Raw genomic sequence first — 46,205 nt, 5'->3', positions numbered from 1 at the left:
CACCCACCCAGCCCAGCAGGCGTGAGAGGGCCGTCTTCTCCGTCGTGTCCGCGCTCGGGACACACTGCGACAGCCGCCGTCCCAGCACCGCCGACTCCGGCCCCCGCACCGCGGTGTGCACGGTGCGCGAGCCACCGAAGCGCTGCACCTGGGCCTCGTGGATGTCCACCAGCGCCACCGCCGCCGCGCGCACCGACGCGTCATTGCCCTTGCGCAGCAGCCCCACCAGCGAGGGCACCGCGGCCTCCTGGCCGGTGCGCCCCAGCGCGCGCGCCGCCTCCAGGGTGTAGAAGGGGTCGGGCAGCAGGCCCAGCAGCGCGGGCACCACCACGGGGTCTCCACACCGGCCCAGCACGTCGATGGCGGGGAAGATGCGGAAGAAGTTCCCGCTGCCCAGCGCCGCCAGCAGCGCGTCCACCGCCGCGCCGCCGCCCACGCGGCCCAGCGCCTCGATGGCCGCCACCGCCACGTTGTCGTCCGGGTGCACGGTGAGCCGGGACAAGAGCGGCACCGAGCGCCGGCTGCGGCGCCGGCCCAGCACCTGGGCGACGTCACAGACGATGGCGGGGTTGGCGTCTTCCCCCAGCGCCTCCAGCGTGCCCTCGACATCACCGGTGGAGGCCACCAACGCCTCCACGGCGGCCGCCAGTCGCGCCTCACTGTCGCGGCGGTGGACCAGCACGTCGCGCAGCGGCGCCACCGCGGGCGTCCCCAGCTTCGCCAGGGCGCCCACCACGGCGCGCCGCACCGCCCAGCTCTGGGCATCCAGCCCGCCCACCAGCAGCGCCAGGCTGGCGGCGCCGCGCCGGGCGAGCTGCTCCACCTCATCCACCTGGGAGCGGTCCTCCGCCGACAGCGTCAGCGGGTGCACCGATGTCGAGGATGCGGCCGTCATGCCCGCTGCTCCCGCGGCGAGGCCGCCACGGCCTCAGGACTGTCCTTCACGCCACCCAGCGCGCCTCGCAGCCGCGCGAGGCTCTCCGACTGCGAGCCTTGCAGCCGCGTGAGGTGGGCCAGCCGGCCCGCCACCTCCTGCACCTCCGTGGCGGTGATGGCCGTCGCGCGCGCCTGCTGCGCGGTGGCGGTGGTGATGTCCCGCGCCCGGAGGCGAATCTCCTCCACGCTCTTGGCCAGGCCCTCCATCACCGCCGTCGCCTCCGCACTGGCGCGTGCCACCACGGCCACGCCCGTGGCCTGGCGGCTGGCGGAGGCCGTGAGCGCACCGAGCGCCTCCGTCTGCTCGTCCAGCGCGCGCGACGTCTGCCTCGCCACGCGCCGCACCTCGTCCGCCTCCCGCACCAGCCCGCTGAGCGCCTTCGACTGCTCCTCCGCGGCCCGCGTCACCGACGCGGCCAGCTTCGCCACCTGGCGGCTGGCCGTTTCACTCTGCTTGAGGGCGCGGGCCTGCTCTGTCATGCCGCGCGCGGACTGGGCCACCTGCTTGCGCGTTTCTTCCATCGCCCGCGTCACCTCCTGGGCGGCCGTGGCCTGCTCGGCCAGCCCCACCAGGGTGCGCTGGGTGGCCGCCGCCGCCTCCTGCGCCAACGTGCCCACCCCCGCCACGTCACGGCTCTGGGTGGTCACCACCCCGCTCACACCCTGGACGAGCTGACGCATCTGGGAGGTGCCCTTGGCCAGGTCCGCCGCCGCCACCGCCTGCTCCTGCACGGCGCGCGACACCTTCTGTACCGCCTCCGCGAGCTGACCGTTGGAGCGCACCACGTCGCGGAGCGCGCGCGCCTGCTCTGAGGTGGCCTGCGTCGTCTGCCGCGACATGCGCCGCATCTCCGCGCCGCCCTGCGCCAGCGCCTGGGCGGCCTGCGCCTGCTCCGCCGCGGATATGGCGATGGCCCGTCCCTGTTCGCTCACCTTCGCGGTGCCCTGGACCAGCGCCTGCGTGGCCTGCACCTGCTCGCTGGAGGCGCGCGACACCTCGCGCACGTTGCTCCCCAGGTCCTCCACCCCCTTGAGGATGGTGGACAGCGCGCGCTCGGCATCCCCTGCCAGCGCCGCGCCCTCGTCCGCCGCACGCACGCCTTCGCCCGAAGCGGTGGCCGCCTCGCGCGCCGTCGTCTGCAGACCCCGGACGATTTTCGCCACGTCCGCGCTGGCCGCCGCCGCGCGGTCCGCCAGCGCGCGAATCTCCTCCGCCACCACCGCGAAGCCCCGGCCGTGCTCACCGGCGCGCGCCGCCTCGATACTGGCGTTGAGGGACAGGAGATTCGTGCGGTCCGCGATGAGGTTGATGGTCTGCACGATGTCGCCAATCTCCTCGGCGCGCCGCCCCATCTCCTTCATCACCCCGGCCGACCCGACAATGGACTCACGGATACGGCCAAAGCCAGCGATGGAGCGCGCCACCGTGGCGCCACCCTCCCGCGCGGTGCTCCCCACGCGCTCTGCGGTGGTGCGCGCCTCCTCCATCATCTGCGCCACCCGCCGCGTGGACGCCTCCAGTTGCGCGGAGGCCGTGGCGCTGCCAGCCGCCAGGGAATTGATTTGCTCGGAGGCCTTCGCCACCGTCTGCGCGGAGCGGGCGAGCTGCTCGATGGTGGCCGCGTTGGCCTCCACGGTCGCCGCGTTCTTCTCCGCCGTGGCGGCCACCTCCTCCACGCTGGCGGCCACCTCCTCCACGGAGGACGCGGTGCTGGCGGAGTGGGTCTCCAGCGTCCGGGCGTTCTCCGCCACGCCCTTCACGCTGCGAGCCAGCTCCTCCACCGTGGCCGCCGTGTCCTCCACGCTGGAGGCCATGGCCGTGGCGTCCCGGGACGCCTCGGCCAGGGAGCGGACCATTCCCGTCACCGCCTGCGTCACCTGCGCCACGCGCTCGCCCACGCCCTGCGAATCCGTGGACAGCCGGACAATGCCCTTGGCCATCTCCTCGGCGGTGGCGGCCACCTGCTCGGTGGCGGCGGCGCTGGACTGGTTGCGCGCCACCAGGTCCGCCACGGTGGCGTTCATCTCCGTCATGGAGGCCAGCAGCTCCTCGCTGGAGGCGGCCAGCTCCTCCGCGTTGGCGCTCACGCCCTTCACCGAGCGCGACACCTCCTCCAGCGCCCCCGCCGTGGTGTCCGCCGAGGCCGCCAGGTGCGCGGCGTCCTTGCGCACGCCAGCCACCGAGGCGTTCACCTCCTGGAGGGTGCCCGCGGTGGCCTCGGCCTCCTGCACCTGGGCCCGCGCGGAGTCGCTCACCGTGCGCTGCGAGCGCACCAGCTCATGGACGGACTGGCCCGTCTCCTCCACGTGCGCGGCCACCGATTCGATGGCGGCGCGCACCTGCTCGGAGGCCGCGGCCTGCTCGTTGCCGCCGGCCGCCAGCCGCGTCGCGAGCCCCTCCACCTCCTGCACCAACCCCACGCTCTCCTGGACACTGCGCGCCGCGTCTTCGGCCAGGGTACGGGCCTCTTCCAGCGCCCCCCCTGCGTTACCGCTGTCCGTCGCCATCCAACGTCTCCTCCCCGATGACCCGAGGGAAATCGATGAGCATCACCAGGCGCGGGCCCACCTGGGCCACGGCCTTCACGAAACCGCGCGCTCCCTCCACGACCAGCGGAGGGGGCGGCTTGAGCTGCTGGGGGTCCAGCTTCAGCACCTCGCGGGCGCTATCCACCACGAGCCCCACGACCCGGCTGCCGAGCTGCGCCACCACCACCCGGGAGTCGAGCGTGCGCTCCACCGGCGGCAGGCCGAAGCGCAGGCGGGCATCCACCACCGGGATGACGCGCCCGCGCACCTGCACCAACCCGGCGACGTGCGGCGCAGCGCCCGGTACGGGCGTGGCCCCCGTGAAGGACTCCATCTGGAGCACATCCGCCGCGGGCAGCACATACTCGGCTCCGTCTACCTTGAACACGACATGCAGCACGCTCATGCGAGGCGCCCCTCTTCCCGGACGGAAGCCCTGCGTTGGTGCGGCGCGCCGCCACCTCGCGCCAGCCCGAGCGCGGCCAGGTCCAACACCAGCGTGGGCCGCCCATCCCCCAGGTCCGTGGCGCCCGCCACGCCGGGCACGCGCACCAAGGGGTCCTCCAGCGGACGCAGGACGATTTCCTGCTGCCCCACCAACCGCTCCACGCCGAACGCGACCAGCTCACCGCGCTGGCGCACGAGGAGCGCCTTGGCCACCGAGCCTCCACGGCCATCCGCTTCCCCGCGCCCCAGCAGCCGGGCCAGCCCCATCAGCGGCACCGAGTTCCCCCGGCGCTCCAGCAGGGCCACGCCCCCCGCGCCCGCGGGCCACACCAGCCGCGCGGCGTCCACCTCGACGAGTTCCTCCACGGAGCCCACCGCCACGGCGTAGCGGAGCCCGGCGCACTCGAAGACGAGCGCGTCCAGCAGCGTAATCGTGAGCGGCACGCGGAGCCGGAAGGTGGTGCCGGCGCCGGGCCGCGTCTCCATCCCCAGCTCGCCGCCCAGCTGGTCCACGATGATGCGTTGGACGATGTCCATGCCCATGCCCCGCCCGCTGGTCATGTTGGCGGCATCCCGGGTGGAGAAGCCGGGCCGGCAGAGCACCTCCAGCAGCGCGTCCGGCGTCGGAGGCACGGGAACGCCCGCGCGCGCGGCCACCGCCCGCGCATCCACGCCGCGCCCGTCATCCGCCACGGTGAGGTCCAGCAGCCCACCCGCCCGGCCATGGCTGGCCACGCGCACCACGCCCTCCTCCGGCTTGCCCGCGGCGCGGCGCGCTTCCGGCGGCTCCAGCGCATGGTCCACCGCGTTGCGCACCAGGTGCACCAGCGCGGGCAGCAGCCGGTCCGCCACGGCCTTGTCCAGCTCCGCGTCCCCCACGTCCAGCTCCAGCCGCACCGACTTGCCCGTGCTGCGGCGCAGGCCGCGCACCAGCAGCGGCAGCCGCTCCAGCACATCCCCCACCCGCACCATGCGCAGGCGGAGGATGGCCGTGCGCATGTCGCGAAGCTGGCGTGCGTTCTCCTGGAGGATGGCCTGCAGCTCGCGCGTGGGCGCGCCGGCCGCCGTCAGCGCCGCCACCGCGCGGGTCAGCCGCGAACGGTTGACCACGAGCGCCGCCAGCCGCTCCAGCGCCTCGTCCAGGCGCGACACGTCCACCCGCAGGGAGCCGCCGCCACGCCGCGCCTCCTCGGGCTCCTCCTCCGCCAGCGCCGACTCGGGCAAGGGCGCCAGGGCGGGTGCCCGGGGGGCTACGACGGCCAGCGGGCGCACCGACGCGGGCGGGCCCCCCGCGGCCTCCAGCAGCGCGGCGTCAGAGGCCTCGGTCAGCAGCAGCAGCGCGAAGGTGAGCGCCCCACCGCCCGCGGTGGGCCCCGACAGGGGCAGCACCTTCACCGTCTCGCCCAGCGAGGCCACGCGCTCGCGCACGCTGTTGATGGTGATGCCGTTGGCGGCGCGGTCCGCGCCAGGGATGAAGTCCAGCCGCACCGCGCGGCGGCCTTCGGTGGCGCCCGTGGAGAGCTGCTCCCGCTCCGCCGCGGAGAGCCGGGAGGCCACGGCCTCCTCCAGCGCCAGCGCGGCGGGCGCGGCCTTCGCGGCGCTCCCACCCGGAGCGCCTTCGGCATCCAGCGCCTCCAGCCGAGACATCAGGCCCGGGGGCACCGGCGCGGCCTGCTTGCCCGCGGCGAGCTGGCGGACGCGCTGCTCGATTTCGCGCAGCCCCTCCATCAGCGGCTCCACGCTGGCCTCGGGCAGGCGGCCCCCCGCCCGGTCGGCGTGGCGCAGGCACGTCTCCATCCAATGGGCGATGTCGACGATGGGCTCTACATCCACCATGGCCGACAGGCCCTTGATGGTGTGCACGGCGCGGAAGAGCTCGCGCACGGCGCGCGGGTGCGGCAGCCCCCGCCGGATGCTGGCCTCCATGGCCAGCAACTGACGGTGCCCCATCCCCAGCAACTCTTCCGCCTCCGCCAGATAGGCGGGAAGGAAGTCCGCGAGGTCCACGGACGCGCTCAAGCGCGCCTCCCCTCCAGCAGCCCACGCACCTCCGACAGGATGGCGTCCGGCGTGAAGGGCTTCGTCATGAAACGGCTGGCACCCGCCGCCAACGCCCGCGTCCGCGAGGCTTCGTCCCCACGCGTGGTGACGATGATGATGGGCAGCTCGCGCAGCCGGTCCTGCCCTCGCACGAACTCCACCACCTCGATGCCGCCGATGTCCGGCATGTTCAGGTCCAGCACCAGCAAGTCATACGGCTGGAGCGACAGCCGCTCGATGGCCTCCAAGCCACTGGAAGCATGCGAGAAGGTGAGGCCCGGATAGGGCCGCAGGCACGCGACCACCATGTCGCGCATCACTTTGCTGTCATCAACGACGAGCACATCGGCCATGGCGTCCCCTGGAAACGGCCACCGAACCTAGAGCGATTCCGCGAAGTTGAAAGACATTGCCGGACATGGGGCTGTTGCAGCGCACACTGGCAGACAGTCCACAACAGCGACGTGCCCCGCCTGGGACCGCCGGTATCAGTCCCGACGCGCCTGCGGTGCGGACGCCGCCGGCCTGGGCGTCCTCACCTCGAGTGGTGGGACACCTGGAAGTCCGGGGCACGGGCGCGCACGACGGGCGGGGGCCCCTCTTCCACTCCGTCTCCTGCCTGGCCTGTCACCTGGGCAACGGCCGCGGCCGGCCGCCCGCGGAGGCCATCCTCTGGCATGGCGCAGAAGCGGCGTCCTCACGCAAAGCGTTCCTCCGGTTGTCGCCGGAGGAGCGGGATGCGCTCGTCACCTTCCGGGACTCACTCGAGTCAGCCGAGGGACACCGTCAGTCCCTCACCGCGGGCGGGCCCTCGCGCGGCAGACGGACGCGAAACGTGGCGCCCTCTCCGGGGGTGCTGTCCACGGACACGCCGCCCCCATGCGCCTCCACGATGCGGCGCAGCCGGTACAGGCCCAGGCCCAACCCGCCGTAGTGCCGCACCGGCACGGCGCGCTCGAAGCGGCGGAAGAGGCTCTCCAGCCGCCCGGGCGCGATGCCGATGCCGTGGTCCTTCACCATCAGCGTCGCCACGTCCCGCTCGGACTCCAGCGCCACCTCCACCGGCTTGCCCGGTCCGAACTTCATCGCGTTGGACAACAGGTGCGTCATCACCTGGGACAGGCGCGCCGCGTCCCACCGTCCCGGCGTGGGCTCCAGCGGGCTGAGCACCAGCAGACAGCCCGCGCGCGCCGCCGCATCCTCCGAACGGGACACCGCCTCGCGCACGACCAGCGCCAGGTCCACGTCCTCCAGGTGCAGCCGGGGCGCGCCGCCCTGGAGCTGCGACACGTCCAGCAACGACTCCACCAGGTCCGACAGGCGCTGCACCTGCCGGTCCGCCGAATCCAGCGCGCGCTCCAGCCGCTCCGTCCCGCTGCTCAGGCCCGCGCGCAGCACGCCCTGGGCGCCCTGCACGCGCAGCCGCAACGCCGCCAGCGGGGTGCGCAGCTCGTGGGCCGCCACGCTGAGGAAGTCGTCGCGCGCGCGCACCGCCTCCTGCGTCTCGCGGTAGAGGCGCAACTGCTCCGTCACGTCGCCAATGATGCCGGCCATCCGCACCGGGCGCCCCTGCGCGTCCCGCAGCGCCCGGCCACGGCTCACGCACGAGCGCCAGGTGCCGGTGACGTGCCGCAACCGCAGGGACACGTCATAGGGCGTGCCCCGCTCCAGGTGCGCGGACAGCGCGGCCATGACGTCCGGCCGGTCCTCCGGGTGAATCAGCTCCAGGAAGGCGGAGAACGTCCCGCCGAAGTCCCCCGGCACCAGGCCCAGCATGTCCAGCAGCGGCGGACTCCAATAGAAGGCCTGGCCGCGCAAGTCCCAGTCCCAGATGCCGTCGTAGGAGCCGCTCACCACCAGGCGGTAGCGCGCCTCGCTCTCCCGGGCGGTGCGCTCGGCCTGCTCCAGCAGCCCCACCCGCCGCTCCAGCTGGCGCACCATCCGGTACAGGTGGTCCTCGGTGCTCAGGTCCCCGGGTGGCGACGTGTGGGAAGGCCCGCCGGCGCGCAGCTCACGCAGCAGCGCGCCCACCAGCTCGTCGCCCTCCTGCGTCCTGCGCACGAAGCCGTTGGCCCCCACGTTGTGGGCCATGCGCAAGTCCAGCTCATCGGGCGCGATGGTGTGCGTGAGGATGACGGGCACCCGGGCCAGCCTGGGGTCCTGCCGGAAGCCCAGGCACAGCTTGAAGCCGTCCATGCCTGGCATCAGCGCGTCCGCCAGCACCACGTCCGGACCGCGGCGCCGCGCCAGGTCCAGCGCCGTGGCGCCATCCGCCGCCAGCACCACCTCGAAACGGAAGGGCGCCAGGTACAGCTGCGCCAGCTTGCGGGAGACCGGGTCGTCATCCGCCACCAGCACGCGGGGACGCCGTGCCTCCGGCCCCCCGGACGCCTCCACCGGGAAGGCCTGCCGCGCCCCTTCCACCAGCGCCCCCAGCGACAGGGGCCGGCTCAGGTAGCGCTCCACCGACAGGCCGAGCGGGCGCAGCGCCTCCCGCTCTGCGGGGAATGCGCTGATTTGTAGCAGGGCGCCCGCCAGCGACAGTGCGCTCCGCAGCGACTCCAGGTGCGTCCCATCCGATATCAACAGGCCAGCCGCCGCCACCACCACCTGCACCGACTGCGTCTTCAGCAGCGTCAGCGCGCCCGGAACGTCCGCGGAAGCCCAGACCCGCCAGCCCTGACTTTCCAGAGCAAGCACCTGGAGCTCCCGGGAGGCACCAGGGTCTTCGATGAGCAGGAGGGAGGGCGTCATCACGACGAGTCGAAGGCGAGCGTGCGGCCAGGGCGTCCGGACACCCCAGATGAAGGAAAGAGTCGCAGTCTGGGCACCGGACGCAGCGAGTCAAGCAGTCCGGCGGCAAGTGTTCTCCGGTGCAAATGACCGCCAGTCGGTCGCCGGCCCTCGGCTTCTCCCTCCAGAAACGCATTTGCGTGGCGGATGCATCCACGGCGGCAGCGGTATCCCGTCAACAGTCGCATCCGGGCAGGCAGGGGCCACCTGTGGCCAGCCCGCCCTCCCCGAGGTCTTTCCCAGTGACATGCCGCGCGGCTTCCGGAGCTCCAGCTTCCCGCACCATCCCCGCCGTCGGGTGACGCCAGACACGCCAGCCACCAGGCACCGGAGGCGTGACCTTCAACTCACGGTTCACCCAGGCACGGCGGCAACGAAGATTCTTCTGCATCCAGATTGCATTGGAAGCAGATACAACACCGGGTGCATGCGCGTGGAGTCGGGGGAGACCCGCTGGGATGCATGACGCGGAGCGTGAGGACTCAACGCTCCAGGTCTCAGCAGGGTGAAAGTGGCCGTCAAATCGGTTATCGAAAGGGCATCATGGGAGCAAAGAGAAGTGCCGTGCAGCCGAAGCTCACTGAGTTCCAGGACCGGATTCGTTCCGCGGGCTTGCGCAGCACCGCGCCCCGTGTGGCGGTGTTGCGGGAGCTGGAGGACGCTACGTCCCCGATGAGCCACGCCGACCTGGTGGACGCGCTGGGTGACGAGGGCTACGACCGGGTGACCATCTACCGCAACCTGACGGACCTCACCGAGGCCGGCCTCGTGGTGCGGGCGGACCTGGGCGACCACGTCTGGCGCTTCGAGCTGAAGCGCGCGGGCGTGGGACACGGCGGCAGCCACCCGCACTTCACCTGCACCGACTGCGGCACCGTGGCCTGCCTCCCGGAGGAGTCGGTCCGCATCGCGTCCTCGAAGGGCGTGCCCCGCGCGGTGTCCCAGCGCTCGGTGGAAGTGCAGCTTCGCGGTCTCTGCGACGGCTGCAACTGAGTGACGCTCGACGCGGTGAAGCGGCTCAGTCAGCCGCCCAACTGAGCGTGAGCGCCTGCCCGGCTGCCCTGCGGCCGGGGGTGCCCCTGGGGCACCCGGCCTGGATTGGCGAGAGCAGGAAGCGGCCCCACCCTTGCTCCCAGCAGTCGGTCCAACCGAACTGAACCCAGGGAGAGGGATGATGAAGAAGCTCATCACCGCAGTCGCATTGTGCGTGGGAAGCGCCGCGTTCGCGCAGCAGCAGCCGTCGCAAACGCAGGTACCCCGCCCCGGTACGGAGAAGAGCACCGGCGTGGACGCCACCGAAGTGGGGCCCGCCATCGGCAAGGCCGCCAAGGACGTGACGGGCGTCCAGACGGAGGAGGAAGGCACCTTCAAGATGGACAAGGCCATGAGCCTGCAAGGCACCCTCAAGGATGCCACCGCGGACGGCGTGAGCCTGTCCCGCCCGGGCCTGCCCGACGCGGACCTGGACGTGCGCGACAAGACAGTGCTGATGCTGGACGGCAAGAAGGTCGCCAAGACGGATGAGATTCCGGAAGGCGCCGCGGTGCGCGCGAAGTTCCAGCTGGAGGGCGATGAGGTCGTCGCGCTGGAGCTGCGCGCCACCAGCCCCAAGGGTGCCAAGAAGAAGCAGCCGGGCACCGGCGGCGCGGGCACGCAGCCGCATGAGTCCGTCGACAAGGAGCTCGACGGCACGCCGACGCGGTAGTCCTGGCGACACGCGCATCGTGCCTCGGAACGGGCCCGCTTCCACACCGGAGGCGGGCCCGTTCGTTTTTCGTCACCGCGAGGCGCTCTTCTTCTCCAGACAGGGAAGCGTTTTGCCCACGCAGACCCTGTTTCCCGGGCGGCCAGGCGTCCAAGGCCCGGTATGCGAATTGCTGTGCGTACCGCAGGAGGAGGAAGCGGTGAATCGACGACTGTGGGGCGGGTGTCTCGGGGCAGTGGTGATGACGGCATGGGCATGCGGTGGCTCGAACGAGCCCACCTCCCCCACGACGGGCAACGATATCGACAACATTCCACCGGTGACGCGGCCAGAGCCCGACGCCGGCACGCAGCCAGATGCGGGGACGGAACCGGACGCCGGGACGGAGCCGGACGCGGGCTCGGAGCCGGATGGGGGCTCGGAGCCCGACGGGGGCTCGGAGCCACAGCCGGACGCGGGCAGCGGTCCTGTTGAAGGACCTTGGCCGACGGACGCGGTGACGAACTACTCGTCTCGCTACAACATCTCCCGGGTGCAGGCGGTGGGCGTGGATGCCGCGCACAACATCTGGCTGCTGGATGGCGACCGGATTGGCGTGCTGCGCGCGGACTCGCGGCAGGTCGTCTGGACGCGCTCGCCCATTGGCCAGGCCCAGGGCGGCTTCGGTTCGGACCGGGCGGCCACCGGCTCCACTGTCATCTGCGGTGGCAGCGCGGGCCGCGCCTACGTGGGCTACGCCACGACCGACCTGCGCGCGGACCCGGACTTCCCGGGCCTGCAACCCAACTACATCGTCAGCCCCAACGAGTGCTACCAGCCTGACCCGGCGCAGCCGTGCTTCCCGTACAGCCACCGCCGGCTCCAGTACTACAGGCAGGGTGACGTGGACGTGGTGCGCCTGGACGGCAGCGGGCAGATTGTCCTCGAGGAGCACCTGCACCAGTCGGTGCGCAACACGACGGACGCGAACGGCAATCCCCGCGTGCAGACAGGCCCGCGTCGGCTGGATGACGTGCACAACCTGGGCATCCGCAACAGCAACGACCACCACTTCGACGAGGACCGCAGCATCCTGAGCTGCGTGACGGTGATGCACGGCCGTGACGAGGGCGACGTCTACGTGGGCTCCAACCACGGCGTCACTCGCATCCGCGGCCTGGAATACAGCTCCCACCGGCACCCGGTGTGGCTCAACGAGAAGGGCAGCCAGATGGCGGGCTACACCTACGGGCTCGGCATCGCGCAGGACGGGGACGTCCTCATCGCCAACGAGTGGATGTTCGGCATCGTCACGCCGACGCCCCGCCACGGCGACTGGGACAACATGGACAAGCGCGTCAACCTGATGAAGGTGGAGTCCTCCTACCTGCCCCAGCTCAACAGCATCAGCGAGTTCGACAGCTGGCGCGGCTTCCAGCAGACGACCGACGGCCGCTACTACCTGGGCAGCAAGGACCACGGCCTGTGGGAGATGACGATTACGGGGGCCTCCAATCAGGCCCAGACGGGCACCCGGCTGACCGGCGCCAACGCGGAGCAGAACGCCGCGCTCCAGAACATCAACGCGCTGGCGGCCACGGGTGACGGCTCGCTCTACATCGGCACGGACCGCTCGGGCCTGTGGCGCCTCACGCCGCAGAAGACGCTGGAGAAGGTGGCGGACGTGAGCGGCTCCCGGGTGCGGCAGCTCATCTACGACCCGCGGGTGACGCCGGCGGCGCTGTACGTCCTCACCGACAAGGGCCTGACGGTCCTCCGCGGCAACTGAAGTGCGAGGAAGCCCCTGGGGTGCCACGCACGGGCGCCCCGGGGGTTCGCGTCTTGAAGCTACCGCGCGCCCGCGGCGGCCTTGGTGGGCACCGGGGGCCGCGTGGGCAGGCGGAGGATGAACGTGGAGCCTTTTCCCTGCGCGGAGCGCACGGTGATGCTGCCGCCCATGGCCTCCACGATTTGACGGGTGATGTAGAGGCCCAGGCCCAGGCCGCCGTAGTGCCGCTCCGACACCGCGCGCTCGAACTTGCCGAACAGGCGCGCCATGCCGTCCTCGGAGATGCCGATGCCCTGGTCCTTCACGGCGAGCACCGCCGTGGGGCCCTCGCTGGCCAGCGACACCTCCACCGGCTGGCCTCCGCCGTACTTCACGGCGTTGGAGAGCAGGTTCACCAGCACCTGCTCCAGGCGCAGCGAATCCCATTCGCCCAGCAGCGGTCCGTCCACGTGCAGCGACAACGTGCTGCCGGCGCGGGTGAACTCCTCGGAGAAGGCCTCCGCCATCTGCCGCACCATCTGCGCCAGGTCCAGCTCCCGAGGCTCCAGCGACAGCCGGCCCGCGGCCAGCCGCGACACATCCAGCAGCGTGTTGACCAGCCCCACCAGCCGCGACAACTGGCGGTCCAGCACGCGGGCCCTTGGCGCCAGCTCCGCGGGCGGCTCCTGGTTCGAGCCGCCCACCTGGCGCAGCAGCAACTGGAGGTGCAGGCGCAGGCTGGTGAGGGGCGTGCGCAGCTCGTGGGCCGCCACGCTGAGGAACTCATCCCGGGCGCGCACGGCCTCCTGCGTCTCGCGCAGCGCCTGCTCGCGCACCGAGCGCTCCCGGGCCGCGCCCGCGTCGCGCTGGGCCTCCACGCGGCGGCGCTCCGTCATGTCCTCCACGTAGATGCACGCGGCGACGATGGCGCCATCACGGCGCACGGGGTGGTAGCTGGCGCGGTAGACGCGGGTGCGCTCGCCGTGGGCGCCCGACTCGCGGTGGATGATTTCCACGCCCTCCAGCGCCACGCCCGTCTCCAGCACGCGGCGGACGCGGCGCACGACGTCGGCCGCGGAGGGTTCGGCGCGCAGCACCTCCACCATGGGCTGGCCCAGGTGGGCCTCGCGCGACACGCCATGCATGGCGGCCATGGCGTCGCTCACCTCGACGAAGCGCAGCTCGCGGTCGATGATGGCCATGCCCAGCGGCACCGTGGACATGAGCTCGGCCAGCTCCACCGGCCGCGAACCGCCGCCGGAAGGGGGCGTGGCGATTCCTCCACCTTCTGTAGCCATCCCAACGGTCACCGTCACTGCACGCCCCCCGGACGTCTGTCCAATGACGGAAGGATGCCTGATGACGCTTCGGAATCTTCCTGAAATCGCGCGGGTTTTCCACGCACCTTGAGCGCCGGCCGCTGGCTGGGCAGGCGTGCGAGGGACACCTGCTTCAACCCACCTCGCCAGGCTCGCTACAATCGAGCCCTCACGCCGTCCCCGGCACCGAAAGGAACCGAACCGCATGCGCCTGAGACGTCTCGCCCGTCGTGACGCCCCCCTGGCAGCCCCGGCCAACAGCTTCCGGCGGAACCTGCAGGAGGACGGGCGCAATGCGCTGGTCGCGCGCAGCGGAGCCGACCCCTTCCGCACGGAGCGGCGCCTGCGCTGGCGGGACCACTTCTCCCTTTCGGAGAACGTGCTGATGGTCCAGCACATGCACGCCGAGCATGACGGCCTGCGCATCGCGCAGCTGTCGGACGTGCACGTGGGGCAGGCCACCTCTGCGCTGCGCATCCGCCGCGCGGTGGAGGCGGTCAACGAGGAGAAGCCGGACCTGGTGTTCCTCACCGGCGACTACGTCACGCACAGCCCCAAGCCGTTGCCGCGCGTGCGCGAGCTGCTGGCTGGCATCAAGGGCCCCGTCTACGTGGTGATGGGCAACCATGACCACTGGGTGAACGCGCCGTACCTGCGCGAGTCCTTCGAGCGGATGGGCTACACGGTGCTGCAGAATGAGCACCGCCAGGTGCACGTGAAGGGCGCGCCGGTGACGGTGCTGGGCATCGACGACGGGCTCACCGGCCGGGACGACGTGGAGGCCACCTTCCGGGGTGCGCCGGTGTCCGGCACGCGGCTGGTGCTGGCCCACACGCCGCCCACGGCGGAGAAGCTGCCGGCGCACGCGGGGCTGGTGCAGTTCTCCGGGCACACGCACGGCGGCCAGTTCGTGGTGCGCGGCCTGACGGAGGCCCTCTTCCGCCGCGCGGGCCAGCCGTACATCCGCGGCCACTACCACGTGAATGGCAACCAGCTGTACGTGAACCGGGGCCTGGGCTTCGGCTTCGGCGGCCCCTACCTGCGCCGGGGCAGCGAGCCGGAGGTGGCCTTCTTCACGCTGCGACAGGCCGCCGTCAGCGCCGGGTAGCGCACGCCAGCCTGGCTTGCGAGCCCGCCGCGCATCTCCTAAGCAGGGGGCATGCACCCGAGGCTCTGGTGGCCTGCATCCCTGCTCCTCGTGTGCCTTGCTTGTGAAAGCGTTCCTCGCAAGGCCCACGAGACGGAGCACTACGGCTTCATCAGCGACGACTCGGACTATGTCTGGGCCAGAGGTCCATGGTCTGCCGTCGAGCCATCCCGGGACGTGGATGACGTCATCGACCGCCTGTGCCCCGCCATCATGAAGCTTCCGGGCGCGACCGACAGGGATTACGGACAGGAATACTGCGGCCTCATCTACTCCCGAGGCGACGGCATCTACCGCGTCAGCCATCCCTCTCCCCTCGGCCGATGGCAACTGCGCAGGGAAGCGACGAAGAAGTCCTGCTTCCCCGTTCGCAAGGTCATCGACCCCGAGGCCCGGTCCCTCTCCATCCTCGCCGACTACCACAGTCATCCCTGGCACCCTTCGCCGCTATCCGAGCCGGACCGGCGCGCAGCCAATCAACTCTGGCTCATCAAGATTCAGTTCGATTCGGCGTGCCACATCCAGAAGCTGATCCCCCACCTGGATGATGTAGACAGGCCCGGCGAGGTCTACTCGCGTCGAGGGAAGCAATGGGTCCGCATCGGGCTCATCAAGCCCGCAGACAAACCGTTCGGCTTCATCACCCCCGTCGGACGCGAGGACTGACAGGAGACATCATGCCAAAGTGGTTGCCCCTGATGTGCCTGTGCACGCTCGCGGCATGCGCCCTCTTCAAGAAGCCGCCTCGTCCTGTCCACGCGCCCGCGGAGGAAGCCTCGAGGTTCGAGCTCCCCGTTGGAATGCCGGAAGAGGGACGCGTCATCATCCGGCGCCCCCTGGCCCAGGCTGTCCAGCTCGCCATGGAGGACTACCTGCCATGGGACCTGAAGCTCCCGCCGGGCGACCGGCCCGGAGGGGAGTGCCTCTATCGGCGAGAGTCCTACGACGTGACAGCGGCTCCGTACGAAGGCGGAATCATCCTCGTGAGCATCTCGCTGGACCCCGACGCATGCGAGAGAAAGGGTGCCCCCTACGACATGGGGGCGCGGTATGCGATCGACTCGAAGACCTGGCGAATCCTTGCGGTCCAGCGCTGAGGATTCCCAACGCAGATGCGCGGAGGCCCCGGCCGTCAGCGCCCCCACGCCCTGAGCCTCAAGGCCGCAGCGGAACGCCCAGCCTCCCGCTCCCCAGCCCTTCCGCCTTCTTGCGCCGCAGGCTGAAGGGCCCGGACCCGAAGTAGACGATGAACAGCGCGCCTCCCGCCATGGAGAGGTTCTTCATGAAGTGGATGAGCTGGTCCTGCGCCTGCACCGGGTCCGTCACCAGCCAGAACCTGTGGACCATGAAGGCGGCGGACAGCAGGAAGATGGCGATGGCCGCCGCGCCCAGGCGAGCGAACACGCCCAGCAGCACGGACAAGCCGCCCACCACCAGCGCCACGCCGGACCCCAGCACCGCCATGCGCGGCTCCGGCACCCCGGACGCCTGGGCCACGCCCGTCAGCGCCTCCAACTGGAAGAAGTGGTTCAGGCCGCTGGTGATGAAGATGGCCGAAAAGAGCAGCCGGCCAATCGGCGCTAGCACGCCCATGAATCCTCCCTGTCGTCCCTCCTCCCAGCCCCTCAACGCTGGCAGGACGTCGTCATTCTCAAATTGAGCATCGATTCCTGCGTGACACCGGCCGCTCGCCTAGCCGCTCGCCCTGCGCCGCCAGCCCCTTGAGGCCACGGCACGCTGCGACAACACGCCACACGCGGGCCTCCAGGCCAGCACGTATGGTGCCCGGGCCGTGAAGAACGCCCTCACCGTCACCCTCCTGTTGTCCAGCGCCCTGCTGCTCGTCCCCACCTCGAGCGCCTGGGCCTGCGCCACCTGCGCCTGTGGCGACCCCACGCTCATGTCCATGGGCACCGAGCAGCCGTTCTCCGGCCGCCTGCGCGTGTCCTCCACCGTCCGGGGCTGGGGCCACACGGTCGGCGAGGAAGGGGTGGACGCCCTGCGCCTGCGCGAGGCGCGCATGGACCTGGCGGTGGCCTACGCGCCGCTCCCCTGGCTGTTCCTCTCCGCCACCCTGCCCCTGCAGGCCCGCGAGGTGCGGCACGTCAGCCTCGCCCGGGACCGCGGCTGGGGCATTGGCGACGTGGAGGTCGCCGCGAAGGTGTTCCTCTTCCAGGACAAGGCCTTCTCCGCGGACCACCTGTTCAGCGTGTTGGGCGGCGTGAAGCTCCCCACCGCGCCCGTGCTGCGCGGCCCGGACGGCACCCAGTTGGCCCTGGACAGTCAGCTCGGCAGCGGCTCCGTGGATCCACTGGCCGGTCTCGCCTATCAACACTTCCGCGGCAGTTGGTCCTTCCTGGCCAGCGCCACCGGCTTCTTCCCCACGCGCGGCATCCAAGGCTTCCGCGCGGGCGTCTCCCTCCGCACCACGCTCGCCGCGCAATACCAGCCATCGGCCCGCTGGGCCCTGCGCCTGGGCTTCGACAGCCGCCTGGAAGCGCCGGCCGACTCGAAAGGCGAACACCAGGGCCACACGGACAGCGAGCGCCATGAGCACACGGGCGGATTCATCGGCTACGCATCTCCCGACGTGATTTTCAGCCCGGGCATGGACGTCGTCGTCGCGGCGGGCGTGCGCGTGCCCTTCATCAACCAACTGCGTGGCCGCGTCGTCCCCACGCCCATCGCGATGTTGTCCGTCGCCTACGACCTCTGAACCATGCGCTCCTTCCTCAAGCCCGTCACCGTGGGCGCCGCCGCGCTCCTGTCTCTCTCCGGCTGCGGCGGCACCAACGTCCAGGACGGCATGACGCTCGACCTCGCGCTCATCACCGCCCGGGCGCGGCCCATCTCGGGCGCGGCCGGCGAGCGCGAGCTCATGAACGACCAGGGCACCCGCGCCGTCCTCACCAGCGGCTTCGTCACGCTGGGCAGCGTGGAGCTGCTCCCCTGCGCGGAGGTCGGCTGGAAACGCTTCCTGCGTCAGCTGTCCCCCGTGGGCACGGCGTGGGCCCACCACACGGTGACCCACCCCACACGGCTGGACACCGCCCACGTCGTGAACCTGGGCAGCGCGGATGGGACGGTCATTCCGCTGGGCGCGGTGCACCCGCCGCCGGGCCGCTACTGCCACGCGCGCCTCAACTTCGAGCCCGCGGGCAACGACGCGCAAGGACTGGCCGCCGCCGCCCAGGGCGACGCGCCGGTGGACATGGTGGGCCGCAGCCTGCACCTGCGCGGCACCCTGAGCACCGGACAGGACAGCGAGCCCCAGCCCTTCGAGGTGAGCTTCCAGACGCGCGCCTCGGTGGACGTGCTACTGGAGTGGGTGACGCTGTCGGAAGCCACGCCTCACACGCAGCTCGTCTTTGCGCTCTCGTGGGATACGTGGCTGGATGGCGTCAGCGCCGAGCAGCCGCCCGCCAACGTGGACCTGGTGGGCAACGTGGCCCGCTCGGTGGTGCCTCCATCCTCCGTCGCACCATGACGCCTCCGCCCCAAGCCGCCCCGCCGCTCCCAGAGCCCGACTCCCGGGCCCGCATCAACCTGGAGTGGCTGCTGCGCTTGCGATGGGGCCTGCTATTGGGCCAGACGCTCGTCATCGGTGTGGCGGCCTTCGGGTTGGAGCTGGCGCTGCCGATACCGGAGCTCTCCGCGCTGCTGGGCCTGGAGGCGCTGACCAACGTGTCGGTGCGGGCGTGGCTGGCGCGCGGCCTACGGGTGACGGAGGGCACCCTGGGCAAGCTGATGCTGTGGGACACGCTGGTGCTCACCGGCTTGCTGGCCCTCAGCGGCGGCACGCACAACCCCTTCACCACGCTCTACCTGGTGAACGTGGCGCTGGGCACCGTGCTGCTGCCCTCGCGGTGGATGTGGGGCCTGCTCGGCTTCACGCTGACCGCCTTCGGCTCGCTGTTCGTGTTGCAGGACGTGGAGCTGCCAGCGGGCCTGTTGCGGCCGGACCACGCGGAGCTGATGCGGCTGCACATCAACGGCATGTGGGTGGCCTTCGCCGTGGCCGCGGGCTTCATCGTCTACTTCGTCCAGCGCGTCACGCGGGCGCTCGGGGCGCGGGAGCAGGAGCTGGCGCAGGCGCGCGCGCTGCACGCGCGGCGGGAGAAGGTGGCCTCGCTGGCGACGCTCGCCGCGGGCGCCGCGCACGAGCTGTCCACGCCGCTGTCCACCATCGCCGTGGTGACCAAGGAGGTGGAGCGCGCGCTGGCCATCGCGGGCACCTCCGAGTCCGTTCGCGAAGATTTGCGCCTCATCCGCCAGCAGGTGGACCGCTGCCGCGACGTCCTGGTGCAGATGTCCGCGGACGCCGGGCAGACGACGGGTGAGCCCTTCCACCCCGTGCCCCTGGGCCGGCTGGTGGAGGACATGCTGGCGGAGCTTCCCGGCGCGGAGCGCGTGACGGTCGACCTGCCCACCGAGGCCCGCGACTGGCGCGTCCACGGCCCGCCCCGGGCGCTGGCCCGGGTGCTGCGCGGGCTGGTGAAGAACGCGCTCCAGGCGTCGCAGGTGTCACGTCCCGTGGAGCTGCGCGTGCAAGCGCGCGGCGAAGGTGCCCTGCTGGAGGTGCGCGACGCGGGCACGGGGATGGCGGCGGACGTGTTGTCCCGGGCGGGCGAGCCCTTCTTCACCACCAAGCCACCGGGCGAAGGAATGGGCCTGGGGCTCTTCCTGGCGCGCACGCTGGTGGAGCAACTGGGCGGCTCCCTGGAGCTGCGCTCGACGCCGGGCCGGGGCACCACGGCGAGCCTCTCGCTGCCGGTGACGGAGGGCGCGCCATGAGCATCGCGAGCGCGGGCACGGAGCAGCGCCCCAGCCTGCTGCTGGTGGATGACGATTCCACCCTGCGCGAGCGGCTGGCCCGCGCCTTCCGCGAGCGCGGCTGGGACGTCACCACCGCGGGGGACTACGACGAGGCCCTTGCCGCCGCGCGCCGCGAGTCGCCTGAGTACGCGGTGGTGGACCTGCGCATGCCGGGCCGCAGCGGCCTGGAGGTGGTGAGGGACTTGCTCGCGGTGGATGCCTCCACGCGCGTCGTCGTCCTCACGGGTTACGGAAGCATCGCCACCACGGTGGATGCCATCCGGCTGGGCGCGGTGAACTACCTCCCGAAGCCCGCGGACGCGGACGACCTGCTCGCGGCCTTCGCGCGTGCGTCCGGCGAACCCTCCGTCGCGACATCGGAAAGCTTCGAGGCCCCGTCCCTGGCGCGCGCCGAGTGGGAACACATCAACCGCGTGCTGGCGGACTGCGGCGGCAACATCTCCGAGGCGGCGCGCAAGCTGGGCATCCACCGGCGCTCGCTCCAGCGCAAGCTGCAGAAGTACCCGCCTTCCCGCTGAAACGCTCACGCCTCCCGGGAATTACCGGACTCGCAGCGAGCGAGGCCCCGTGCCAGTCACTGGGGACCTTTGCTATGGGTGGCGGAATGTCGACCGCACTCCAGACCCGTCCTCCCAGCCACCTGGCCCCCGGCCGCTTCGGCCAGGCGCGCTACATGATTCGCCGCAAGTTCTTCAAGCTGTTCGGCGACGCGTTCCACATCTACGACGAGGCGGGCAACCTCGCCTTCTACTCGAAGCTGAAGGCCTTCAAGTTGAAGGAAGACATCCGCATCTACACCGACGAGGAGATGCGTGAGGAGCTGCTCACCATCAAGGCGCGCGGCATCCTCGACTTCGGCATGACGTACGACGTGACGGATGCCACCACGGGCGAGCGCGTGGGCGCGCTGCGCCGCAAGGGCCTGCGCTCCATCCTTCGCGACCAGTGGCTGGTGCTGGACGCGAATGACCAGGAGGTGGGGAAGATTGAAGAGGACAGCATGATGTTGGCGCTGGTGCGCCGCTTCCTGACCGCGCTGATTCCCCAGTCCTTCACCGGGACAATCGGCCTCAACCAGGTGCTCGCCTTCCACCAGCGCTTCAACCCGTTCATCCAGAAGATTGATTTGGACTTCTCCATGGACACCGACCGCCAGCTGGACCGGCGGTTCGGCATCGCGGCGGCGGTGCTCATGTGCGCCATCGAGGGCCGGCAGCAGTAGTCCTCCCAGACTGGTGACGGCGGCCTTCAGGGAGCCGCCGTCATGTCACGCAGAGAGGGCCTCAACGGGAGCGCGCGCTTCGACCCGCCAGCAAGCGGCGGTGAACCGCACCTCGTCGCCGTGCACATAGGGCTCGAAGGCGGCGCGGATGGTTTCGATGACGTGAGTCCGGGTCCTCTCGTCGGCTTCGTGAAGCACGCGGCCGACAGGCCCGAGCCGGGTCACATACTGGAGCAACCCCTGCTCGGGCAGGGTGCAGGTGACATCAATGGGGTGGATGCCGATGTCCATCCAGCCGCTCTGCTCCAGGATGCGATGGACCCGCTCCCCATCCGCGAAGGCGAACTGGCCCGGCGCGTTCGGCTGGCGGGCGGGCAGGTTTGGAAGGAGGGGCGCCGCGGCCCGCTCAGCGGTCGTCATGAACGGGTTCTCCGAGGGACTTCGCCAGGCGATGAAGCTCAGCCCGGCATTCTCCCTTGCGGAACGTCTCAGGTTCACGAAGGCCCGGACGGCATCGTCGAAGAACATCACGCCGAAGCGTGAAATCACCATGTCGAAGCGCCCTCGCTCGAAAGCGTGATGCTCCGCGTTGGCCTCGATGAAGCTGGCGGCCACATGCTCCGCTTCGGCCCGGGCCCGCGCCGCCGCGAGCATGGGCGCGGAGATGTCGATGCCGACGCAGTGTCCCTGGGCGCCGAGCCGCCGCGCGACGGCGAGCGTCGTGCCGCCCGTCCCACAGCCCACGTCGAGCACCTGACGCGCGCCGCGGGCTTGGACAGCGTCGACGAGCAGGTCCTCGAACGGCTTGAACATCCCTTCGAGCAGGTCCCGGCTATCGACCCAGGCCTGTCCCGCGGGGCCATTCCAAAGCGCTGCCTGCCCCTCCGGGGGCTGGTGACCAGATGCCATCGCGCGTCTCCCTTCACATGCCTTCAAGAAATGAAGGCCGTACAGTGCCAGTTCAAGTCGACTTGAGGTCAACAGGGTGAGAGACCTGGACATCACCGAGGTGGCCCGGCGCACGGGCGTTCCTGCCTCGACGCTACGTTTCTATGAGGCCAAGGGCCTGCTCTCCTCGACGGGCAGGCGAGGCCTGCGCCGCCTGTTCAACCCGGACGTGTTGGAGCGGCTCGCACTCATCGCCCTGGGACGCGAAGCCGGCTTCTCACTGGATGAGCTGGCTCGGATGTTCGCGCCGGACGGACAACCGCGCATTGACCGGGAGCTGCTGACCGCGAAGGCCGAGGAGCTCGACAGCACCATCCGGCGGCTGAGCGCCATGCGTGATGGCTTGCGGCACGCGGCGAACTGTCCCGCGCCGAGCCACATGGCATGCCCCAGGTTTCGCCAGCTCCTGGCGACTGCCACGGCCTCCAGACAAAAGCGGGCGCACGCGTCGCACGGGAGCGAAGGCGGACGCACGCGCCGCCGGAAGCAAGCCCCATCACGTCCGGCGCACGATTAGGTGGCGCCGTCCGTGGGCGCGCGGGCAGGGAGACTCGCGAGCGGCTGCGGCACGCAACACAGGGAGCAGGCGTCATGCGGCTGGCTCGCATGGACGCGCGCCCAAGGATGCGTCGGCGACTGAGCAAGCCCCGCTAATCGCCACTATGATGCAAATACAATAAACACTCCAATACTCCGCGCCCTCGAGGAAGAACGGGGATTCTTCCCGCTGCTTTCCTCCTGCATGCGGGACATGCCCCTGCTATCCAACGCAGACCCCGCGGGCGTTACCAGGGCAGCAGGCCAGGGCCAGGAGCGCATGCATGTTCCACGAGCCACCGCGAGGATGGCCTTCTCCCCTCGCTCGCGATGACACAACTCGCTCAGACCCCACTCCCCGACTTCGCCGCCCCTTCCGCTGCTTCGTCGCGTGAGACGGTGGGCGCCAAGGGCCGCCGCATCGTCGGCATCGACGCCCTCCGAGGGCTGGTCATGGCGCTGATGATTGTCGACCACGTGCGGGAGTACTTCTACCTGCACGCACAGGTGAGCGACCCGGTGGTGATATCCACCACGCCGCCCAGCCTCTTCTTCACGCGGTTCGCCGCACACCTCTGCGCGCCCGTGTTCGTCATCCTGACGGGCGTGGCGGCCTGGCTCTATGGCCAGCGGCACGGAGGGCGCCAAGCCGCCTCCAGCTTCCTGTTCAAGCGCGGCCTCTTCCTGCTCGTGCTGGAGCTGACCGTCATCAACTTCGCCTGGACCTTCACGCTCCTGCCCCGGACCTATTACTTCCAGGTCATCGGCGCGATTGGCCTGTCGATGATGGTGCTGTCCGCCCTGCTCTACCTGCCACGCCCCGCGCTGCTCACCTTCGCGCTGCTCGTGATTTTCGGCCACAACCTGCTCGACCCGATTCACTTCGAAGCGGGCCAGCCGGGACAGGCCCTGTGGGCGCTGCTGCATGACCGGGGCTTCATCGCCCTTCCGTGGGGCGCGCAGCTCAAGACGTCCTACCCCGTCCTGCCGTGGATGGGCGTCATCGCGCTGGGCTTCGCGGTGGGACCGTGGTTCTCGTCCCAGGTCGCCCCAGCGGTGAGGCGCCGCCGCCTGCTTCTGGCGTCCGCGTCATCGGTGGGCCTCTTCGTGCTGCTCCGCCTCATCAACGTCTACGGCGAGCCCGTGCCGTGGTCGCCCGGCGCTACGCCGATGGAAACGGTCATGTCCTTCGTCAATCTGACGAAGTACCCGCCGTCGCTCGACTTCCTGCTGCTGACGCTCGGCGTGGGCGCGGGCCTGCTGGCGCTGCTGGACAAAGCGCCTGCGTCACTGACATCCACCCTGGCGGTGTTCGGCGCCGCGCCGCTGTTCTTCTACGTCGTCCACCTGTACCTGCTGCACGCGATGAACAAGCTCGCGCTGCTCACCTTCGGTCCCAACCAGGGCGCGCTGTTCAGCCTGCCGAATGTCAGCGCACTCTGGCTCATGGCGCTGCTGACGACGGTGCCCATGTGGTTCGCCTGCCGCGCCTTCGCCGCGCTGAAGGCCCGCTCCTCCAGCCCCTGGATGAGCTACCTCTGACAATCGGCCCCGGGCTCAGGTCCGCGCCATGACGGGGAAGAGGTTCGCCTCGCGGGGGGACGGCAGTCCCCGCCAGCGCGGGTGAAGACTCGCGGCACGTAGTCGCAGAACGCGGCCTGGAGCGCCGAGGTACCGGGCCCGATTTCGGTGACGGTGAGAACGCGCTTCGAAGCCATCCATCCACCCTACGCGATTCCCACCAGCGGCCAACGGACGCGAGCCCACACCGGAAATCCCCAGCGCGCTGCGTACTCTCAGCCTTCACCCGGAAGCCGACCAGTCGCCTGTTGTCACAATGCCCATCAGCAACTGAAGGGTTGCGCGCATGAGCTATCTACCCCCGTCCGCGCATCCCCCCCGCCATTCTGCCTTGCGCCCCAGCAGAATGGCGAAAGCCGAATCTGAGCCTCGCTGAAGCGATGCGGCTCATGAGGAAGAGAGGGAGCGGGCTCCCTTCCTTCCCTGGACTTCAACGTCTACGGGCTGAACATGCCGGTGAGCACGCTGGCGCGGCCTCGAGGCAGCGAGCGCTTGAACGGGCTCGTCGCGAGACTTGAGCCGGGCTGGTACCAGCTCTGGATTTCCGCGAAGTACGTCCCGCCCGCCCGCAGCACGTCCGGGGGCAGGTACACGCTCTGGAGATCCGTGTGCAGCATCGCCACGCGCGTCGCGGTGGTGGAGCCGTTGCTCGTGCCGAGCCGGTAGATGTTCACCACGTAGTTCGTGGCCGTGCCGATCAGCGGCTTCGACCAGCGCAGCGAGGCGTCGGTCCCCACGCCCGTGAGGTTCTGGAACGCGCCGCGCGTGTTCACCAGGGGCGCCTGCACCGGCCCGACGAGGGGCTCCACGGGCGCGGCGGTGAACGCGCTCGCCTCTTGCTCCACGCGGATGTCCACGCTCATGGTGTAGGGCGTCGCGGTTCCCAGCGCGTAGCTGTGGGTGAAGCCCGCGACGGCGGTCGCCACCTTCTGCCACGCCGCCGGGAGCGGGTTGTTGTAGGTCATGCTCCCCGTGACGATGTCGGTCCGCTGCGCGTCAGGATTGAGCTTCACGAGCAGTGGCGGCCCGCTGATGGACGCGAACGCCGAGCTCAGCGCGGCCGGCCGAGCGGACATCCAGATCTCGTTGTACGTGCTGACCGCGCCCGGGTTCACCTGGGTGCGCATGGCTTCGAAGGCCGAGCGTCTCCAGTCCACCTCGAAGGTGCCTGTCGCGACGGGCTGGGTGAAGGTTCCGTTGACGGTGGTGGGCTGGCCCTCCACCTGCGTCATGCTCGCGTTGAGCACCTTGTGCATCGCGCGGTAGGGCACTCCATTCGCGCTCGTCTGCAACCGCATCTGCGCGAGCGAGAACACATCCCCGAGGCTGCTGTCGAGCAGCACCGGGTTGAGCATGTGGGCGTAATCGAAGCTCAGCCCGGAGAGCGACGTGGCGCCCGCCAGGGGGCGCCCCGTGGCGGCGCCGCCCATGTAGCCGAACGCACCCGCGTTCAACGAATACATGTCCAGGAAGTCCCCCGGCTGCCAGGGGGACAACCCGGTGGCGGACACCGTCACGGGAGTGGGCAGCGAGGCGAAGGTGCCATCGCGGCCCCACTCCGTGGAGCCCAGATCGAACGCGCGGCCGGTGCTCACCAGGTAGCGCGAGCCCAGCTTCAGGTAGATGCGGCCGGAAGGGACGTTCGGCACGGAGATGGTGCCGTCCGCAGAGCCCGTGCCCGGATAGGCCGTGAACGCCCCCGTCGATGAGTCCCGCAGGTATGCCACCACCGACGTGGCGGACTGGTCGTAAGGCTTCGTCTCGTTGCCCGACGTGGCGACGAAGGTGACCGGGCTGGTACCGGTGACATGGGTGACCAGGTCTTGGGTGACCTGGGAGGTCGCGTCCGTCGATACGGAGGAGTCCACCGCCTCGGCCTCGTCGAGCCCCGCGCAGCCGACCCCTGTCATGCCGGCCAAAAGCCCGAGGGAAATCAATGACATCTTCATTGTGAAGGCAACCCTTTCGGCGACGCACGAATAGCGCCGCGCAGGGAGATTCATACCGGGTCGGTCTGACTTTTCCGGGAGCGCTTCGACTCCAACTTTCCCTCGGGGATATGAAAACAAACGCGCTTGTCGGCAGATGAGCCCGGCAACGGCCTCCGTGTCACAGGAAGCGTTTGAAGAGGTCCAGCTTCCCCGTGTAGGGCGGGTAGCGCAGCTTCATGTCGAGCAGGAAGGGCCGCTTCACCACACCCTTTCGGTGGCTGAAGGCGTCGAAGCTGGCCTGACCGTGGTAGCCGCCGCTGCCGGACTCCCCCACGCCGCCGAAGGACAGGCCCTTCGCGGCGAAGTGGACGCACACGTCGTTGGCCACCGCGCCGCCGCTCGACGTCTCCGTGAGGACGCGCTCGTTCACCGCCGCGTCCTTGGAGAAGGTGTAGAGCGCCAGCGGCTTCGGCCTCGCGCGGACGAAGCGGATGGCCTCGTCGATGCTCGGACAGTCCACCAGCGGCAGCAGGGGCCCGAAAATCTCCTCCTGCATCAGCGGGCTGGACAGCGGCGCGTCGGTGATGACGGTGGGCGCGAAGAAGCGGCTGTCCGCGTCCCGCTCACCGCCAACGGCCACGGTCCCGTCCTGCGCCAGCTTCGAGACGCGCTCGAAGTGCCGCGAACTGATGATGCGGCCATAGTCGCGGCTCTCACGCGCGTTCGCGCCGTAGAAGCTGGTGACGGCCTTCTGGACCAGCTCCGTGAAGCGGCCCTTGAGCTCGGGCGGAATGAGCACGTAGTCCGGGGCGATGCAGGTCTGCCCGGCGTTGAGGTACTTGCCCCAGGCGATGCGGCGCGCGGTGACTTCCAGGTCCGCGCTCTTGTCGATGATGCAGGGGCTCTTGCCGCCCAGCTCCAGCACGGTGGGCGTCAGGTGCTTCGCCGCGGCTTCCGCCACCACCCGGCCCACCTGGGGACCGCCGGTGAAGAAGATGAGGTCCCAGCGCTCGTCGAGCAGGGCCCGGCTCACCTCCGCGCCGCCTTCCACGACGGCGACGACGTCCTCGGGGAAGGCTTCTTTCAGCATCCGCGCGAGCACGGCGGACGTCGCCGGGGACAGCTCGCTGGGCTTCAGCACGGCGGTACAGCCCGCGGCGAGCGCCCCGATGAGCGGAGCAATCGCCAGCTGATAGGGGTAGTTCCACGGGGAGATGATGAGCGTCACGCCCAGCGGGTCCGAGTACTGCCAGACGCGCGCGGGTTGGATGGCGAGCGGCGCCGCCCCCTTGCGCGGCGCCATCCACGCCTTCACGTTCTTCAGCGCGTCCTTCAGCTCCCCGTAGATGCTGCCCACCTCCGTGAGGTAGGCCTCCTCGGGGCTCTTGGAGAGGTCCGACTGCAGGGCGGCGAGAATCTCCGCCTCATACTTGCGTGCCGCCCGTTCGAGCACCTGCAACTGCTCCCGTCGCCACGCCAGCGGCAGCGTGGCACGGGTCTCGAAACGGGCTCGCTGCTTCTCGACGAGCGCCTTCGCATCGAACGAAGGTGGAACGGCGGCGAGACGACTGGAGCCCTGCGTCATCGGACCTCTCCTTGTGTGAGCTGCTACTTCAAGAGTTCGCCTCTTTCGGCCTTCTCGACGAGCGACGCCGGCGGCTCGAAGTGCGCACCGTAGCGCTGTGCGAGCTCACGCGCGCGGGCAATGAAGCCCCGCGGCCCGTTGCCCGTCCGGCCCTCGTAGCCGTTGATGAACTGCACCACCCCGCCCGTCCACGCCGGGAAGCCAATGCCGAGGATGGAGCCGATGTTCGCGTCCGCAGCGGAGCGCAGCACGCCTTCGTCGAAGCAGCGCACCGTGTCGATGGCCTCGGCGAACAGCATCCGCTCCTTCATGTCCTCGAAGGGGATGGTGTGGCCGGGCTTGGTGAAGTGCTGCGCCAGTCCCGCCCACAGGCCCGTGCGCTTGCCGTCCACGTAGTCGTAGAACCCGCCGCCCGTGGAGCGGCCCTTGCGCTGGTGCTGGTCAATCATCGCGTCCATCACGGCGTAGCTGCGGTGCTCCGTCCAGGGCTTGCCCTCCGCCAGGAGGGCCGCCTTCGTCTCCTGACGAATCTTGCGCGGCAGCGTCAGCGTGAGTTCGTCCACCAGCTGGAGCGGGGCGGCGGGGTAGCCCGCCTGGAGGCCGGCCTGCTCGATGGAGGCGGGCGAGATGCCCTCGCCCACCATGGCGATGGCCTCGTTGAGGAAGGTGCCGATGACGCGGCTGGTGAAGAAGCCCCGGCTGTCGTTGACGACGATGGGCGTCTTCCCAATCTGCACCGCGATGTCGATGGCCTTCGCGAGCGTGGCGTCGCTCGTCTTCTTGCCCGCGATGAGCTCCAGCAGCGGCATCTTGTCCACGGGCGAGAAGAAGTGCATGCCCACGAAGTCTTCCGTCCGCTTCACGCCCTCGGCGAGCACGGAGATGGGCAGCGTGGACGTGTTGGACCCGAGCACCGCGTCCGGGGCGACCACGTCCTGCACTTCCTGGAAGACCTGGTGCTTGAGCTTCACGTCCTCGAACACGGCCTCGATGACGAGGTCACACCCCTTGAGGTCGGCGGCGTCCGCGGTGGGGTGGATTCGCGCCAGCAGCGCGTCCCCCTTCTCCTTCGTGGACTTGCCCTTCTGGATGGCCTTCTCCACCAGCTTCACGGAGTACTGCTTGCCCTTCTCCGCCGACGCGAGGCTCACGTCCTTGAGCACCACGTCGATGCCGGCCTTGGCGCAGACGTAGGCAATGCCCGCGCCCATCATCCCCGCGCCCAGCACGCCCACCTTCTTCGCGGTGTGCTGCGGGTAACCCTTGGGACGGCCGCCACCGGAGTTGATGTGCTGCATGTCGAAGAAGAACGCCTGAATCATGTTCTTCGCGACCTGCCCGGTGACGAGCTCGGTGAAGTAGCGCGACTCCACGGTGAACGCGGTGTCCACGTCCACCTGCGTGCTCTCCACCGCCGTGGCCATGATGGCGCGGGGCGCCGGCATGTTCGCGCCCTTGAGCTGCTTGCGCAGGTTCGCGGGGAACGCGGGCAGGTTCGCCGCCAGCCCCGGAGACGACGGCGTGCCGCCCGGAATCTTGTAGCCCTTCTGGTCCCACGGCTGCTGCGCGGTGGGATGGGCCTTCACCCACGCCTTGGCCGCGGGCAGCAGCGCCTCCACGGAGTCCACCACCTCATGGACCAGGCCGACCTCCTTCGCCTCCTGCGGGCGGTAGCGCTGGCCCTGGAGCAGCACCTTCATCAGCGCGTCCACGATGCCCAGCATCCGCACCGTGCGCACCACGCCGCCGCCACCGGGCAAGAGGCCCAGCGTGACTTCCGGCAGGCCCACCTGGGCGCCCTTCACGTCCGCGATGATGCGGTGGTGGCAGGCGAGCGCGATCTCCAGCCCGCCGCCCAGCGCCGCGCCGTTGATGGCCGCGACCACGGGCTTGCCCAGCGTCTCCAGCGTGCGCAGCTGCGCCTTGATTTCCTGCCCCAGCTCGAAGGCCTGCTTCGCGTCCTCCTTGCGCACCTTCAGCAGGTCCTTCAAATCACCACCGGCGAAGAAGGTCTTCTTCGCGGAGGTGAGGATGACACCGGTGACGGTGTCCTTCTCCTTGACCAACCGGTCCACAATCGCGCGCATGGACTTCAGGTACGCGGCGTTCATGGTGTTCGCGGACTGGTTCGGGTCATCCAACGTCAAGACGACGATGCCGTCGGCGTCCTTGTCCCAGCGGATGGTGTTCTGCTCGCTCATGGGGTTCGCTCGAATCCTGTCGAAGTGTTGGAAGAGAAGCTCAGACGCGCTCGATGAGGGTGGCCACGCCCATGCCACCACCGACGCACAAGGTGATGACCGCGCGGCGCGCCTTGCGTCGCTCCAGCTCGTCCACCATCGTCCCCAGAATCATCGCGCCCGTGGCGCCCAGCGGGTGCCCCATGGCGATGGCGCCGCCGTTCACGTTCAGCTTCTCGTCCGGAATGCCGAGGTCCTTCTGGTACTTGAGCACCACCGAGGCGAAGGCCTCGTTGAGTTCGAACAGGTCGATGTCCTTCACCGACAGGCCCGCAATCTCCAGCAGCTTCCGGGTGGCCGGAATCGGGCCGGTGAGCATGATGGTGGGGTCCGAGCCGGACGTGGCCACCGCGGCGATGCGCGCGCGCGGCGTGAGGCCCAGCGACTTGCCCACCTGCTCGGAGCCGATGAGCACCAGCGCCGCGCCGTCCACGATGCCCGACGAGTTGCCCGGCGTGTGGACGTGCTCGATGCGCTCCACGAAGTGGTACTTCTGCAGGGCCACCGCGTCGAAGCCGCCCGCTTCGCCCATGACGGAGAAGGACGGGTTGAGCTTGCCGAGCGACGCCACGGTAGAGTCCGGGCGCATGAGCTCGTCATGGTCCAGCACGGTGAGGCCGTTCTGGTCCACCACCGGGACGACGGAGTTCTTGAAGTACCCGCCGGCCCACGCCTGGGCCGCCAGTTGCTGCGAACGGGCCGCGTAGCGGTCCACGTCCTCGCGCGTGAAGCCCTCGATGGTGGCGATGAGGTCCGCGGAGATGCCCTGCGGGACGAAGTAGGTGTCGAAGTTCGTGGCCGGGTCCATGGCCCAGGCGCCGCCGTCCGAGCCCATGGGCACGCGCGACATGCTCTCCACGCCGCCCGCGATGACCAGGTGCTCCCAGCCCGAGCGCACCTGCTGGGCGGCCATGTTCACCGCCGTGAGGCCGGACGCGCAGAAGCGGTTGAGCTGCACGCCGCCCACCGTCTCGGGCAGCCCCGCCGCCAGCACCAGGGTACGGGCGATGTCGGCGCCCTGCTCACCCACCGGCGACACGACGCCGAGCACGACGTCGTCGATGCGCTGGGGGTCGAGGTTCGGGTGACGCTTCTTGAGCGCGTCCACCAGCCCGGTGAGCAGCGTGATGGGCTTGGTGCCGTGCAGCGCGCCTTTCCTGCCCTTGCCGCGAGGGGTCCGGACGGCGTCGAAGATGAATGCTTCCTGGCTCACGAAGAGCCTCCTTGGGACGGGGATGTGGGTCTACAGGGAACGGGCGACGAGCTCTTTCATGATCTCGTTCGCGCCGGCAAGGATTCGCAGCACGCGCGTGTCCGCGAACAGGTGGGCGAAGAGGTACGCCTTCATGTACCCGTACCCCCCGAGCCACTGCAAGCAACGGTCGGCGGCGATGCACGCAGGGTCCGTCATCCAATACGTCGCCATCCTGTACGCAGGGTGCGGCCCCAGCCAGCGCGGCGAGAGGTTGACCGGCGGGGACAGCGGCAGGATGTGCGGATGCGACGCCAGGACGCTGGCGTTGTTCACGCAGCAATCGATGCCGCCCAAGCGCACCGCGGCCTCGTCCACGGCGCGCCGCACGTCCGCTTCCTCCCACACGTCCCCCACCGCCGCGAGCGCCTGGCCCCCGCGTCCTGGATGACCTGCGCCGCTGTGTGCACTGTCCCGGGGGGTGAGCGTGTCTGTCTTTTCCAGCAGCACGACGTTGGCGCCCAGGCACACTCCAGAATCTGCTCGCGGCGTTCGTCCGGCTCCAACGGCTTCCAGCGAGGTGCGCCGACCGAGCTCATGGCGACGCCTCCCGCAGTGGCAGGAACGAGGGCAAATCCTGCGCCACGGTCCGGGTGACGCGAGGCGGCCGTTTCTGCAGGAAGGCCGTCCCCCCTTCCTCCCGGGCCAGGCCCGCTCCCAGGTGCGGCCATCCTGACGTTCGCGTCTGTGCAAGTCATTCCGGAATGGGGCACTGCCGACCCGCAAAAGCCGTCAGTGCTGCTTTTGAAGTTTTCCCTGTCCGGTTCGATACTGCGGGTGCCGGAACACACTTCGTGGTCCGGCCACCCGTCGTCGTGGAGTCACCATGAACCTGCTTTCGAAGACGCTGTTCGTGAGCGCCGCGGCCCTTGTCACGCTCTCCCCGCTGTCCGCGTCAGCGCTGCCCCCAGATTGCGACGTGCAGTGTGCCGACGAAGCGCCCTGCTCGCTCGTTTGTGCGGTGCCCTGGGGGAGTCGCATCATCACTTGTGAGCGGTGGTTCAGCGACTACGAGCTGGGCGGCACGTGCACGCCGGACGCCCAGATTCCTTCCGAGGAGGAGGATGAACTGTCGTCGGTGGAGCCGCGCCAGAGCAGCACGCCCGGCATGGCAGCGGCCTGCCTGTCCGCGCCGGTGAGCGCCCCGTAACACGCGTCACCCTCGGCCGGCCCGCTCCGCGCATCCTGGCGTGGGGCGGGCGCCATGACCCCCCAGGAAGAGGCCGGATTGCGCATCTATCAAGTCGAGGCGACGCGACCGTCGCGCTACACGGGAAACCTGAATGCCGCGCACCGATGGAGCCTGCCTGGACTCGCGGACTGTCCCGGCTGTGGTGCTACCTGGAGCACCGCCGGGCTTCACTATCCCTGCGTGGACCTGACATCGCTCCCGACACGGCACGAGTACGAAGAGCCCCGCCCTGAGCCATACGAGGAGTGGGCTCGATTGCGCGAACAGGTGCGGCCCCAGGTGCCCCCCGGGTTCGTGTTGATGCCCGGGACCAAGTTTGGTCCGATGACCGGACGCGCCTCCGGCCCCTTTGGACAGCTACATCTTCAAGCGTGGTCCCTGAGCCTCCGCCGTGAAGCGCTGGAACAACTGCGGCAAGCAGGATTGCAAGGGCTGAACGGCTGCCCGATGCAACTCAAGGGAAGCGGAAGGAACCCGCCCGAGCTGCTCGAACTCCAGCTGACGCCCTGTGGACGCTTCCACCCGGACTGCCTTCCATCCGACCGGGAGCCTCCGTGCCCCACATGTGGCGTTGAGAGCTACGGTCTCCCCGCCCCCTACCTCCTCGACACGGCCTCCATCCCCACCACGGCGGACGTCTTCCGCCTCGCGGACTGGCCCACACTCATCCTGGCCACGCAGCGCTTCGTGGACGCGGTCCAGCGCCTGGAGCTCGACGGCGTCACCTTCCGTCAGGTCGCGGTCCGCTGACCCACGGCCACGAGCAACGACGCCTCAGGCAAACCGCTCCCTGCCCCCAGCGAAGCGCGGGAGGTCTGGATGCATATCGCGGACAGCCATTCGAATGAGCCGGGCGTGCGGGGAGGGCCCGGGGACAACCCACACCTTCAGCCTGGATGCGGCGGCCACCGCGCTCGGACAGGCTGGGACTTCCATGGCATCCTCCCGAGGGGTAGGAGGACAGGCCGCCACTGCGCGCGGCACGGGGGCGCCGCGAAGACGTCAGCGCCTAGCAGGCGCCACAGTCCGCGGCGCAGCTGTCCGGCGTGTTGCTGGTGCCGCAGCGCTCGGAGAGCTGGCACGTCCCATCACCGCACTTGTAGATGTCCTGGGGACGGATGCGGGTGGTGAGCGGGCGGTACGTCACGCCGTTGTACGTGCAGCGCGTGTAGTACGTCCGCGTGGAGTCCTGCTGGCAGTGCGTCAGGGCAGCCCCCACGTGGGTGATGACGGCCGCGCAGTCCGGGTCCCCGCTCCACGACGACAGGCCGCACGCGCGCACCGTGCTCTCGTCGTAGGCCAGATAGGGCGCATCATTGGCCGCGAAGAGTCCCTGACCATTGAAGAGGTTGCCGAAGAAGACGGCCTCATTCTGATTGTAGGTTTGCACCTCCTCGGCCGTCGTCGGAATGGCGACGCCCTGCGAGTCCTTGCCCTGCACGGAGATGTTCAGGTGCACACCGTACTTGTTCACGTGTGCCGCCAGGCAGCTCGACACCAGTTGCTGCTCGGGCTCCGGGGCAACCGGGGCGCCCGGGCTCGACGGAGGCGGAGGCGTGGGGCTCGACCACGTCGGCGCCAGCCCCAGGGAGCCATGCCAGGTATGCGTGGTGCCCGCATGCGTGTACGTCAGGGACTGACCGGAGGCGAGCGCGCACCGGACGATGTATCGCATCACCTCCTCGGCCTTGACCGGGTCCGCGCTGAACCACGTGTTGAAACCATTCGTCGACAAGCCGTTCGTCGACAGTCCATTCGTCGACAAGCCATTGGTGGACAGCCCGTTTGTCGACAAGCCGTTCGTCGACAGCCCGTTTGTCGACAAGCCATTGGTGGACAAGCCATTGGACGACACCAACGCGTCCGACTGGGTGCTCAGCGTCTCGCTCGCCGTATCCATCGGCTCCGCCGGGCCACACCCCACGGCGGCGACAAGAAGCAACGCTGGCAGCAGCTCCCACCGGTGCGCACAACGGCGTCCGGCGTAGGTGACCTTGGAGCTGGAACAGGTCTTCGAGGTGGGGTGGTGATACATGGCTGCCTCCGGTTTTTGGGGGTAGCCGCGTTTCTCGCGGCCAAGATAACCGGTAGTCCTTCTTTTCCCCTCTGACAGGTGCCCTCTCGGGCAGTTCGCGCACGTCGGTCATGCGGCAAACACGTAGTCCGTGCGCCGGCTGACGCTCAGCGTTCAATCCGCCCAGCCGCCAACGTTGCAGTTACACGCGATGTCTCACGCCCAAGGGTGCGGGCTCCTGCGACTGTCGCGCGTCTCGTGGCATTTTCACCGTAAAGGTCGTTCCCTCTGCCTCGGAGGAGGACACGCACACAGCTCCTCCGTGCGCCTGGACGATTTGTTTCACGATGAAGAGTCCCAGCCCCAGGCCACCGGCGCCACGACGGTGGCCCTTCCCAGGAGCAGTGCCCACCTGGCGGAACGGGTCGAACAATGTCTCCATCTGTTGAGGTGGAATGGGCGTCCCGGTGTTGTGGACCTCCAGGACCTGCTCACCGTTCACGGCGATACATTTGAGCCGGACGGGCGTGTCCTCGGCGCCGTGCTCCAGCGCGTTGCCCACCAGGTTGCTGAGCACCTGCGCCATCCGGTCCGCGTCCCAGAAGCCCTCCGACGCGCCCTCCACGTCCAGGGTGATGTGCCGGTCCGGATGCGCGGCGGACAGCTCCTCCACCACCATCCGGCAGATAATGGCCAGGCTGACCGTCCCCAGGTGCAGGGGGATGCCGCCCGCCAGACGCGCGCGGGTGAGGTCGAGGATGTCGGAAATCATGGCGCCCATCCGCGCGGCGCTCGCCTCGATTCGCTGGGCGCACTGCTGCTGCTGGGCCGCCGGCAGCGTGCGTTGCGCCAGGGCTCGCGCGGACAGGGCAATGGCATTCAGGGGGTTGCGCAGGTCATGCCCGAGGATGCCGATGAACCGCTCACGAAACTCCGCCTCCTCGGTCAGCCGCTCCAGCGCGAGGTGGCGCGCGTTGCCATCCAGGGCCTCGCGGGTCAGCCGGGCCGTCGCGTGCTCCAGCGCGCCCTCCGCCCGGTGGCGGGCCTCGCGCTCACGCTCCAGCGCCTCGCGAAGCGCCTGCGCGTCGTCCGTGTCATCGGGCAGCAGCCACAGCACGAAGGCATCCGACGCCTTCATGCCCACGGCCCGGAAGCGCGCCTCCATGCCCTCGCGGGTGATGCGCAGCACGACGGACACCGGCTCGCCCGTGTCCACCACGCGCACGCAGTCCTCCAGGCACAGCCCTCGCACGCCCTCCTGCTCCCAGCGCGACACCCATGGAGGCAGGACCCAATCGTGCGCCACCGGCTCGGCGGACGCCTCGAGCGCGGCCTGGCGCAAGTCGAGCACCTCCCCCGCCGTCCCTCGCACCGTCTCGAAGCGCAGACAGGGCGCGGCGCCTCCCGCATGCGTCGTCCAGGTCCAGGCGGAGCCCCACTTCGACGACAGACAAACCCCCATCGACGTCCCCCTGGCACGCCCTCCAGCCCCGATGCTCGACGCCCGGTCGCGGAACGCACACGGGACAAGAGTGACAAATCTCCGGGAGCGCGAACTTGTACGTGGGTACTGGCGCGACCTTCAGTGCTCACTCCGCGCCAGTGCCAACGCGCCACGCGGCCCGGCACCCGCCGCGGTGTCGTCATTCCGCAATGGCCCTGCGCGAACGGCCAGGGCCCCGGCGCGCTCGCCCAGGACGCCGGCTCAATCCATGATGGCGATATCGCGCAACTCGGGTCCGAAGGCACCGCCGGGGAAGCCCTGCTCCGGCGTCGTGGCGGCACCTGTCATCCGGTTGACCTGATACAGGACGTATGGGCCGTCACCGTTGAGGTCTCCCACGGCGTAGAGCCAATCGATGGACGGGACGGGCGACTCAGCCCGCCGCACGCGGCAGGCGCACGGTGAAGGTGGTGCCGTCCTGCTCGGAGGACACCACCTCCACGCCGCCGCCGTGGCCGCGCACGATGTCCTGCACGATGTAGAGCCCCAGGCCGATGCTGCGGGTGGACTGGCCCTCCTTCAACGCGCCCCGTGTCAGCGGCTCGAACAGGCGAGGCAACAATTCACGGGGGATGGGGGCGCCCCCGTTGAAGACAGACAGCAGCGCGGCCTCGCCCTCCAGCCGCGTGTCCACCCGCACCGGGGCGTCCGCGGGGCTGTAGGCCAGGGCATTGCCCAGCAGGTTCGTGAGCACCTGGGCGATGCGGTCCGAATCCCATTCGCCGCGCACCTCGCCCTGGACCTCCACCTCCACGCGTCGCCCGGGGTTGGCCACCAGGAGCTCATCCACCACCTGGTGCACCACCTCCCGCAAATCGGTGGTCTGACGGTGCAGGGCAATGCCGCCGCCCAGCCGGGCCTTGGTGAAGTCCAGCAGGTCGCGAATCATCCGGGCCGCGCGCTCGGTGGCCTGGCCAATGCGCCACACCATGCGCTTCTGCGGCTCCGTCAACTCACCCTTCTTCTCCAGCAGCCCCGCCGACATGGAGATGGCCGCCAGGGGATTGCGCAAGTCGTGGGAGACGATGCCCACCAGCTGCTGTTCGAACTCGGCGCGCCGGCGCAGCTCCTCTTGTGACCGCTGCTGCTCCGCGAACAGGCGCGCGTTCTCGATGGAGAGCGCCGCCTTCGCCGCCAGCTCCTCCACCAGCTCCTGGTCCTCCTGGGTGAAGCTCCGGCCCGAGCCCATGCGCCCCACCGACAGCGTTCCCACCACCTTGCCCTGCGCCCGCAGCGGCACGCACAGCAGGCTGCGCAGCGCCTCGCCCTGCCCCAGCTCCCGCCGTTGGTCCTCCGACAGCTCGGGCACGAGGAGCGGCCGTCCGCCACGGAGCACGAAGTCGCTCAGCCCCTCGCCGGGGAGCAGCGGCGCCCCATCCTCCCCCTGATTGGAATGGCTGGCCGCCACCTCCAACCGCGTCGCGTCGTCGGACAGCAGGCACAGCGTGCACGTGTCCCCCAGGAAGTAGGCGACCTGGCGGGTAATGGTGTCCAGCAGCACGGACAGGTCGCGGTTCGTCGCATCGAAGGCGTCGGACGCTTCCGTGAGCATCTGCAGCCGGGCGGCGGCGGCCCGGGCCACGGCATGGGCCCGGCGCTCCTCCGCCGTCAGATGCACCCGGTCCAACGCCTGGGCACACGCATGCGCCAGCGCGGTGAAGAAGGCCCGGTCCATCTCCGTGAAGGCCCGGGGCCGCGCGAAGGACAGGCCAATGGCGCCCAGCGCCCGTCCCTTCACCAGCAAGGGCAGCGCGAGCGCCGCCTCGTGAAGGCCTCGCGTATCCATGAGCGGATAACGCGCGCGCCACTCCTCCGACGACCCCACCCAGATGGCCTGCTGCTCCCGCAGCGACTCCACCAGCGGCATGGCCGCCGACATCGGGATGCGCCGCCACCGGCTCAGCACGCTCTCCGGGTAGCCAATGGCATCCACCACCTCCAGCGCCTCGCCCTCCGCGTCCAGGAGGTTGACGGAGCCCGCCTTCGCGCCAGCGGCCACCAGCCCTTGTTCGAAGAGCGCGCGGCACACCTGCGGCACGGTGGCCGCCTCCGACAGCCGGGCGGTGAAGTCCCGCAACCGGTCGATGTAGCCCGCGGCCCTCAGTGCGGCATCCCGCGCCTCGGCTTCCTTCTGCCGCAGCAGCTCCGACTGGCGCCGCACCTGCTGCTGCGCGCGGAACAGCTCCACGAAGACGGACACCTTCGAGCGCAGCACCTCCGGCGGAAAGGGCTTCTGGAGGAAGTCCACCGCGCCGGTGGCGTAGCCGGTGACGAGCTCCGCGTCATCGCGGCCGTAGGCGGTGAGGAAGATGATGGGGACGTTGCGCGTGCGCTCACGCTGCTTGATGAGCGCCGCCGTCTCGAAGCCGCTCAGCCCCGCCATTCGCACGTCCAGCAGGATGACGGCGTAGTCCTCGCGCAGCAGGAAGCGCAGGGCCTGCTCCCCCGAACAGGCCTTGTCCATGCGGATGCCCAGCGGCTCGAGGATGGCCTCCAGCGACACCAGGTTCGACACATGGTCATCCACCAGCAGCACGGCGGGAGCATCCGAAACGGCCTTCGCCTGGCGGTGCGGGTCTTCATCCGAAATCCGCAGGTGCGTCAGCGTCAGCCGGCTGGCCACGGAGGCCCCCCGGCTGAAAGGGATGCCCCCCCGCTGCAACGGCACCATCGTCGGAATCCCGTCCTGCGACATGAAGAAGTCACCTGGTGTGCGGTGGTCAGGAACTCGGCCCGGCGTCTCCGGGCCCCCAGGAGCGGACTGGCCCCCGGAACAACTGGCGGCGCGGAATTACACCGCGTGGCGCGCCATCGTGCCCAGATGAAGGCGAAGGCGCGGCGCCAAGCGTGCGCTATCCATCAGTCCGCGTGCTCAGTAACGACCCTTCACGCCCAGGATGGGTAGGGCGATGGGAAGCCCCACCGCGTCCTTGCGCAGCGGGAAGCCGTCGCCGCCCTCGTACTCGAAGCCCAACGTCTCCCGACGGAGCGTGACGTTGAGCATGTCCAGATACGCCTCCAGGCTGAAGGTGTCGTAGACCCACGACTTGGACAGCCGCACGTCGAACCGGAGGAAGGCCGGCAGCCGGTCCACGCGATCTCGGTCTGCCTTGACCCAGGCGGGCCTGCCGGAGGCGTCTTCGCCAGGGCGGTGCGTCTGCGTGCCCAGGGTGCCGTATTCAGGGCGCCCGGTATTGAAGTGCAGCACCCCGCCCAGCGTGACGTTGTTGGCGAACTTGTAGCTGAGCACCAGGTTGAGGATGTGCGTCTGGTCGAAGGCGAAGGGCAGGTCCGCCTCCGCCTCGCCCACCCGGTGGCCCTCCGCGTCGTAGCGGTGGAAGCGCGTGCGGCGCGTGCTGCGCTGGAGCGAATACGACAGCCAGCCGAACCAGTTGTCGCCCAGCGGGTGGCGCAGCAGGAACTCCATGCCGTAGGCCATGCCACTGCCGCGAAAGTCCGGGAAGTCGAAGTCCGAGCGGTCGGGGATGCCGCCGCCGTCCCCCAACTGCATGCCGCGGCGCAGGCCCGCTGGAGGCGGCGTGCCGGTGTCCGGCGTGTCGTCGTCCACCATGCCTTCGTCGGCGAAGGGCGTCAGCTCGAGGGTCCGCACCATCGGGTTGAGATAGACGTCCAGCCCCACCTCCAGACCGCGCCACGCCTTCCATTCCGCGCCGACGGAGAGCTGCACGCCTTGCTGGAGCCCCAGCAGCAGGCTTCCCACGTCCACCACGGGCAGGCTGATGAGGGTGGTGGGCGGCTGATGGAAGAGGCCCGCCCCGCCCTTGAGCGTGAGCGCCTCCGACACCTTGTGACGCACGGTGAGACGCGGCTCCAGCGCGCGGCGATCAATCCCCGGCGACAGGTGGTAGTTGTCCACGCGCAGGCCGGGCACCACGGCCCACTTCTCATGGGGCTGCCACACCAGCTCCGTCCACGCGCCCATGAAGGTCCCCAGCGCCACGGGCGCCACCTCCACGTCCGCGTCGGAGCCGCCGTCCTGCTGGAGCAGCTCGACGATGGCGCGCTTGTGCTCCACGTCCGCCCCTGCACGCAGCGTGGCGCTGGGTGACAGCGTCGCGCTGTAGCCCAGGCGCGCGGACCAGTGCCCCTGGTCGATATGGACTTCGGTGGCCTCGCCAGGGGGGCTGCGGCTGACGACGGCGAAGCGGTCCAGCCCCCACGTCCCGCCCACCTCCAGCTCACCGGGCCCCACGGGGTGCCGGTGCCGCAGGTCCACCCGGTGGAAGACAATGGATTGCATCGCGGTGTCGCCCCATGCGTCCTGGGCCTCCGAACCGAAGGTGTCCGAGGAGCCAAAGGCAAACAGGCGCAGCGTGCCCTCGCCCAGCCGCTGTTCCACCCGGCCCTGATAATCCCAGAAGTCGAGCACCACCTTGGGGTTCTCCCGCCCGGGAGGGGGCGGCGACTGGAGCTGGTTCGCCGCCAGGGCGATGAGCCAGGGCGTATAGGAATAGCGGCCGGCCAGGCTGACGTTGGTGCCGGTGTCCTTGAACGGCGTCTCGATGAAGAAGCCCGCGTTGATGAGGTCCGCGTAGGCGCTGCCGTGGACGCCGTCATCCCGCGGGCGGCTGAGGCGCCCGTCGATGGCGCCCCCCATCAACCGCCCATACCGGGGAGGCGGCGAGCCTGGATAGAAGTCGATGGCGTCGATGAAGTCCGGGTGGATGACGGCCGGGCCCAGGAACAGGTGGAAGAGGATGGGGACGCGGATGCCATCCAGGAAGTAGCCCGTGGCCGCGGGCTGGCTGCCGCGCACCACCGGGTAGGCCACGCCGGACACCATGCTGCCCACGCCGGGAAGCAGCATGACGACGCGGAAGGGGTCCCCCATGGTGCCAGGCACCTCGCGCAGCTCCGCGTCATGCAGGGTGACGCGGCTCACCTCCGTGCGCTCGCGGTCTCCCCGCACCACCGTCTCGTACGGGTTGATGATGAGCGGCTCCAGCCCGTACACCACCTCCAGCGCCTCGTTCGCCTTCAGGCCCTCGCGGAAGACGCCGGGCTTGTGGCCGGGGGCGGTGATACGCACCGCATGCACGCCCGCGGGCCAGCGCGCCTCGAAGCGTCCGTCCACGTCCGTCTGCACCGGCGCGTCTGGATGCGCGTCCGACACCAGCGTGGCCCCTACCAGCGGCCGGCGGTTGCCCTTGGCGCGCACCAGCCCCTTCAGGGTGATGGGCGCCGCGGGCGTGGCCCCCTCGGACATGGCCGGCGCGGGCGCCTCGAAGCGGTACTCGAAGAAGATGCGCACGGCCACCGGCAGGCCGTCCAAAGTGGCGGGGGCGAAGCGCAGCGACGGCGCCGCGTGCAGCGCCGCCCGGTCCAACAAGGGATGCAGCCCTTCCACCAACGTGGCGGACTCCACCTCGCCCGCGTCGTCGATGAGCAGCTCCAGCTTCACCACCCCCGCGACGCCGTCGGACGCCAGCCCCGGCGGATAGGGAGCGGGCGAGTCCTGCACCATCACGGGCGGAGTGAACGCGGGCTCGGGCACGCCCGCGTCCTCCGACAAGGGCGCATCCGTCTCCACGGCCCAGCCCGCGTCGGTGCCTTGCAGCTCCCGCTCGGCCCGGGCGGCGCCTCCGTCCTCCGGCGTCCCCGCGTCCTGTGCGTCTGCCCGAGTCCCGAGCATGAACAGGGCCACCACGGCGACCGCCGTTCGCGCTGCTGGCCTGACTGTCCACCACCCAAGTCCGCGGGTCATTCCCTCACCAAGCGGGGCACTGCGTGCCCTGTCCCCCATGAGGCCAGGGAGACGGCGGAGTGACAAGCGCCTCGGGGTGGACCCGCGCGGGCCGCGTCAGCCCTGGGCGCGGCACATTGCCAGCCCTTCTCCTGGCGCAATGACAATCACAGCCTTCGGTTCCCCAGCGTGCCCGGAGTCCCGGCCGCTGCTGGACGGCACGCACACCGTCAGCGCCATCCACACCTGGGAAGCGGCCACCTCCGGACGGTCAATGCCTCACCGTCCGGAGCCCGGCCCTCACCGCTCCGGCAGGATGGCGGCCGCGACCTGGTTCATCAGGTTGAGCTGGCTGCGCGACATGCGCCGCAGCGTTCGGAGCACCTTCCGCATCTCCGGCAACTGGTCCTTGTGCCCGGAGTCCCCTTCCCAGAGCGCGGCGCCGACACTGGCCGCCGTGGCAAGCCCCAGCCCGACGTCCGCCGACAACCGCAGTGCCAGACACAGCCGGAACAGGGTCGGCACGCTGGGCATCATCTTCCCCCGCTCCATGCGCCCATAGACTTCCGCGGCAATCCCCACACGCCCCGCGACCTCCGCCTGGGTGAGCCCCGCGAGCAGCCGCGCGCCTCGCGCCGCCTCGCCAACGCTCTCCGCCAGACGGCTCTCCAGTTGCTCGCGCGACTTCCGGGCGCGATCCGCCGGGCTTCGAGGCTGGGACCGGGGCCGCTGGCGGGGAGGAGCAGGACCTTCAAGGTGGGTCTTCACTGCGTCAACCTTGTGAGTACGGGCCAAGCTCACGCCCTGCCCGGGAACAGGTCGCGCTCGGTCACGAGTTTTCCTGCGACTTATAACCCACCACGTCCTCAGGCGAAATACCGATATGGAAGGTAGTCCCCTGCCCCGCACCCTCAGCGAAAAGTGTCGTACCCGGCACCACACGTTCTCGCGCCGGATGCGCCACGATGCACCAGGCGGACGTCCAGGCGTCAGCCCGCATGGCCCGCCCGGCACCGGGTCCGTCCGGCCCTACTCGCCATGTCTGTCATTGAGGGAGCGGCCAATCCCTCCACCAAAATTCGCTGACCAGGGTTGCCTCGCGAAAGCACTCCATGCAATGTGCATCATTACGGCAACACTTCCGCGACCTGTCTGTGCAGCCTCCTGGACCGGAGGCCCGCGGCCGGACGCGTGAGTTTGGGCATGGGCGGCCAAGGCATTCGCCGCCCATGTGGGGGCCAGCATCCACCCTGGAGCACAGCACGTCTGGCTTCGGCCTGACGGCGCCCCCCTTTCTTCTGGAGTCCCCCCGCAATGGAATTGAGATTGACCTCGCGCCTGGTGCGAGACCCCGCGCCGCCTCAGCCCCTGGAGCCAGATGCCTTGCGCGAGCTGCGTCAGCGCTGCGCGCTCGCCACCCCCGAGGACACCGCGCGCGGCATGTTCTTCCGGGGGGTCCTGGAGACGGTGCGGCGCGTGGGCGGCTCCGCCATGGAGCAGCTCTGCCGCCAGTCCCTGCCGGAGAAGCGCTACATCGACTTCTTCAGCTACCCCATCACCCAGTTCCTGCCGCTGGCCTTCCAGGCCGCCGACCTGCTCTCCGAGCATTGCGGGGGCGTGGCCGCCGCTCATCGCGTCATGGGCCAGAAGGCCGCGCATGACTTCCTGGAGTCCGTCGCGGGCCGCACCCTGCTGATGCTCGCCTATGACGAGCCCCGGCTGCTGCTGGGACAGCTCCCCACCGGGTTCCTCGCGGCGGTGAGCTACGGCGAGCGGAGCATGGTGTGGACGGGGCCTCGCAGCGGCCGCTTCGTCATGAAGCGGGACTTCATGCCCACCGCGTACCACGAGGGTGTCCTGCACGCCGTCCTGGAAGCCGTGGGCGCGCGCGACATCGGGGTGCAGGGGCGCGAGCTGGGCCTGCTCGACACGGAGTACGCGCTGTCCTGGCGCTGAAGCGCAACAACGCCGGCGGCCCCGTGCTCCGGGCCCCCGGCGGAGGAAAGGTCCCGCCCCACGTCAAGGGAGGCGGGGCGGCGCGTCGACTACAGCAGCGAGCAGAGCAGCCCGGGGAAGCGCGAACCGGAGGGGCAGTTGTCGCCCTGGCAGTACACGACGCCCGAATCGATGGCGGGGTTGGCCAGCAGCGCGGGAACCTTCACGTTGCAGGTGCCGATGGCGCTGTTGCCGGACGCGTCCTGCACGGAGTACGTGAAGTTGTAGACCCGGCCGTTGCCCAGCAGGGCCGCCTCGGCGCGAACCATGGCGGACTTGCGGTCCGGGGTCAGCTTGATGTCGTCACATGCCAGCAGCCGGAGCAGGGACAGTGCGTCGTTGGACTCGTCGGAGGTCACGCGGATGATGCTGGCAGACGCATCCAGGTCGAGCTCGCCGCCGCAGTTGTCGACGGCCGGCATCGCGCAGTCAGACAGGGGCACCAGCACGTAGTCGGAGCCCAGGACCGGCTGGATGACCAGGCCGCGGTTGGCGCCCGGCGTGGGGGCGCTGACGTCCACGACGGTCACATTCGCCGAGCACGTGCGGGTGGCCGCGCCGTCGGAGACCAGGAGCTGCGCGCTCGTGGTGCCCAGCCCATAGGGGCCCGCGGGCGACTGCACCACGGAGAACGGCCCCGGGAAGCCGTCTGGATCGTACGAGCCGTTGTCGATGCTGGCGCTGCCCTGACAGGCCGCGTCCGCGGGGACGGTGACGCTCTGGCAGCTGGCCACCGGCTGCTGGTTGGTGGCACAGGGAATCTCGAAATCGATGGAGGCGAAGTTGTTGTCCTCGTCGTCCTCCGGATAGGTGCCGTCCTCGTCCGCGACGACCACCACCTTCGTGGTGCCCTCCGGCACCGTGTACGACAGCGAGAAGGGGAAGGTCTCCCCCCCCACCAGCCAGGGGACGCTGATGGTGCCCAGCCGCACGCCGCCAGCACCCGGCGTCCCCGCGTACACCGCCGCGGTGGAGTTCCCGATGCCCGTGGGCTGCTCGTTCTTGATGGCCGCGGAGAGCGTCAGCGCCGTCGCCGCACACGAGGCGGACAGGTCCACCACGCTCAGGTCCAGGCCCGTCTCCTTCGCCTCCTGACGCTGGACCTCCATGTCGATGTTTGCCGGGCCCTGCTCGGGAAGAGTGCCCTCACAGCCCGTCAGAAGAAACAACGCCGTCAGCGTCGAGACGCCATGATTCCGTGTCATGTCTGGTTCCTGGCATGCCGGGAGCACGCCTGCTCTGCAGGGGGGGAAATGCCTCTCAATGAGGCAATGCTTTTATGTCGACTCGTTTCCCCGGATACCACGGACTCCCAGTGCACATGGAGACAATTATTTTCACCAGCCTGTATGAAGTCCGCGCTCCCACCGGGGTAATGGACGACACCTCACCTTGACTCTTGATAATCCAGACATGGGGCGATGCATGTCTGACACCCCTGGGTGTCATTATCGACGATGAATACCCCCTCAAGACAGGCACCGTGTATCCACGGCCCCATGAGTCAACCCAGACACATCCACGAAAAAGCAGACATCACGGCCAACCCCCGCATCGTGTCGCGGTGGACATCCGAGACGTCCACGGGCGGACGCATCGCCCTGGGGCCCTGGCGGACATTGGACTTCAGTACAAGGCTACGGCCTCATGTCCACGCCCAACCTCGTCCTCCTCGTGGAAGACCACGCCGACAGCCGGGAGCTGTTGGAGGAGTTCCTCACCCTGGAGGGCTTCACCGTGGAGACGGCGGGCAACGGACTGTCCGCCTGGGAGCGCCTGAGCCGCCCGCCCCTGCCGGCCGCCGTCCTCCTGGACCTGATGATGCCGGTGATGAGCGGCTGGGAGCTGATGCGCCACGTGCGCGAGGACGCGCGGCTGAGCACCCTGCCGGTGGTGGTGGTCTCCGGGGCGGGAAGCTCCCAACCCCTGCCGGAGGGCATCCGGGCCACGGTGCCCAAGCCCGTGGATTTATTCGAGTTGCGCGCCACCCTGGAGCGGGTGGTGAGCCCTAGCTGAGCGCGTCATTCCATTGGCAGGCGGGGCAGCGTCACCCGGACGGTGGTGCCCGCCTGGGCGGTGGAGGTCACCTCGATACGTCCGCCGTGGCCCTTCACCACCTGCTCGACGATGTAGAGCCCCAGCCCCAGCCCGCTGCTGCTCCCTCCGCCGCCCCCTGCCATGGCGCCGCGCCGGAAAGGGTCGAAGAGCCGGGGGAGCATCTCCGGGGAGATGGGCTCGCCGGGGTTTTGGACTTCCAGCACCACGAAGTCGCCATCGTCATACAACTTGAAGGACACGGGCGCGTCCGCGGGGCTGTATTGGAGCGCGTTGCCCCCCAGGTTGCTGACCACCTGGAGCAGCCGGTCCCCGTCCCACTCCCCTTCATAGCGGCCCGGCTCCACCCGGAACGCCAGCTTGCGCTCGGGCCAGGCCGCCTCCAACTCATCCACCCCCAGCCGGACCACGGCCCGCAAATCACCGGGCGTGCGGTGGATGGGAATGCCGCCGCCCAGCCGTCCGCGCGTGAAGTCGAGCAGCTCTGAAATCATGCGTTTCATCCGGTCGCCGGAGCGGGCGATGCGCGTCACCAACCGGCGCTCGCGCTCCGGAAGCGCCTCGCTGTGCAACAACTGCGTCGCGGACAACTGGATGGCATTGAGCGGGTTGCGCAGGTCATGACTGACAATGGCGATGAGCCGCTCGCCGAAGCGGGCCGCCTGCAACTTGGCCTCCTGGGCGCGCCGCCGTTCGGAGACATCCACCATGGTGGCCACCGCCGCGACGATGGTGCCCTCCCGGTCCAGGATGGGCGCGCTGGAGAGCAGCACGGCGATGTTCTGACCATCCTCGCGGGGGATGAGCATCTCCTCGCCCTGCACCACCTCGCCGTGGCGCAGGCTGCGCGTCAGCGGCAGCTCCTCCATGGCGTAGGGCCGCCCATCCGGGTGCAGCGAGACGCCATTGTCCGCCATGTAGTCCTGCATCGACGTGGAGGGATGGA

At 69.8% G+C, this 46,205-nt stretch carries 39 protein-coding genes and 1 pseudogene (1 of these 40 cut by a window edge); 18 read left to right on the top strand and 22 right to left on the bottom strand.

Going from position 1 to position 46,205, the window contains the following annotated elements; genetic code table 11:
• From FMP39_RS05945 to FMP39_RS05925, 5 genes are all read right to left on the bottom strand, one after another.
• Window positions 1–895: HEAT repeat domain-containing protein (locus FMP39_RS05945; protein ID WP_194858254.1), on the bottom strand; the 895-nt coding region annotated here is incomplete at its 3' end.
• A complete protein-coding gene (locus tag FMP39_RS05940) occupies window positions 892–3,444 on the bottom strand; it encodes a methyl-accepting chemotaxis protein (protein WP_141589026.1) in 2,553 nt (850 codons plus the stop codon). The genes FMP39_RS05940 and FMP39_RS05945, both read right to left, overlap by 4 nt.
• Window positions 3,425–3,871, bottom strand: a complete 447-nt coding sequence (locus tag FMP39_RS05935) for a chemotaxis protein CheW (protein ID WP_011556884.1) — start codon at window positions 3,869–3,871, stop codon at window positions 3,425–3,427. Before FMP39_RS05935 ends, FMP39_RS05940 begins: the two co-directional genes overlap by 20 nt.
• Window positions 3,868–5,931, bottom strand: a complete 2,064-nt coding sequence (locus FMP39_RS05930) for a chemotaxis protein CheA (RefSeq protein WP_141589025.1) — start codon at window positions 5,929–5,931, stop codon at window positions 3,868–3,870. The genes FMP39_RS05935 and FMP39_RS05930 overlap by 4 nt, the downstream gene beginning before the upstream one ends.
• Window positions 5,928–6,305, bottom strand: a complete 378-nt coding sequence (locus FMP39_RS05925; RefSeq protein WP_141589024.1) for a response regulator — start codon at window positions 6,303–6,305, stop codon at window positions 5,928–5,930. The genes FMP39_RS05930 and FMP39_RS05925 overlap by 4 nt, the downstream gene beginning before the upstream one ends.
• Window positions 6,306–6,370: 65 nt before the next feature.
• Between FMP39_RS05925 and FMP39_RS37335 the strand changes: the two are divergent.
• Window positions 6,371–6,706: pseudogene (locus FMP39_RS37335) on the top strand (di-heme oxidoredictase family protein); the annotation flags it as partial.
• A gap of 32 nt (window positions 6,707–6,738) precedes the next feature.
• Here FMP39_RS37335 and FMP39_RS05915 read toward each other — a convergent pair.
• Window positions 6,739–8,706 carry an ATP-binding protein gene (locus FMP39_RS05915; RefSeq protein WP_305036063.1) on the bottom strand — a complete coding sequence of 656 codons (1,968 nt, stop codon included), beginning with the start codon at window positions 8,704–8,706 and terminating at the stop codon, window positions 6,739–6,741.
• A 582-nt stretch (window positions 8,707–9,288) separates the two neighbouring features.
• Here FMP39_RS05915 and FMP39_RS05910 point away from each other — a divergent pair.
• The 3 genes from FMP39_RS05910 (at window position 9,289) to FMP39_RS05900 (ending at window position 12,218) form a co-directional block, all read left to right on the top strand.
• The gene (locus FMP39_RS05910; RefSeq protein WP_141589022.1) at window positions 9,289–9,738 is read left to right on the top strand and encodes a Fur family transcriptional regulator; all 450 of its coding nucleotides are present in this window, start codon (window positions 9,289–9,291) and stop codon (window positions 9,736–9,738) included.
• A 178-nt stretch (window positions 9,739–9,916) separates the two neighbouring features.
• Window positions 9,917–10,450 (top strand): hypothetical protein, encoded by a 534-nt coding sequence (locus FMP39_RS05905; protein ID WP_141589021.1) that lies wholly within the window; start codon window positions 9,917–9,919, stop codon window positions 10,448–10,450.
• Window positions 10,407–12,218, top strand: coding sequence for a hypothetical protein (locus tag FMP39_RS05900; protein WP_141589020.1), 1,812 nt, complete (start codon window positions 10,407–10,409; stop codon window positions 12,216–12,218). Before FMP39_RS05905 ends, FMP39_RS05900 begins: the two co-directional genes overlap by 44 nt.
• 59 nt (window positions 12,219–12,277) lie before the next feature.
• Here FMP39_RS05900 and FMP39_RS05895 read toward each other — a convergent pair whose 3' ends face one another.
• A complete protein-coding gene (locus FMP39_RS05895) occupies window positions 12,278–13,438 on the bottom strand; it encodes a PAS domain-containing sensor histidine kinase (protein ID WP_141589035.1) in 1,161 nt (386 codons plus the stop codon).
• A 283-nt stretch (window positions 13,439–13,721) separates the two neighbouring features.
• On the opposite strand from FMP39_RS05895, the gene FMP39_RS05890 reads away from it, so the two are divergent.
• The 3 genes from FMP39_RS05890 to FMP39_RS05880 are packed head-to-tail and all read left to right on the top strand — an operon-like array spanning window position 13,722 to window position 15,760.
• Complete coding sequence (locus FMP39_RS05890) at window positions 13,722–14,624, top strand: metallophosphoesterase (RefSeq protein WP_141589019.1); 903 nt, start codon at window positions 13,722–13,724, stop codon at window positions 14,622–14,624.
• A gap of 51 nt (window positions 14,625–14,675) precedes the next feature.
• Window positions 14,676–15,329: a Mov34/MPN/PAD-1 family protein gene (locus tag FMP39_RS05885; protein ID WP_141589018.1), complete on the top strand. Its 654-nt coding sequence runs from the start codon at window positions 14,676–14,678 to the stop codon at window positions 15,327–15,329.
• Window positions 15,330–15,340: 11 nt separating this feature from the next.
• Complete coding sequence (locus FMP39_RS05880) at window positions 15,341–15,760, top strand: hypothetical protein (RefSeq protein ID WP_141589017.1); 420 nt, start codon at window positions 15,341–15,343, stop codon at window positions 15,758–15,760.
• 58 nt (window positions 15,761–15,818) lie between these two features.
• On the opposite strand, the gene FMP39_RS05875 is transcribed toward FMP39_RS05880, so the two are convergent.
• The gene (locus tag FMP39_RS05875; protein WP_141254211.1) at window positions 15,819–16,256 is read right to left on the bottom strand and encodes a DoxX family protein; all 438 of its coding nucleotides are present in this window, start codon (window positions 16,254–16,256) and stop codon (window positions 15,819–15,821) included.
• 199 nt (window positions 16,257–16,455) lie between these two features.
• Between FMP39_RS05875 and FMP39_RS05870 the strand changes: the two genes are divergently transcribed.
• The 5 genes from FMP39_RS05870 (at window position 16,456) to FMP39_RS05850 (ending at window position 20,721) form a co-directional block, all read left to right on the top strand.
• Window positions 16,456–17,379, top strand: a complete 924-nt coding sequence (locus FMP39_RS05870) for a transporter (protein WP_194858253.1) — start codon at window positions 16,456–16,458, stop codon at window positions 17,377–17,379.
• 3 nt (window positions 17,380–17,382) lie between these two features.
• Window positions 17,383–18,150 (top strand): hypothetical protein, encoded by a 768-nt coding sequence (locus FMP39_RS05865; RefSeq protein ID WP_141589015.1) that lies wholly within the window; start codon window positions 17,383–17,385, stop codon window positions 18,148–18,150.
• Window positions 18,147–19,457 carry an ATP-binding protein gene (locus FMP39_RS05860; protein ID WP_141589014.1) on the top strand — a complete coding sequence of 437 codons (1,311 nt, stop codon included), beginning with the start codon at window positions 18,147–18,149 and terminating at the stop codon, window positions 19,455–19,457. Before FMP39_RS05865 ends, FMP39_RS05860 begins: the two co-directional genes overlap by 4 nt.
• Window positions 19,454–20,017 (top strand): response regulator transcription factor, encoded by a 564-nt coding sequence (locus FMP39_RS05855; RefSeq protein ID WP_141589013.1) that lies wholly within the window; start codon window positions 19,454–19,456, stop codon window positions 20,015–20,017. The genes FMP39_RS05860 and FMP39_RS05855 overlap by 4 nt, the downstream gene beginning before the upstream one ends.
• Window positions 20,018–20,103: 86 nt before the next feature.
• Complete coding sequence (locus tag FMP39_RS05850; RefSeq protein WP_194858252.1) at window positions 20,104–20,721, top strand: hypothetical protein; 618 nt, start codon at window positions 20,104–20,106, stop codon at window positions 20,719–20,721.
• Window positions 20,722–20,766: 45 nt separating this feature from the next.
• Here the strand turns inward: FMP39_RS05850 and FMP39_RS05845 are convergent, their stop codons facing one another.
• Complete coding sequence (locus FMP39_RS05845; protein WP_305036061.1) at window positions 20,767–21,744, bottom strand: class I SAM-dependent methyltransferase; 978 nt, start codon at window positions 21,742–21,744, stop codon at window positions 20,767–20,769.
• On the opposite strand from FMP39_RS05845, the gene FMP39_RS05840 reads away from it, so the two are divergent.
• Window positions 21,707–22,186 carry a helix-turn-helix domain-containing protein gene (locus tag FMP39_RS05840; RefSeq protein ID WP_141589011.1) on the top strand — a complete coding sequence of 160 codons (480 nt, stop codon included), beginning with the start codon at window positions 21,707–21,709 and terminating at the stop codon, window positions 22,184–22,186. The genes FMP39_RS05845 and FMP39_RS05840 overlap by 38 nt on opposite strands.
• 350 nt (window positions 22,187–22,536) lie before the next feature.
• On the top strand, window positions 22,537–23,748 hold the full coding sequence (locus FMP39_RS05835) for a DUF1624 domain-containing protein (protein ID WP_141589010.1): 1,212 nt from the start codon (window positions 22,537–22,539) through the stop codon (window positions 23,746–23,748).
• A 476-nt stretch (window positions 23,749–24,224) separates the two neighbouring features.
• On the opposite strand, the gene FMP39_RS05825 is transcribed toward FMP39_RS05835, so the two are convergent.
• The 5 genes from FMP39_RS05825 to FMP39_RS37805 all read right to left on the bottom strand — a co-directional run bounded on the left by FMP39_RS05825 (window position 24,225) and on the right by FMP39_RS37805 (window position 31,143).
• Entirely contained in the window at window positions 24,225–25,736 is a 1,512-nt protein-coding gene (locus FMP39_RS05825) for an ABC transporter substrate-binding protein (RefSeq protein ID WP_141589009.1), read from the bottom strand.
• Between the two features lie 160 nt (window positions 25,737–25,896).
• On the bottom strand, window positions 25,897–27,303 hold the full coding sequence (locus FMP39_RS05820) for an aldehyde dehydrogenase family protein (RefSeq protein WP_141589008.1): 1,407 nt from the start codon (window positions 27,301–27,303) through the stop codon (window positions 25,897–25,899).
• Window positions 27,304–27,326: 23 nt separating this feature from the next.
• Window positions 27,327–29,504 carry a 3-hydroxyacyl-CoA dehydrogenase NAD-binding domain-containing protein gene (locus tag FMP39_RS05815; protein ID WP_141589007.1) on the bottom strand — a complete coding sequence of 726 codons (2,178 nt, stop codon included), beginning with the start codon at window positions 29,502–29,504 and terminating at the stop codon, window positions 27,327–27,329.
• A 40-nt stretch (window positions 29,505–29,544) separates the two neighbouring features.
• Window positions 29,545–30,756 carry an acetyl-CoA C-acetyltransferase gene (locus FMP39_RS05810; protein ID WP_141589006.1) on the bottom strand — a complete coding sequence of 404 codons (1,212 nt, stop codon included), beginning with the start codon at window positions 30,754–30,756 and terminating at the stop codon, window positions 29,545–29,547.
• A gap of 30 nt (window positions 30,757–30,786) precedes the next feature.
• Window positions 30,787–31,143: an acyl-CoA dehydrogenase family protein gene (locus FMP39_RS37805; RefSeq protein ID WP_228557706.1), complete on the bottom strand. Its 357-nt coding sequence runs from the start codon at window positions 31,141–31,143 to the stop codon at window positions 30,787–30,789.
• 478 nt (window positions 31,144–31,621) lie between these two features.
• Between FMP39_RS37805 and FMP39_RS05800 the strand changes: the two genes are divergently transcribed.
• Both FMP39_RS05800 and FMP39_RS05795 read left to right on the top strand, forming a co-directional pair.
• Window positions 31,622–31,945 (top strand): hypothetical protein, encoded by a 324-nt coding sequence (locus FMP39_RS05800; protein ID WP_141589005.1) that lies wholly within the window; start codon window positions 31,622–31,624, stop codon window positions 31,943–31,945.
• A gap of 54 nt (window positions 31,946–31,999) precedes the next feature.
• Window positions 32,000–32,737 (top strand): double-CXXCG motif protein, encoded by a 738-nt coding sequence (locus FMP39_RS05795; RefSeq protein WP_141589004.1) that lies wholly within the window; start codon window positions 32,000–32,002, stop codon window positions 32,735–32,737.
• 259 nt (window positions 32,738–32,996) lie between these two features.
• On the opposite strand, the gene FMP39_RS05790 is transcribed toward FMP39_RS05795, so the two are convergent.
• From FMP39_RS05790 to FMP39_RS05765, 6 genes are all read right to left on the bottom strand, one after another.
• Window positions 32,997–34,022 carry a hypothetical protein gene (locus tag FMP39_RS05790; protein ID WP_141589003.1) on the bottom strand — a complete coding sequence of 342 codons (1,026 nt, stop codon included), beginning with the start codon at window positions 34,020–34,022 and terminating at the stop codon, window positions 32,997–32,999.
• 181 nt (window positions 34,023–34,203) lie between these two features.
• The gene (locus FMP39_RS05785) at window positions 34,204–35,463 is read right to left on the bottom strand and encodes a sensor histidine kinase KdpD (protein ID WP_141589002.1); all 1,260 of its coding nucleotides are present in this window, start codon (window positions 35,461–35,463) and stop codon (window positions 34,204–34,206) included.
• A 243-nt stretch (window positions 35,464–35,706) separates the two neighbouring features.
• Window positions 35,707–35,892: a hypothetical protein gene (locus tag FMP39_RS05780; protein WP_141589001.1), complete on the bottom strand. Its 186-nt coding sequence runs from the start codon at window positions 35,890–35,892 to the stop codon at window positions 35,707–35,709.
• On the bottom strand, window positions 35,879–38,200 hold the full coding sequence (locus tag FMP39_RS05775) for a GAF domain-containing protein (RefSeq protein WP_141589000.1): 2,322 nt from the start codon (window positions 38,198–38,200) through the stop codon (window positions 35,879–35,881). The genes FMP39_RS05780 and FMP39_RS05775 overlap by 14 nt, the downstream gene beginning before the upstream one ends.
• 177 nt (window positions 38,201–38,377) lie before the next feature.
• A complete protein-coding gene (locus tag FMP39_RS05770) occupies window positions 38,378–41,158 on the bottom strand; it encodes a TonB family protein (RefSeq protein ID WP_194858251.1) in 2,781 nt (926 codons plus the stop codon).
• Window positions 41,159–41,509: 351 nt separating this feature from the next.
• Entirely contained in the window at window positions 41,510–41,977 is a 468-nt protein-coding gene (locus FMP39_RS05765) for a helix-turn-helix domain-containing protein (RefSeq protein WP_368667057.1), read from the bottom strand.
• A 546-nt stretch (window positions 41,978–42,523) separates the two neighbouring features.
• On the opposite strand from FMP39_RS05765, the gene FMP39_RS05755 reads away from it, so the two are divergent.
• Window positions 42,524–43,165 carry a DUF2378 family protein gene (locus tag FMP39_RS05755; protein ID WP_141588996.1) on the top strand — a complete coding sequence of 214 codons (642 nt, stop codon included), beginning with the start codon at window positions 42,524–42,526 and terminating at the stop codon, window positions 43,163–43,165.
• A gap of 89 nt (window positions 43,166–43,254) precedes the next feature.
• Here the strand turns inward: FMP39_RS05755 and FMP39_RS05750 are convergent, their stop codons facing one another.
• A complete protein-coding gene (locus FMP39_RS05750) occupies window positions 43,255–44,409 on the bottom strand; it encodes a CARDB domain-containing protein (RefSeq protein WP_141588995.1) in 1,155 nt (384 codons plus the stop codon).
• A 442-nt stretch (window positions 44,410–44,851) separates the two neighbouring features.
• Here FMP39_RS05750 and FMP39_RS05745 point away from each other — a divergent pair, with 442 nt between their 5' ends.
• Window positions 44,852–45,220, top strand: coding sequence for a response regulator (locus tag FMP39_RS05745; RefSeq protein ID WP_090487127.1), 369 nt, complete (start codon window positions 44,852–44,854; stop codon window positions 45,218–45,220).
• Between the two features lie 5 nt (window positions 45,221–45,225).
• Here the strand turns inward: FMP39_RS05745 and FMP39_RS05740 are convergent, their stop codons facing one another.
• A protein-coding gene (locus tag FMP39_RS05740; RefSeq protein ID WP_194858258.1) for a PAS domain S-box protein crosses the window boundary here: on the bottom strand, window positions 45,226–46,205 show its final stretch. The gene runs 1,420 nt beyond the window's last position; the window shows 980 of its 2,400 coding nt (coding positions 1,421–2,400); its start codon lies beyond the right edge, outside the window — the gene reads right to left on this strand; the stop codon is at window positions 45,226–45,228.

Source organism: Myxococcus sp. AB056 (genome assembly GCF_006547365.1).
Classification (GTDB): Bacteria; Myxococcota; Myxococcia; order Myxococcales; family Myxococcaceae; genus Myxococcus; species Myxococcus virescens.
This window is presented reverse-complemented; position numbering and strand designations above follow the sequence as displayed.

Excerpts from the sequence above, each read along its gene's own strand:
- FMP39_RS05795 (WP_141589004.1), top strand. The coding sequence starts at position 32,000 with ATGACCCCCCAGGAAGAGGCCGGATTGCGCATCTATCAAGTCGAGGCG.
- FMP39_RS05750 (WP_141588995.1), bottom strand. The coding sequence starts at position 44,409 with ATGACACGGAATCATGGCGTCTCGACGCTGACGGCGTTGTTTCTTCTG.
- FMP39_RS05925 (WP_141589024.1), bottom strand. The coding sequence starts at position 6,305 with ATGGCCGATGTGCTCGTCGTTGATGACAGCAAAGTGATGCGCGACATG.
- FMP39_RS05880 (WP_141589017.1), top strand. The coding sequence starts at position 15,341 with ATGCCAAAGTGGTTGCCCCTGATGTGCCTGTGCACGCTCGCGGCATGC.
- FMP39_RS05825 (WP_141589009.1), bottom strand. The coding sequence starts at position 25,736 with ATGAAGATGTCATTGATTTCCCTCGGGCTTTTGGCCGGCATGACAGGG.
- FMP39_RS05885 (WP_141589018.1), top strand. The coding sequence starts at position 14,676 with ATGCACCCGAGGCTCTGGTGGCCTGCATCCCTGCTCCTCGTGTGCCTT.
- FMP39_RS05875 (WP_141254211.1), bottom strand. The coding sequence starts at position 16,256 with ATGGGCGTGCTAGCGCCGATTGGCCGGCTGCTCTTTTCGGCCATCTTC.
- FMP39_RS05940 (WP_141589026.1), bottom strand. The coding sequence starts at position 3,444 with ATGGCGACGGACAGCGGTAACGCAGGGGGGGCGCTGGAAGAGGCCCGT.
- FMP39_RS05835 (WP_141589010.1), top strand. The coding sequence starts at position 22,537 with ATGACACAACTCGCTCAGACCCCACTCCCCGACTTCGCCGCCCCTTCC.
- FMP39_RS05775 (WP_141589000.1), bottom strand. The coding sequence starts at position 38,200 with ATGTCGCAGGACGGGATTCCGACGATGGTGCCGTTGCAGCGGGGGGGC.
- FMP39_RS05900 (WP_141589020.1), top strand. The coding sequence starts at position 10,407 with ATGAGTCCGTCGACAAGGAGCTCGACGGCACGCCGACGCGGTAGTCCT.
- FMP39_RS05890 (WP_141589019.1), top strand. The coding sequence starts at position 13,722 with ATGCGCCTGAGACGTCTCGCCCGTCGTGACGCCCCCCTGGCAGCCCCG.
- FMP39_RS05770 (WP_194858251.1), bottom strand. The coding sequence starts at position 41,158 with ATGCTCGGGACTCGGGCAGACGCACAGGACGCGGGGACGCCGGAGGAC.
- FMP39_RS05815 (WP_141589007.1), bottom strand. The coding sequence starts at position 29,504 with ATGAGCGAGCAGAACACCATCCGCTGGGACAAGGACGCCGACGGCATC.
- FMP39_RS05785 (WP_141589002.1), bottom strand. The coding sequence starts at position 35,463 with ATGGGGGTTTGTCTGTCGTCGAAGTGGGGCTCCGCCTGGACCTGGACG.
- FMP39_RS05790 (WP_141589003.1), bottom strand. The coding sequence starts at position 34,022 with ATGTATCACCACCCCACCTCGAAGACCTGTTCCAGCTCCAAGGTCACC.
- FMP39_RS05850 (WP_194858252.1), top strand. The coding sequence starts at position 20,104 with ATGTCGACCGCACTCCAGACCCGTCCTCCCAGCCACCTGGCCCCCGGC.
- FMP39_RS05745 (WP_090487127.1), top strand. The coding sequence starts at position 44,852 with ATGTCCACGCCCAACCTCGTCCTCCTCGTGGAAGACCACGCCGACAGC.
- FMP39_RS05905 (WP_141589021.1), top strand. The coding sequence starts at position 9,917 with ATGATGAAGAAGCTCATCACCGCAGTCGCATTGTGCGTGGGAAGCGCC.
- FMP39_RS05910 (WP_141589022.1), top strand. The coding sequence starts at position 9,289 with ATGGGAGCAAAGAGAAGTGCCGTGCAGCCGAAGCTCACTGAGTTCCAG.
- FMP39_RS05935 (WP_011556884.1), bottom strand. The coding sequence starts at position 3,871 with ATGAGCGTGCTGCATGTCGTGTTCAAGGTAGACGGAGCCGAGTATGTG.
- FMP39_RS05860 (WP_141589014.1), top strand. The coding sequence starts at position 18,147 with ATGACGCCTCCGCCCCAAGCCGCCCCGCCGCTCCCAGAGCCCGACTCC.
- FMP39_RS05915 (WP_305036063.1), bottom strand. The coding sequence starts at position 8,706 with ATGACGCCCTCCCTCCTGCTCATCGAAGACCCTGGTGCCTCCCGGGAG.
- FMP39_RS05865 (WP_141589015.1), top strand. The coding sequence starts at position 17,383 with ATGCGCTCCTTCCTCAAGCCCGTCACCGTGGGCGCCGCCGCGCTCCTG.
- FMP39_RS05755 (WP_141588996.1), top strand. The coding sequence starts at position 42,524 with ATGGAATTGAGATTGACCTCGCGCCTGGTGCGAGACCCCGCGCCGCCT.
- FMP39_RS05855 (WP_141589013.1), top strand. The coding sequence starts at position 19,454 with ATGAGCATCGCGAGCGCGGGCACGGAGCAGCGCCCCAGCCTGCTGCTG.
- FMP39_RS05820 (WP_141589008.1), bottom strand. The coding sequence starts at position 27,303 with ATGACGCAGGGCTCCAGTCGTCTCGCCGCCGTTCCACCTTCGTTCGAT.
- FMP39_RS05800 (WP_141589005.1), top strand. The coding sequence starts at position 31,622 with ATGAACCTGCTTTCGAAGACGCTGTTCGTGAGCGCCGCGGCCCTTGTC.